Source organism: Vibrio sp. D417a, from assembly GCF_030248595.1.
In the GTDB taxonomy this organism is placed as follows: Bacteria; Pseudomonadota; Gammaproteobacteria; order Enterobacterales; family Vibrionaceae; genus Vibrio; species Vibrio alginolyticus.
The window spans coordinates 115343-155912 of sequence record NZ_JAHGAM010000018.1; the positions used below are offsets into that span (position 1 = coordinate 115343).

The window sequence follows — 40570 nt, forward strand, 5'->3', positions numbered from 1 at the left end:
GGTGCCGCACTTGTTGCGTTTGGCTTTTGGTACGGAAAACCGTTATTTATTGCCACTTTCTGCAATATCTGGTGCTGCGTTGCTTGTATTTGCTGACATCGGCGCAAGACTGTTATTGGACTCCGCAGAGTTACCTTTAGGTGTCATGACAACATCGATTGGCGCACCTATTTTCATCTGGATGCTGGTGAAGAGTCATGATGCACGTTAAACATATGTCGGTTGGTAGTCGATTATTGCCTCTTTCTTTTGAATGCAAAGCTGGCGAAATCGTACATATCGTTGGGCCTAATGGTTCCGGTAAGAGTACTTTATTGGCTGCGATTTCTGGTACGTTAAGTCACCGAGACGGTATGAGTGGTGAAGTGTACGTTGGCAACAAAAACTTGCTTACTTTACCGTTGTCAGAGCAAGCTCATGTGCGAGGTTATTTGTGTCAGCAATCACGCCCTGCATTTAATGTCGATGTTTTTCAGTATCTAGCACTATCTCTGCCGAGTGGCGCTGAGATTGCGGATATCAAAGTGCGTGATGCCGTCAATATGGTGGTGGAGCTGGTACAACTGCAAGATAAGCTTCATCGCAGTATTCAAACATTATCCGGTGGTGAGTGGCAGCGTGTCCGATTAGCAGGTGTATGTTTGCAGGTGTGGCGTACCATTAATCCTTTTTCGCAGTTTTTAATTTTGGATGAGCCAGCAGCACCGTTAGATATTGCGCAAGAGGGTCTGCTCTATCAATTGATTAACGCTATGGCGGCGCAGGGAATTGGAGTATTGGTTGCTAATCACGATCTCAATCGCACATTAAAGCACGCAGATAAAGTATTGCTGCTTAACAACGGTGTGCTGCACTCATCAGGAAGTGCCGATACTGTGCTAACGGAAGAAGCGCTCGGGGAAGTGTTCAATACTCAAGTCAAAAAGGTCATCGTAGATGAGCAACCTTATTTAATCTTTGATTAGTATTTAGGGACAATAAAAAAACGACCTACTTGAGGTCGTTTTTTTAATCGAGAAAGCCAAACTCAACGCTTACTGAGTTAGCGGTTTTAGATCTGCTGGGCGGTAGTAAACAGATTTGAGTACTTTGCCTTTACGAATGGTTTTACCTTCCGATACGAAATCTTCGGCGCATTTCGCGATGATGTATTCACCTTTCTGCACCGCCATCAACTTGATGCCTTGTTCTGCGTAGAATGCTTCTGTTTCTGAGTACTCTTGCTCGTTACGGCATACTTTGCTCATGTTGCTTGAATGTACTTCATCCCAGCAAGGAATAAACTCGATACCACGGTTTACCGCAACGTTTAATAGAAGATCAATTAAGTAGCTGATCGCCAGATTGTCTTCTACTTTGCTGTGGCCAAGATGAACGAGACGGCCCATTAATACATACACGCTGTCTACGATGGCATCTGCTTGCTCAGTTTTACAATCTGCTTCTGCTAGCTCTGTTAGCTCTTCGATCGCCAAAGAGGTGTGTAGTGTGTCTGCTTGCGTATCAAGGCTTGCAGCGTCTGCGACTGGTAAGTCGAACGTACTACGGAACTCGGTGATATCACGGTATAAGTGATCAAAAATCTCTTGGGTTAGCTTTGACAGTTGCATTCTAATTTCCATTGAATCGATTGAAGCGGCAATGATACCAAACCGCACTTTGAACCCCAAGGGCATTGCATCTAACTGGTGATAAATCTGCCTTTGGGGAATAGTGGTGCTTAACGAAATAGGTAAGGGAACAGCTTTTTACGTTCTTCCTCTGAAAGGGAGGAAACACGAGCGATGTTCGTATCGGGAATGGATTCAGGATCAGGATAGTGTTTTAGTACCTTTTCCATACTCTCTTCGCGAATCAAATGGAAGATCGGGTAAGGAGAACGATTGGTCAGGTTTTCGTCGTCTTCAGGCCTTGCGCCACCAAAACAGTAATCAGGATGGAAAGTCGCTACTTGGAAAATACCTTCCCAGTTTTGCTGCTTAATTAATCCTTCAACCCAATCTATGCAAAAGTTGTAGTCCCAGAAATCTTGTAGCATGTTGGGAACCACAACCAACGTGGTCTCAAGCTGTTCGGGCTCTGTGTTACTCAGCTCAATCAGTTGCAATAAAATATCTTCAAGAAGCGTTTCTTCTTGAGTCGCTTCACTAACAAAGATTTTGATTTGTTTATTACGTTGCGGCTTGGCAGCAAACGGACAAAGGTTGAGCCCGATTACCACATCGTTGAGCCATTGGTTGACCTGTTGAGTGATCGCTTCGATATCTGTGTTTTGTGTTGAACGCGTTGACATACGACTTTCTGGTTTTATTAAAGTAGCGCAAGCATAGCAGAGTTGGTTATCCAAGTAACCAGAGAGGTATTACGTAAATGAGCGTACCTTAGCTACTCTTTAAACTCGCAGTGTCAGGTGTTTGGTCAGTATGCTTTCTTTCGGCAATGTGTTTCAAATACGCAATTGCAGCAAACATTGCTAGGTAGACGGCGCTTCCCCCCATAAGAACACTCGACCAACCTCCATGCTGCCAACAATAAAGAAGTAAGAATCCTCCTAAGCTACCGCCTACGTAGTAGTGTACTAAGTAGAGCGCTGTCGCGGTGGCTTTGGCACGAGTGGCATTCTGACCGACCCATCCGTAGGCGAGGGTATGAGTAAAGAAGGCACCAAAACTTATTAGCAACAATCCAACTAGCATTGCAGTCAAGCTTTCAACCGCCGCAATCCACATCCCCGTCATGCTCACTATCGCGCCTAAGAACATACCGAGGATTGATGAATAACGTTTACTCCAGTGGCCTGCGCAACGAGAGGAGAAAGTCCCTCCCAAGTAACAAATAAAGATCAGTGAGGCCAACCCGACGGGCACATTGTGAGGTTCACTCACCAGACGGAAACCCATGACGGAGTAAAGGTTGACGAACAAAGCAAAGTTGAGTCCTCCTATCAGCATCGCGAACCACACGCGTTGGTTTTTAAAATGACCAATAAGCGCACGATTTTGATGGCGCAAGCTGCTTGATGACGGGGTGAAGTTGCGCTGTGTTGGCAATAAATAGTGAACGCCAATGACACCAAGCAGAGTGAACACCATCATAACTTCAATGGCGACATCAACACTGAAATTGTCCGCCAATAAGCCGCCGCTAATACGCCCTGCAATACCGCCTAATGAGTTAGCCGCAATGTACGTTCCAATTGCCATCGAGAAAGCGTGCTTGTCGAGCTCTTCTGCCATGTAAGCCACGGCGACCGCAGCAAAAGCTGCGAGCGCGACACCGATCAGTGCTCGACATACCACCAAAAACAGAAATGAGTCACCAAACAGCATCAAAGCGGAAAGGGTAGGAATCGAAAACAGACCAGCCATCATGACTGGCTTTCGTCCCACTGATTCTGACAACACAGCCATCGGAACGAGGCTAAAAGAGAGAGCGAGTGTTGAGGCCGCAAATAACCAGTTCACTTGCGTTTCTGAGATCGTAAAAATTTGGGCAAAAGTGGGCAGCATTGGCTGTAGTAGGTATAAATTTGAAAAAACCAAGAAGGAACCAAGCGCTAGCGAGAGCGTAATGCGTTTGTATTCCGGTGTGCCAAAACTGACCATGAATCCTGCCTAATGTGAGCAAATGGAGAGACTGTGATCAATCTATCAGTTCGTTATAAATTAAAAAAATATATTAAAAATATGGACACCATATATTTTTGATCTAATGGAATCGAAACAACTTAAACATTTTCTGGCGGTCGCTGAACACGGAAACATTACCCATGCGGCGAAAGCCCTGCATATTGCCCAGCCCGCATTAAGCATTTCTATCAAAAAGTTTGAGCAGTCTTTGGGCGTTACCCTATTTCGCCGTGATGATAAAAAAATCAGCTTAACGAAAGAGGGCGAAACGTTATTTGTACATGCTAAGCGGGTGATTCAACAGTTGCACGACGCGCAGCTCGCGATTGATGAGTTGAAAGGTTTAGCGAAAGGCGAAGTAAGACTAGGGACGCCATCAATGATGGGCAGTTATTTCTTTCCACGAATTGTGATGGCGTTTAAAAGCCAATTCCCTGAGTTAAAATTGACCTTGGTCGAAGCTGGAACTCAATCGATTCGTCGTATGCTGCTCAATGGTCAACTCGATATCGGTGTGATCAGTTGTGATAATGTGCCTGATGATCTAGAAACTGACCATTTGTTTACTAGCCAAATGGTCGCAGTTGTTTCACCTGAGCATGAGTTAGCCCAGCGAGACGCTCTTACTTTTGATGAGTTCTTTGAACACGATTTGGTTATGTTTCAGCATGGCTATTTTCACCGTGAATTTTTGGATCAGGTGAGTGAGGAGCATGGGTTTACCATGAAGTCATCATTCGAGACCAACTTACTGCCTTTGATTTTGAGTATTGTGAAACAAGAGTTTGCGATTACCGCGTTACTGGAATTGGTGACTCAACATGAGTCGGGCGTTGTTGGCCTACCGTTTGAACCACCCGTTACGCTGGATCTGGCACTTGCTTGGCGCAAGCAGGGGTACTTATCAATAGCAGATCGAACGTTTATCGACTTTATCAAGCGCTACGTTTAAATGCAGCGCAGATTCATCGTCCGAGCACTAGTCGCCTTTGTACATCTTCTCGAAGTTCTTTGGGTTCCAGCCAATCATTACCCGATCACCAATTTTTAAAACAGGCACTGAACGAGCACCAAGCGCATCAAGTTCTTTGCGACCGCGTTGCATCTTAGCATTGCACAAACGATAGTTAATATTTTTCGAATCCAGATAACTTTGAGCATCTTTGCAGTGAGGGCATTTGTCTTTGACGTAAAGAACGACACGTTTCATTGAATTTCTCTCCATTATCATTGGGAGGCGAAGTTTAACGGCCTTTCGTCATAAATGAAAGGCGAAAGCTAAGGTGAAACTGTCCTTTATCTCAGGTATATTGAGCGCCTTTATTTTGTCATAACAGACGTTAACTCTATGCATCCGTCACTTCGATACATTCAAGGCTACCCACAAAACATCGTAGAGCAGGTGAGCTCATTGATAGCGAGTGGCAAGTTTGTTCCTTGGTTCGAAAAACGTTATCCCGATAGGCACCAAATCAAAAGCGAAAGGGCGCTCTATGAGTACGCCATGGCAATCAAAAACCGCTACATGAAGAAAGCCGCGCCAATCAGTAAAGTCGTCTACGATAAGAAAATTCACGCGGTAAACAACGCGCTTGGTTTGCACAGTGTAATCAGTAGAAACCATGGCGGTAAGCTGAAGTCGAAAAACGAGATTCGCATTGCCAATGTATTTAAGGATGCGCCCGAGCCACTATTAAGAATGCTGGTGGTACATGAGTTGGCGCATACTCGTGAGAAAAACCACGACAAGGCGTTCTATCAGCTATGTTGCTATATGGAGCCTGAGTATCACCAACTCGAATTTGATGCTCGTTTGTTTATGATTTACCTCGATTTAAAAGCGAATTTGAATGAAGAACAATAATCACAACGCGAAGCAAGCAAAGCCAAAGACTTCAATGGCGGGTCAGAATAAAGACGCGAATAAAGCCAAGCCGAAGCGTGTTAAAGACAAAGTTGCGCGCAAATCCTCGCAGCCTGCAGGAAAGAGCGAAGTCGAGTTCATAAAAATAGCGAAGAATGGTTTGCATGAGCGTAATGTTCATCGAGGTCGTTACGATTTTAAAAAACTCGTGGAAAGTGAACCACAGTTAAAGCCATTCGTTATCAAAAATCCGAAAGGGGAAGACTCCATAAACTTCTCTGATCCTAATGCTGTTAAAATGCTCAATAAAGCATTGCTTGCTGCGTATTATGGTATCGAGTTCTGGGACATTCCCGACACCTACCTTTGCCCACCGATTCCGGGCCGCGCTGATTACATTCACCGAGTGGCAGAACTACTTGATGGTGAAGTAAAAGGTCAGTACGCGCACCAAAAAGTGAAAGCGTTGGACATTGGCGTGGGAGCAAACTGTATTTATCCGATTGTTGGTGTAACAAAATACGGTTGGCACTATACGGGCAGCGATGTCGATCCAAAATCCATCCAATCGGCTCAAACGATCGTAGAGCACAATCGTGCTTTGACGGGAAAAATTGCACTGGTACAGCAACACAATGATGCCAATATTTATCTAGGTATCATTCAACCGAATGATCGTTATGATGTGACGACATGTAATCCGCCATTCCACCGTTCGGCGGAAGATGCCGCTATGGGCAGCCAGCGTAAAATCGATAATCTAAAAGCAAACCAGCGTAAGAAAGGACTAAAACCTCAAACCACACAAGTAAAGACAAGTAAGCCGGCGTTGAATTTTGGCGGTCAAAACGCTGAATTGTGGTGTGAAGGTGGAGAAGCGGCGTTTATCCGAAAAATGGCGAATGAAAGCCAAGCTTTTGCCGCGCAGGTCTTGTGGTTTACAACACTCATATCCAAAAAAGACAACGTTCGCCCGATGCGTAAGCAGCTTGAAAAATTGGGTGTGAAAGCCGTTCGTGTGGTTGAAATGAGTCAAGGGCAGAAAGTGAGCCGCTTTGTAGCTTGGTCATACATGGATAAACAACAGCGCAAAGCATGGATTGAACTAAAGTGACGTTGACCGTTTCACACTGAGCAATAAAGTAGAAAGCCCGCTGATATCAGCGGGCTTCTATTTTGGGAGATCTAAAACTTAATGATGGGCTCACAATCTAGTGAACTGAGAGAGACAAAAGTATCTGTTTTGGCATAGTACAAGCCACAGGTTTCACCTCTGATCTGCAACGTATATTGGTCTGGAAGATCCGTATAGCTGCCATCCAACAGTTGATTGTTGTTCCCTTTTACTCGTCCTTTTTCAATCAACAAATGCGGTGAGGATTCAAATACGTTATTTGCGACTCTAGGTGCTGGTGTCCCTTGGATTTCTGCGATCGCGTTTTGAATCTCTATGACTGTTTCCGGAGAGTTCTTTTTACTCAATGCTTCAACGGGTTCTTGTGACATAGCTTGGCATCCTATCAAAGAAATCGAAGTGCCTAAGAAAAGCGCAACCCGAATCAGCATTCGTAAAAAGTTAGTTGATCTCAACATGAATTGCCTCTGTTCGTAGCGGAGAGCGAAGATCGCTTAACTCCGGAGATGAAATGTTACGCGGCATGGCGTTGAAACTTGAAGGGGATACTGGCGGACAGGTTCCAGTTTCCATGTAGTTTAGTGCCGCAGAAAGCATACCTTCAGACGGATCGCCCAATGGTTTTGTTAGGTCGTCATTGACCCAGCAACCTTCCACTCTATTGTCTAAGCCTAGCTCGGTATTGATTTGGCTCTTTGGAGTAGGAATAAAACCATCAGCGAAGTCGCCAAATTTTTTCTCGTTCGCCGACTTGAACTGAATAGTGTAGTACATAGTGCCGCAGTTTTGTTCTGGTGAGAACCCGTACGGTTTACCTGTGGTTGTTGAACCTATTTGGATAACCTCCACATCAATGCCGCGCAAAGCGTTGATTAACAGTTCACTTGAGGAAGCCGTGCCTCCTGAAGTCAGCACATATACGCGCTTTTTGTTCAGTGTCGGAAGCACTTGATCCGAATATTTCTGTGCTGCCCAGTCTATTGCTAGATTCGTAAAGCGATAGATGTTATCCCCATCTTTAATGGTACGCATCACTTTGTCATTATGAATCAACTCACTGAAGACTCGGTTCTGACCAGCACCGCTTAGCATGTAGCCTACTTGCGAGGACTGAAGGACTAAGCCACCGCCGTTGTAACGTAAATCAACGACGATCTCGTCAACATTCTCTGCTGAGAGCATACTGAACGCCTCAATAAGCGGGGCTTGAGCGCTTGGTTCAAAGGAGTTGTATTGCAGATAGCCGATCCGCATACCATTGTGTGTAATCACTTTGGCATTTTTAACTGGAGAGGTCATGACATCAGAGGCGGTAAGCGTCACGGTTTTCTCTAGACCGTCAACACTCTCAAATGTGAAGGTGTAATCTTGATTGATGTCAGGGTTAAAGAGCGTTTTGTTAATAAAATCAATGTCGGACTGACTACCGGTGTTAACCACATCAATATTATTGATTTTCAGAAGCTTATCACCACGAGCAATGCCGCTTCTATCAGCTGGAGAGGCTTCTTCATTGTAGGAAATACGAACGTCTCGAGGTTGTACGCCACGTAAGAATGCCCAGTTAAAACCAAATCCAGCAACTAAACCGGATTGCGATGATTTCATATCATCTTCATAAGGGACGGTAAAATGGAAGCGATCTTTGGGTTTACCCGTCGCGGTAGTAGCAGAGGTGACCAGCGTATTGAAGTAATCAGTAACAGTTTTGTAGTTTGCTGGATTATTATCAGGAACCTCGTCATACCATAGATACGTTTCGTTAGTAAAAGCTCTTAAAAAGAGTTTTTCGTGTAATGCAGAGCCCAATTTATCTGGATAGGCGGCATAGTTGTCATATGGGTCTAGTCCGACGCGGGGCGTTTCACATTGGTTGATAAACGTTTTCGACGATTGGCTAAAATCATGAACTTTCCATGTTGGACCGTTTGCACTGCTAGTGGACGGAGTAGGTGATGAGCTATCACCGCCGCCACCGCCACAGCCTTGTAATAATGCGAGAGTGACTGCCGTTGCTAAAGAATACTTAAATTTCACTTTTCTATGTCCTTATAAATAATAGAATTATAATTATGTGTTTTGCTTTTGTTTTTATTAGCTAGGTGAATGTATTAATTTAATTTGTTCGTCTGCAAATTTATAGTTAAATAGTGTGAGGTAAATAACGTAAAAAAGTTGTCTTTTATACTTAAGCTAAATTAGTCATTACTTAAGTTTTCTGTCTATTTCAAAAGAGCTAACAAGACAATTAATAAGTGTGAAATTAAGACAAGTTCTTAGTTGACTAAGCGACGCTTGCTAAATAAAAATCAGAATTAGATTCAGGAAACGCTTTGAATCAATAGTTTGGTAGGGATATATGATGTTATCTGGGGTTTGTTTGATTTATTTGTCTGATGCTTTAACTTAATTTAGTGAGTTGAGCGACGTGCTTTAATAGGCTTCCGTCAATGTTAGGTAAATCATCAGCGAAAAATATCTGAGCACCGGGAGTGCAGCGCATTAATATATTTATTAGTTCACCTTCATTGTTGGAAGTGTTAACTGCGTTAAGTTTCGCTAATTTATTACAAAGCTCGTCCTCTATTTGCACTTTCTGCTCTTCGGTGAGCCTAATGCGACCTATACATACGCCTGGGTTGATATCATGAGAAAGCGAATCTTGTTGAAATCGCTCTTTGAATAAGGTGTCTAATGCCGTACCTTCTTCCATAATAAATCGACGACCAGAACGGTAAAACAAGCCGTCTCCGAAGTTTTCGACATATCCTAGAATTTCCGCGATACGCAAATAGAATCGTAAGCTTGTATCAGAAAGTCCGTAAGTTTGGGCTATCTCTTGCGGTTTAATATCACGAGAAGTCAGCATATAAATAAAATCAAGTAAGTAAGGATGCTCAACGAAAAGGGCGCTCTCTTCATCTGTTAGCATTTGCTCGTTTTGGTGCTGAAGCTCGTTGGCTAAGGTTGCGAGTTCGATGAGATCGGTATTCAGGTAGTTCAGATAAATAAGTACTTTATCCAAACCTAAAGCTGGATTATGTAGGTGGCGTTTAATACTAGATAAAGGGATGCCACTTTTCTCTGACAAGGAATTGTAGCAAAGCCCTTCTTCTTTAATCTTTTGTCGTAGCGCTGCGAGTAAAAACTTTGGTCCAACATTCATCCTTGAATATCACCTTATTCGTTATTCCGTTTACTGGCTGATATTTTGCCTTTCAAGCAGCAGGTTTCGAATCGCTGTGCCCGCTTCTAGAATGTGTTTTTTCAGCAGGTACTTGGCGCCTTCGATATCGCGATTTTGGCACATTTCAAACAAGTTTAAGTGCTCTTCTTCTGCCTTTTTAATGCCTGTAGTAAACAATAGCTGCATGCGTATGTATCGGTCACACTTTGTGTTCAGGTTGTAAATGACGTCCATAGTTTCAGGCATGTTGGCTGGCGCATATAGGGCTTTGTGGAACTCGTAGTTGTAGTTGCTCCATTCTTCTACTTCGTCGCCACTGTTCACTACTGACTCGAAACGTTCGCGAACTTCGCGCGCGCGTTCAAGGTCAGCGTCTGTCATATTTTGAATCGCACGCTCTAAAATGTGGCATTCCACGACAGCGCGCAGTTCAAATAGCTCATTGATTTTCTCTGGAGATAGCTCAGTGACCGTCGCACCTTTGTGAGGTTCAAAGCTAACGAGTCCTTGTGCTTCCAATTGAACTAACGCTTCACGCACAGGAATTCGGCTAACATTAAACTCTTTTGCTAACGCATCTTGACGTAAAGGTTGACCAGTTTTTAACTCGCCCTTCAAGATCTGAGTTCGAATTGCTTCCTCAACGAGCTGAGTGCGCGTTTTAAAAACAGGTTTCTGTGACATTGAAGTCTCCCGTGAAATTAATATTGTATCCAATCCATTTTACTTTAGTAGTTTATTGTTTTTCTGGCACAAACCAACTAGGAAAGAAGGTTTTGAGAAGTAGAGTGAAATAAAAGGCATCAGTTGATGCCTTTTTGAGCCATTTGGTGAGCTTATTGGGAAACTTTGCCATCTATGGCGCGTTGAATACCAAGTGGGTTCGACGCTTTTAATGAATCCGGCAATAAAGATTCTGGCAAAGCTTGATAAGCGACCGGACGCAACCAACGATGAATAGCCTCCGCACCGACAGATGTTGAGGCAGAATTGGTTGAAGCAGGATATGGTCCACCATGAACCATAGCGTAACCAACCTCGACGCCAGTTGGCCAACCGTTGAATACAAGGCGTCCGGCGATTTCTTCCAAACTTGGAAGCAGTTGCTTCGCTTGTTCTTCGTCTTCAGCGGTAGCGTGAAGGGTTGCGGTGAGCGATCCAGTCAGTGAATCACTCAGTTTCAACATGTCATCGAAATCTTCACAGATTACGATTAACGATTGAGGACCAAATATTTCTTCCTCCCATTGCGGGTTTTCACGCCAGTTTTTACTGTCCGTCACGAACAGTGCTGGTGAGACATTGGTCACTTCTGCTTGTTCAGAACGAGTTACGTTAATGCCTGTTTCGGAAGCTCGCTTATCCACTTCGGATTCATACGTTTCTCGGATTCCTTGCGTTAGCAAAGTGGCCGTTGATTGTTGTCGAATTAACCCTTGAGCGATTTCGATAAAGGCTTGCGTTTCTGGGCTATTCAAGACAAATACAACGCCTGGTTTTGTACAAAATTGTCCACAGCCCAAAGTCATAGAAGCCACAAATTCTTCAGCCAATGATGCGTTTGCCCGTATGGCTGAAGGGAGAATAAATGTTGGATTAATCGCCCCTAGTTCGCCATAGAAGGGGATTGGCTCTGGTCTTTGCTGGGCTAGATTGAACAGCGCACGGCCACCACCGACGGAGCCTGTAAACCCAACCCCTTTAATTTTTGGATGGGTAACGAGTGCTTGGCCAAGTGCACGTTTGTTACCTTGCAATAGCGTGAAGATGGCTTGCGGTAAGCACTCTTTCTCAAGTGCAGCCTCAATACACTCAGCAACAAGTTGACTGGTGCCAGGGTGGGCGGTATGGCCTTTTACAATCACAGGGCAGCCAGCAGCCAGTGCCGAAGCCGTATCGCCACCTGCCGTAGAAAATGCGAGCGGAAAATTAGACGCACCAAACACGGCGACAGGGCCAATTGCGATTTGTTGACGGCGAATATCTGGTTTTGGCAGTGGTTGACGGTTTGGGTTTGGCGTATCGAAAATTGCTTGATGGTGATTACCCGATCTCACAACCTCGGCAAATAGTCTTAATTGGTTCGCGGTACGTCCTATTTCGCCGCTTAAACGTGCTTCGGGAAGGGCAGTTTCTAAATGAGCACGAGCAACGATTTCTTCACTCTTCACTTCCAATTCAGAGGCGATAGAGCAAAGTAAGCTCGATCGCTTTGCATTACTTAGTTGGCGAAACTCACGCGCAACGTTTTGGGCGGCTGAGGCGGCTTGATTAACTTCTTGCTCTCCATGTACCGGAAACGCTATAGGTAGAGGCTCACCAGTAAAGGCGTTGACTGCGTAAAAAGTGGTTGGTTCTTGTGGGTTCATCATTCTTCCTTACTATCCTTGTTACTTCACTTCAAATCCGTACGCATATGGGTCTTCATCGTCTACCCATATCGTGTTGTGACCGTATACTTGTGCCCATCCTTCAATGCTTGGCAAAATAGCGGCTTTGCCATTCACTTCGGTAATGCCTTCTATACGTCCTTGAAATAGGCTGCCGATGATACTTTCGTGAACAAAGTCTTCCCCTTGATTGAGCTTGCCTCTTGCATGCCATTGCGCCATACGTGCACTTGTTCCCGTACCACATGGCGAACGATCCAACGCTTTGTCGCCGTAAAACACAGCATTTCGAGCGGTGGCGTTTTCTTGAGTGGGCTCTCCGCTCCATAGCACGTGAGAAACACCGCATACTGTAGGATCTTCTGGATGTACGCACTCAACCGCTCTAGATACCGCTTCGCGAACTTTTGGTGAAAGCATCAAAATTTCATCTGGAGAGTAGTGTTCAAGTCCGGCGTAGCTTTCTTGAGGATCGACGATTACGTAATAGTTTCCGCCATAAGCAACATCGACAGTGAGCTCACCTAAGCCCTCTATGTCCACGGTTACGTCTTGGTGGGCAAGGTAAGCCGGTACGTTAAATATCTTTACCGACGTGACCTTGTCACCTTTTGTTTGGTAGTGCACTTCGATTTGTCCTGCTGGGACATCAAGTATCAAACGACCTTCTTTTTGGGGAGTGATAAGGCGATTTTCGATTGCGGTGGTGACGGTTCCAATGGTGCCGTGGCCACACATTGGTAAGCAGCCACTGGTTTCAATAAACAGAATTGAAGCGTCTGCGTTATCGCTGCAAGGAGGCAAGACAACGGACCCCGACATCATTGAGTGTCCGCGAGGCTCAAACATGAGTGCCTGACGAATCCAATCATAATGCTCAAGAAAGTATTGGCGCTTTTCGCTCATGGTATTGCCTTCGAGTGGAGGCACACCGCCTGCTACCAGCCTAACTGGGTTGCCGCAGGTGTGGGCATCAATACAGAAAAAAGTTCCTTGTCTCATTTTTCGCTCCTTGCTGAAAAAATGGTTGAATTAAACAATGGTGATGTTAACGTAATGTAAAATATATTGTATACAATCTACGTTTTCAAGTGTGACTCGGAGCATATTTATGTTGGTCAAGGATGAAACCAAAAAGGAAAGGATCGCCGTGATAGGTGCGGGGATTATTGGCTTATCAATTGGATTGAAGTTGCAGCAACAAGGTTATCAAGTCACGATTTTTGATCCCAATGGCGTGGGGAATGGATGCTCTAAGGGAAATGCAGGTCATATCGCGACTGAGCAAATCTTCCCTCTTGCAACGCCAGCGCTGCTTCCACAATTACCTAAAATGCTGCTAGATTCCAAAAGTCCGGTTTCGATCCGTTGGCAAGATATTCCAAACACAATCGAGTGGATGATTCGTTTCCTATTACAAACAAAGCCATCAGCCGCGGAGCAGGCAAAAAACGCGATTAAGAGTCTTAACGAGCGGTCAGTGGCAAGTTGGCGTGGCGTGCTTGATTCAATCGGAAAAGCGCATCTAATAAAAATGAATGGTTCATTGCTCACTTTTGAAAACGAGAAACTGTTTAAAGACTACCAAAGTACGCTTAACTCACTGGCTAAAAACGGTGTGGCGTATCAAGTTTGGACACAAGAGGCGATTCGAGAGAGGATACCTGATCTCAGCCATAAGGTTCGTGTCGGCGTCTTTTTTCCCGATACAGGTCATACGCTAGACCCTTATCAGCTCTGTGTTGAGCTAAGTGAAGCTTTTGAAGTTCTTGGCGGTAAGGTTTTACAAAAAGGTGTATCTGCGTTGGCGAAAAATGGCGAGGTGTTGGTTGAGTCTCAAACACATTCATTTGACCGAATCATTGTTGCCGCTGGTGTACATTCTAAGCCTTTGATACGGCAACTAACCGGAGTCAAAGTGCCTATTCAAGCCGAGCGTGGTTATCACCTAATGGTGGATGACAAGCGTGATGTATTGCCATTTCCTATTAGCTCTGCCGATAGAAAATTCATCATGACTCCGATGTCTGGCGGGCTACGCTTGGCAGGCACTGTTGAGTATGCCGATGTAGAATCACCACCCAATATGAAACGTTCAGAAATGCTTTTTCAGTTAGGTGATGAGATGTTTGAATCGGAGTTAAATCCACTCAAGCAAGGAGAAAAGTGGATGGGGAATCGGCCTTCAACAGTCGACTCGTTACCGGTTATTGATAGCATTTGGGATGGAAATGTATTACTGGCATTTGGCCACCAACACCTTGGATTAACTCAAGCGGCGATTACGGCAGATCTCCTTTTAGAGCTTATCGAAGGAAAGCCGACATCGATTGATCTATCACCTTTTTCATTACAACGATTCGCCTGAAAAAATTTAATATTAAATATTGTATAAAATATATTAAATGCTAATGTTAACTTAATTTTAACAAAAATGGTGTCCAGCAGCCGTACTCGGATGCCTCCAGAAAAACAACCAAAAGGAGTAAAACATGTCACGAATGACCAAAGCACCATTGGCGCTGTTGATTTCAGGAATGCTGTTGGGGACCTCTGCTTATGCTGAAGACAAATTGACGGTCGTATCTTGGGGTGGTGCATTCACCAAGAGCCAAGTGGAGGCATATCACAAGCCTTTCATTAAAAAAACAGGTGTCGAGATCGTATCCGAGGATTTCAGCGGCGGATTAGCTGAAATTAAAGCGCAGGTGGAAGCGAACAATGTGCGCTGGGATTTGGTTTCTCTCGACAAGCCAGACATTGTTCGTGGTTGCGCCGAAGGGTTACTAGAACCAGTGAGCCCAAGTATTTTGCCTCCGGGCGCAGATGGAACACCAGCACAAGAGGATTTCATTGATGGTGCGATTCACGAATGCGCAATCAATACCATCGTTGTGTCCACAGTATTAGCGGTGAACGAAGACGCATTTAAAGGTAAGGCTTTGCCTAGCAAGTTGACCGATCTCTTTGACCTAAAAACTTTTCCAGGTCGACGTGCATTGCAAAAACAACCTCAGGGTAATCTTGAGTGGGCACTATTGGCTGATGGTGTAAAACCAGAAGAGGTCTACAGCCTGCTCGAAACCGAAGCCGGGCGTGAGCGTGCGTTTGCTAAGTTGGATACGATCAAATCAGAAGTGCTGTGGTGGACAACAGGAGCCCAGCCACCTCAAATGCTTGCAGACAAAGAAGTGGTGATCGCCTCGGCGTTTAACGGCCGAATTCACAATGCCCGTAAAGATGAAGGTCAACCATTTCGGATTATATGGGACCGTCAAATGGGTTACATGAATGGATGGACGATACCTAAAGGGAGTGAGAACACAAAGCTTGCATTGGACTTCATTGCTTTTTCTTCAGGAACAAAACCATTAGCTGATCAAGCTAAGTACGTTGCCTATGGGCCTACGCGTAAGTCGTCTTCGGCGGAGGTGAACCCAGACATTTTAGCGAACCTTCCTACCGCACCTCAAAACTTCCAAACCGCCTTCCTGATTAACGATGAATGGTGGTCAGACTACGCAGATGAACTAAATGAAGAGTTCAATACCTGGCTGCTTAACTAGGCGTTAATTTGTGTATGGGGCCTAGTTTTCATCCATAAGCGAGGTTCCGTACTTTTCCTCAACTGTATTTATGTTTTCGGAGAAATGATGAAAGTCATCGAAGCACAGCAAGTCGCGCAATGTTTAACAATGAAGTCTCTTATTGAAACGATGCGTGAAATGTACTCGCGGCCAGCAACAATACCTCAACGCCGAGTCATGCCCTTAGAAGAGGGAGAATACGAGGCGTTTGCGCTACTTCCAGCTTGGAACCAGGAGTTGATTGCGGTGAAAGCCTTTACGTATTTCCCGCATAACCCTGAGCAAGGCAAAGATACGCTTGCATCTAAGCTGCTTGTTTTCAGACGAAACGATGGTGAGCCGCTCGCACTCGTGGACGGTAAAGTTTTAACGTTTTGGCGCACCGCCGCAGCTTCTGCGTTGGCAGCGGACTATTTAGCGCGTCCCGATGCTGATCGTCTGTTGATCTTCGGAACGGGCAATCTTGCGCCTTATTTTGCGTGGGCATACGCTGCGGTTCGCCCACTTAAGCAGGTTTATATTTGGGGGCGTAACTCAGACAAAGCCGAGGCGACGGTAGATGCCATTGTGTCATCTTCAGAGTATCAGTCGCTTCCTGATGAGCGTCGGTTCCGTGTTTCAGTCGTAGAAAATGTGGACCACGTTATCAAACACGTTGACATCATCAGCTGTATTACCGCATCAGCAGAGCCTTTGTTTAATGGCGCAGACGTGCAGCCGGGCACCCATATTGATTTGGTCGGTAATCATGACTTGGATAAGCGTGAATGCGACTCCGAAGCAGTGCAACGAGCACAGGTGTATGTTGATAGCCGTATTAATGTATTAGCCGAAGCGGGCGATCTTCTCATTCCAATTCAAGAGGGCGTGTTCACGTCAGACGATATTAAAGGGGAATTACCGCAGCTTTGCGCCCAACAAATCTCAGGACGTCAAAACGATGAGGTCATTACTTTATACAAATCAGTTGGCAGTGCTTTGGCTGATTTGGCCGCTGTAAAGGCGGTGTTGTTAGAAAATGGCATAGATAGCCATGCCTGAGCATTTTTGCTCGTTCATTTAAATTGCATACAATATACATATAAGGAAAGTAGTTCATGAAAATTGATTGGAAAGGTGTTTATCCGGCGGTCAGTACGCAATTTCGTCAAGATCAGTCAATCGACTTAGACGCAACGCAAACTGTTATAGATAACCAAATTAAAGATGGTGTGAATGGCATTATCTGCTTGGGTACTGTCGGTGAGAACTGTGCGTTGTACCCGGAGGAGAAACGCCAGGTCTTGCAAGCGGCAAAAGAAGTCGTAAATGGCCGTGTGCCTTTGATTGCTGGTACAGCAGAGTCTATTACCACAGCAGCTGTTGATTACATGCAGGATGCGTACAAAATTGGTATCGATGGTTGTATGGTGATGCCTGCCATGGTTTACCGCACGTCTGAGAGCGAAACGTTCGAATATTACCGCACGCTAGCAGAAGCAACGCCAGAAATGCCAATCATGATTTACAACAACCCGGTTGCTTATGGTGTCGATGTAAACCTCGACATCATGGCGAAACTGGCTGAGTTTGAAAGTATTGTAGCTATCAAAGAGTCGACCACTGATACTCGTCGTATCACCGAGCTTTACAATAAATTTGATGACCGCTTTACCGTGTTCAGTGGTGTTGATGACATCGCTCTTGAATCATTGATGCTAGGTGCGACCGGCTGGATTTCTGGTTTAACCAACGCATTCCCAGAAGAGTCCGTTGCGATTTATAAACTGGCAAGCCAAGGTCGTTATGCTGAAGCGTTAGAGATCTACCGTTGGTTCTTACCCCTACTGCGTTTAGACACCATTCCTACGCTGGTTCAGTGCATAAAATTGGCCGAGCAAGTCTGCGGACGTGGCTCTGAACAAGTTCGTGCGCCACGCCAACTCTTACAAGGTGAAGAGCGTCAACAAGTCATTCAAATGGTTGAACATGCGTTAGAAACCCGCTTAGACCTATCCAAATACAATCTGTAATTGTGCTGTTTAGTAGAGCGTTAACTGACGCTCTACTCATTCGTAATATTCAAAAAATGAGAAGAGGGAAGTCATGAGCACGGAAAACAAGGACTATGTCAGCTTTCAACACGTTAAGAAAACCTACGATGGCACGAATTTGGTGGTGAAAGACTTCAACTTAGATATTGCTCCTGGAGAGTTCGTTACTATGTTGGGGCCGTCAGGATCGGGCAAGACCACTTGCTTGATGATGCTAGCAGGCTTTGAAACTGCGACCGGTGGAGACATTTATATCGATGGCGTTCCTGTCAATCATCTCGCGCCGCACAAGCGCGATATTGGTATGGTGTTTCAAAACTATGCGTTGTTTCCACATATGACCATTGCTGAGAATCTTGCGTTTCCTTTAAAGGTGCGAAAACTCGACAGTGACACGATTCAAAGCAAAGTTCAGAGTGTATTAGAAATGGTCGAGCTTGAGCATGTTGCGACTCGATACCCAAAGCAGTTATCAGGTGGTCAACAACAGCGTGTTGCGTTAGCGCGAGCATTAGTGTTTGAGCCTAAACTCGTGTTGATGGATGAACCACTAGGCGCGTTAGATAAGCAGCTGCGTGAGCAAATGCAGATGGAAATTAAACATTTGCATGAAAAGCTTGGCATTACCATTTTGTATGTGACGCACGATCAAGACGAAGCTCTCACTATGTCCGACCGTATTGCGGTTTTTAATCACGGCGAAGTGCAACAACTCGCGACACCAACCGAGCTTTATGAATCTCCGAGTAATACGTTTGTTGCGCAGTTTATCGGAGAAAACAACCAACTCTTAGGTTTAGTCAAAGAGTGGAACGAAAAGTATTGCCAAGTGCTCGTTGGGAAAGAGTTATTTACTGCGAAACCTGTCAGAGTCTCTGAGCACGGGCAGAGGACAACACTTTCCATTCGACCAGAAAAGATTGTTATTCAACCAGAGAAAGCGTCTTGTGAGAACCAAGTCTCAGGTGTCCTACGAGAATTGATTTATCACGGTGATCATTATCGTTTGGTCGTCGAAGTAGAGAGCGTTGGTCACTTCATCGTTAAAGTACCTAACGATAATCGTAAACACTTGCAGTTAACGCCTGGCTCAATTTGTCGTATTGGTTGGCAAAGTGACGATTGCCATGCTCTTGATGGGACACAAACTCAAAGTAGCGAGGTAGCAGCATGAGTCGAGAGCTAACCGCATTAGATTCTGTATTGGAAATCGAACGTCAAGTTCATCAGCAAGAAACCAATCTGAAAGCGCAGTTGCAAAAGGCCGAGCGCCGAAAAAAGCTTCGCTCCATTATGCTCACAACGCCATTGGTGTGTTTTATTCTGCTTACGTTTGCTTTTCCTATCCTCGACATGCTTTATCGAAGCGTGGATAACCGAGAAATATCCCTGTCACTACCACAAACTATTCAAGCCTTAGAAAGTTGGGATTATCAAGGTCAGCCTCATCAAGAAGTCATTGAGGCATTCTCTGTTGAGGTACTTGCGCTTTATCAAAGCAAAGAGCTACCGAAAATAGCCAACCGGATGAATATTGAAGAGTCTGGTATGCGCAGTTTACTCATGAAAACCGGCAGAAAGTTGTCTCGGTTGACGTCGCTGCCGAGCTCGGTGACACAGTTGGCTAAGCTGGATAAGCGATGGACTAATCCTAAATATTGGGCGGCGTTTAAGAATCTTAGTGGCGCATTAACATTCAGTCATTATCTTGCAGCGCTAGACTTGCAAGTGAATGAGTTTGGAGACATTGAGCCCCAACCAGAAAAACGCCAAATATACGTCGACCTTTTCTTTAAAACTTTTTGGATGTCTATCTCAATCACCTTAATTTGTTTGGTGATGGCGTACCCCGTTGCTTACCTGCTTGCCAATTTACCTGATAAGCGCGCGAACTTACTTTTAATTATCGTGCTGCTGCCATTTTGGACATCATTATTAGTCAGAACCACGTCTTGGATTGTTCTGCTGCAAAACCAAGGGGTCATTAATGATCTCCTTATTTGGTCGGGTTTTACTTCTGAGCGAATTCAGATGATTCACAATACCTTCGGAACGGTGGTGTCTATGGTTCACATTCTGTTGCCGTTTATGATCCTGCCTCTGTATAGCGTAATGAAAGGAATTAGCCCAACATATTTCCGTGCCGCTCGTTCTCTAGGCGCGACGCCTTTCATTGCGTTCATCAAAGTTTATATGCCGCTTACGTTACCGGGGATAGGTGCGGGGGCTTTGCTTACTTTCATTCTTTCTATTGGTTTCTACATTACGCCCGCTTTGGTTGGTGGAAGAAGCGGACAGATGATCTCCAATATGATTGCCTATCATATGCAGACATCACTGAACTGGGGGATGGCTGGCGCATTGGGTGGACTGCTTTTGTTCGTTGTACTGGTTCTGTTTTATATGTTCAACCGTGTAGTTGGCATTAACAACCTTAAGGTAGGGGGATAACTATGGCATTACCAAACTATGCATCAAAAGTAGAGCGAGTTGCTCACGCAGGTTACTTAGCTTTTTGTGGGGTGGTGCTGTTCTTTTTAATCGCTCCAATTCTGACCATCATCCCGTTATCGTTTAATGCAACGCCTTACTTTACTTTTACCGAGGGGATGTTAAACCTTGATTCGGAAGCGTATTCTACTCGCTGGTATCAAGAAATGTTTATTAGTGATCAGTGGCTGTTGGCGCTGAAAAACAGCACGTTCATTGCTTTTATGGCGACACTCGTTGCAACAGGGCTAGGAACTCTGGCGGCGTTGGGTTTAGCCAGTAGTAATTTGCCTTTTCGCAATACGATTATGGCGCTGTTGATCTCACCCATGATCGTACCAGTCATTATCTCTGCTGCTGCGATGTACTTTTTCTACACACGCCTTGGCTTATCACAAACTTATTTAGGTGTCATTTTGGCACATGCTGCGTTAGGTACGCCTTTTGTTGTCATTACCGTTACTGCGACCTTAAGCGGCTTTGATCATAGCCTGGTAAAAGCGGCGGCTAGCTTAGGAGCAAACCCTGTTTATACTTTCAGACACATTACCTTTCCTCTGATTCGTCCGGGGATGATTTCTGGCGGCTTGTTTGCTTTTGGCACTTCGTTCGACGAGGTTGTGGTGGCGTTATTCCTGACTGGGGCAGAACAAAAAACCGTTCCTAGGCAGATGTGGTCAGGAATTCGAGAGCAAATCAGTCCGACTATATTGGCGGTCGCTACGTTGCTGATTTTTATGTCGGTGTGTTTGCTCGTGACTTTAGAAGTTCTACGTAGGCGTAATGTACGCATTCGAGGCATTCAAGAATAGCCAAACTTTTTCTTTGTTGCTCACTATGCACTTTTGTTTAGGGGCACCTCAATTTTTGACCAACTGCGCCTCATTGTAGGCGCTTGTCTTTTGTGTTTATCATCAGCGATGACTGACATATCACTCTGGTAGCTTAATGCCAGCTTGCTCGAAACGTGCCAAAGGCGACTTGTTTGATCGCTGATACCAACTAGCTGGCATGTTTGATTTAAGTCGCGCTTTTTCTTCCTTGCTAATCACAACATAGTGCAAAAACGTATTAAGTGTGGTTACCATCACGTCAAACGTCATTTCCCCATCTTTGCTGATGGTTTTCAATAACCCAACGACGGTTTCCTCAGAGACTAACGGTTCAACCACCGCGTTTTTTCGCTCTTTTATTGATGTTGAAGCGGGCAGTGTTGCACGTGCCGTCTCCCAGCAAACTTTGTTGGTTTTACTGACAAGGTTGTGCTTGTAGCAGTAGTAACTGAATAAAAAGCGTGGCAGGTTTTGCCAGCGTTCGGCTTGGACTTCTAACCAAAGGTGTTGTAGCTCAATATCAGCGTCGGTCATAAATATTATGGAAGATTATTAAAGTAGTGGCATTCTAACGTTTCATCAGCGATGCCGTCTATGATTCGGTTACTTCCCATCTTTATGTTGACACTTTGATTTTCAATGAAACAGTGACTTCTTATTACTGTAAATAGTGAGTGATTTGTCAAGTTTCTGACATTAGTGTTTGACTTGGGTAGTAGAGTGTGGGCGTTTTTTTGTTTTGAAGCGTCAATATACATCATCACATACTCACGTCTTACTCTTTCTGAAATAAATACTTCTATCAAAGTAACTGTGTGATTTTCATTCAAATAGTATGTGTTTCATGGTGATGAAAATTCTGTTTATTGCGCTACAATCGAGTGTCGTTCGTGGAATGTAGCCTAATGACGAAAACCTTGCGTCTTCTATCTGGCTTTTTGTGTGCTACTTTTTAATAAGTATCTTTTGGGTGGGTTTTTATGTTTGGAGTTAAAAGAAATGCTGCTATCTCTGGCTTGTACCAAGCGAGTGAACTTAAAGCAAAGCTGTTCTCCAAGGAGTTGGAAATCTTAAGACTTAGAGCTGAAACTGAGTTTAATAAAGTGCTTGATGAGCTACTAAGAATTAAAGATAACAATTCAAGGCTTCGTGAAAGTGGGCTTATTGATAAGCTTGAGCAAGAGAAGTCTAAATGGAACAGTGATCAGCTCAAAGACATCGAGCAACGTATAAGTAGTGTCGAGTTCTGTATTAAGGATTGTGCTTTATATGTCAGCAACATTGAGTCCCAATTCGCTGAGGATAGCGGTTTAGGATATGGTGAACTGAGCAGTCGTTCCCTTGAAGACGAGTTGGAAACACTATCTTTTAGTAAGATCCTTAACGCATCTGCACATGAGTACTTTTATAACTCTAAAGAGTATGAAATGTACCTTGAAAACACACCAAATACCGAATTTTTGCACGCGTTAAAAGAGCAAATTACCGCACTCTTCGACCACAAAGCAGCCTAGAACCTACAAAGTATTCGCCCATTGCCCGATTCCTTCTGAAGGGGCTTTGATTCGCGAATTTTTACCGACCCGCTTTGGAGTATACCTAGCCATTTAACGTGCTGGGTATACCCGTTTAACTACACGTTTCTTCTCTAGCTCATCTCTATTTTTTAACAAATACGAATTTTAGAAGCTCACTCCGTGTTCCTTCTAGTACCAAAAACTGATACCGCTACATCTAGTTGTTAACAAAATGTTTCTTCTTGTCTTGCGAGTAGATTATATGGAGATGCTCTTGCAGTAATAAGGGCAGTGGCGATGCAAAAGACGTAATGCATCTAAGGAAAACTCAATATAGAAGAAATTAGATGGAACTGAAGATTTTGAGTGTCGCGATTGCGACAACATTAACCAGCACTGGCGTATTTGCGTTAAGCGAGCCAGTTTCTCAAGTTACAGAGCAACATGCACATTCGGCTCATACACACGGTGTTGAATCCAATCGAGTTGAATACCAACCAACCGCAACTCTCCCTATTCAGCCCTCCAAGGCAACTCGAGTACAGTCACTTGAAAGCCTTGATGAGTCGAGCAATGCTTGTGATTTGGAAGCATTGGTTACCGAAAGCAGTAACCAATTGATCAGCGAAATTTTAAGTCAGGGCGCGACGTGCGTGAACCAGTTATTCTCTGCTGAAAGTCGGGTTCAGGAGTCGGTATTTAGCTCCGATCATATGTACAACATCGCTAAGCACACTACGACCTTGGCGAAGGGTTATATGGGTGGCGGGAGCGATGAACTAGAAACGTTGTTCTTATACTTACGCGCGGGTTATTACGCCGAGTTTTACAATGACAACATCTCATTTATTGAATGGGTCACCCCAGCGGTGAAAGAATCCGTGGATGCGTTTGTTAATAACGCAAACTTCTATGAGAACAGCGACCGTCACGGCAAAGTGCTTAGTGAAGTCATCATCACTATGGATAGTGCGGGCTTGCAGCACGCGTACTTACCGCAAGTGACCCAGTGGCTTACACGTTGGAATGATCAATACGCCCAGCACTGGTATATGCGCAATGCGGTTAATGGTGTTTTCACTATTTTGTTTGGTGGGCAGTGGAACGAGCAATTTGTGCAAGTAATTGGTAACCAAACAGACCTTGCCAAAGCTTTAGGCGATTTTGCTCTGAGGGCGTCATCAATCGGTGCTGAAGATGAGTTTATGGCCGCGAATGCGGGGCGAGAGCTCGGGCGTCTGACCAAGTATACGGGTAACGCGAGTTCTGTTGTGAAGAGTCAGCTGAGTCGAATCTTTGAACAGTATGAAATGTATGGTCGGGGTGACGCGGTTTGGCTTGCGGCGGCGGACACCGCCTCATATTACGCAGATTGTAGTGAGTTCGGAATTTGTAATTTCGAAACTGAGCTAAAAGGCTTGGTGCTATCGCAAACTTATACCTGTAGTCCGACAATTCGAATATTGTCCCAGAATATGACGCAAGAGCAACACGCGGCCGCATGTTCTAAAATGGGTTACGAAGAGGGTTACTTTCATCAGTCTTTAGAAACGGGTGAACAGCCAGTAAAAGATGACCACAACACTCAGCTCCAAGTCAATATCTTCGATTCAAGCACTGATTATGGTAAGTACGCAGGGCCAATTTTCGATATTAGTACTGACAATGGCGGTATGTACTTGGAGGGCGACCCTTCCCAGCCGGGGAATATTCCCAACTTTATTGCTTATGAAGCCTCTTATGCGAACGCGGATCACTTTGTCTGGAACCTAGAGCACGAATACGTGCATTACTTAGATGGTCGATTTGATCTCTATGGAGGGTTTAGTCATCCAACTGAAAAAATAGTGTGGTGGAGTGAAGGCATTGCAGAGTATGTCGCTCAAGAAAATGACAACCAAGCAGCACTTGAGACGATTTTAGACGGCTCGACATATACCTTAAGTGAGATTTTCGAGACTACTTATGATGGGTTTGATGTCGATCGAATTTATCGTTGGGGGTACTTAGCTGTACGTTTTATGTTTGAAAATCATAAAGATGACGTAAACCAAATGCTGGTGGAAACACGCCAAGGGAATTGGAGCAATTACAAAGCAACGATCACCCAATGGGCGAATTTGTATCAAAGTGAGTTTGAGCAGTGGCAGCAAGCCCTTGTCTCAAATGGTGCACCTAATGCAGTCATAACCGCAAACAGTAAGGGGAAAGTCGGTGAAAGCATTACATTTAGCAGTGAAAACAGTACAGACCCAAACGGGAAGATCGTCAGCGTCTTATGGGACTTCGGTGATGGCTCGACAAGTACACAAACCAAGCCGACGCACCAATATGGGAGTGAAGGGGAGTATTCGGTCAGCCTAAGTGTGACAGACAGTGAAGGCTTGACGGCAACCGCCACTCATACTGTTGTTATCTCAGCGTTGGGCGGTAATGACACATTGCCACAAGACTGCGCGGTGCAAAGTAAAGTAAGCGGTGGGCGCTTAACAGCAGGAGAACCAGTTTGCTTGGCAAATCAACAAACCATTTGGCTGAGCGTGCCAGCGGTGAATGAGAGCTTAAATCTGGCGATAACGACGGGGAACGGTACGGGTAACTTAAAGCTTGAATACAGTAACTCCGGTTGGCCGGATGATACTAATCTTCACGGATGGTCAGATAATATTGGTAATGGAGAGTGTATTACGTTGTCAAATCAGAGTAACTACTGGGGCTACGTTAAAGTATCTGGTGACTTTGAGAATGCCGCCATCGTCGTTGATTTTGATGCTCAGAAGTGTCGTCAGTAGGGCATTTTAACTGCATCATTTTAATTTAATTGATCGCCTCGCTAACATTGCGGGGCGTTTTTGTTTTTCACACCGTTATCTCTATAAAAAAAACCAGCCCGAAGGCTGGCAAACAAGGAGTTTGAGATGAAAATGAAAACGTTATAAAGCTTGCTGATATCCTATTTCTCAATAAGTTGGGTTGTGCGTTGAAGCCAGTTTTTATCTTGCGTATCAAGAAAAGGGCTAAGTGCTTGATAGACTCGTGAATGGTAATGATTGAGCCAGTCTAGCTCTGCTTGATCTAGCATTGATAAATCAAGGGCGTTGGTCGCAATTGGAGCAAGAGTGATGGTCTCAAAACCGTAAAACGTGCCGAACTCATTTTGTTCTACTTCTACAACTTTAAGAATGTTCTCTATTCTTACCCCGTACTCACCTTCGCGATAAACGCCTGGTTCATTAGTAATGACCATACCCGGTTTTAGTTCAACCTCGTGGTGGCTTTGCGAGAAATTTTGTGGGCCTTCGTGAACATTCAAGCAAATGCCCACGCCGTGTCCAGTGCCGCACTTGTAATCAATACCATGTTGCCATAAGACGCCACGCGCCATGATATCAAGATTGGCACCCGTAGAGCCTTTCATGAATCGAGTCTGAGTCAGTCGGATGACCGCTTTGAGCACCAAGGTATAATCTTTGCGCTGCTTAATGGTCGGTGACCCGAAGTGGAAAGTACGGGTGATGTCTGTTGTCCCGCCAAGGTATTGGCCACCAGAATCGACGAGAAAGAAGTTGCTTTCATTGACTGCCGCATTGCTTTCTTCATCGGCGGCATAATGCATTTTTGCCCCGTGAGCCGCGAAGCCTGCGATAGTGCGGAAACTGTCACTCACATAATGTCGGGTTTGACGGCGATAGTGATTCAGTTGTGCCTCAGCAGACAATTCTGTAACGAGTCCGCTTGGAACTTGCTCTTCGAGCCAGTTCATAAACCTTACGATTGCCACACCATCATCTGTTAATGCCTGTTCTAGGCTAGTTAGCTCGGTCGCATTTTTTATGGCCTTCATTGCCGTTACAGGGCAAGCCATTGGCTTTAGATTCACATTCCCTTCAATCGAACTCACCAATAAGCTGTCTGTGTGGGTCGGGTTAAAAGCGAGCGATAATCCCTCACATTGCTGATTCAAATACTGACTTACGTAGTTGTAATGGCGAATGTGTACACTCTGCTCGGTCAGCGCTCTTTCAACGTCTTGAGGCAGTTTGGCTTTATCAATAAACAGTGTCGCAAGTGATTGCTCTACGACTAGATAGGCTTCAGAAACTGGGCAGTAATTCGTATCACCACCTCGAATATTCATTGTCCACATGACATCATCTAGCGTTGACACTAATAAGCTATCTACTTGGTTCTCGGTTAACCAAGAACGGATTCTCGCTAACTTATTTTCAGTGTCAACGCCAGCAAAAGCGGTGGGGTGCTCGAATACGGGTGCACTTGGGCGAGGTGGTCTTTCAAGCCAAATCGGTGTGAGTAAATCCAGGTCGACAATGATCTTAATGTTTTTCGTTTCAAAGGCTTGTTTGAGGCCTTGATAAAAAGCGTAACTGATGGCGCGACCGTCAACCGCGACAATACTGTTTTCTGGGAGCGTGGTAGCCAGCCATTTGGCAATTGTCGGTGTTTCTGGTTGTTTGGCTTTAAACAGTTCAAGTCCTGTGCCGTGTAACTGTTCTTCAGCTTGAATATTGTAACGACCATCAGTCCACAGGCCACCACCTTGTTGGGTAATGACGACATCGCCTGCAGAACCGGTAAAACCTGAAATCCAGCTTCGCGCTAACCAATGATCCGCTGAGTATTCACTGTTATGTGGGTCATTGTTGGTCACGATATATGCAGACACGTTGTGAAAGGACATTGCCTCACGCAATAACGTAAGGCGTTGGTTTACTGAGTTAGTATTGTTCATTAAATGGTTCCTAAAGTCATATTTGAGCAATAGATATGATGCTGCTCCGAGCCTGTTTTTATTGGGTTCTCTTGCCCGCATACTTCGGTGGCTTCTGGGCATCGAGTACGAAAAACGCAACCGCTCGGTGGGTTAAGTGGAGAAGGAAGATCGCCGGGCAATAGTTGTATTTCACGGTCACGTGCTAATTGCGGATTAGCTATCGGGACAGCAGATAACAGTGCTTTGGTGTAGGGGTGTTGTGCATCATCAAATACTTTATCGTAACGTCCTACTTCCATAGGTTTACCAAGATACATCACCATAACGCGGTCGCTGATATGGCGCACCACGCTTAAGTCGTGCGCAATCATCACCAGTGTTAACCCCATTTCTTGTTTAAGATCATCTAGAAGATTGATGACCTGAGCTTGTATGGAGACGTCTAGCGCACTAACGGGTTCATCACACACGACCAAATCTGGATTGAGAATTAATGCTCTGGCAATGCCCACACGCTGGCATTGACCTCCGGAAAATTCATGTGGATAGCGGTTTCGCTGGCTCGCCAAGAGACCCACTTTATCCATCATAGCGATGACACGCTTTTCTACCTCTGCCCGTTTAAGTTGTGGCTCGTGGGTGAGCAGTGGTTCGGCGATGCATTCTGAGATGGTTAATCTCGGATTCAAACAAGCGGATGGGTCCTGAAACACCATCTGAAATTCTCTACGTCGAGAGGAAAGCTCTTTTTTACTAAACCCGAGCATGTCTTGACCTTTCCAAGTCAACTCGCCATGTGTAGGTTCAATTAAGCGAAGTAAGGCGCGTGCAAGCGTTGATTTTCCGCAGCCTGATTCCCCCACAATGCCAAGTGTTTCGCCTCGATAAACATCTAAGTCGATACCATTGACCGCTTTCACGATTTTACGTCGACTTGGAATAAGGTGACGCGAAACAGGAAAGTGGACGTTTAAATCACGAGCAGACATGAGGACTTCTTTTTTGTTCATAACGCCTCCTTAAGCTTTTATTTGAATAGGAGTGATAACACTGGGTGCGTTAACGTGACAGGCAATGGACTGGCTCGTGTTTAATGGAGAAAACCGTGGGGTTTCGTATTGGCAACGCGTCTCTCGATGCTCGCACCGCTCTCTAAACGGACACCCTTTATGGTTAATCAACGCACTTGGTGGGTTACCTGGGATGGTTGGTAAACGTGGCATATCTTCAGTGATAGAAGGAATAGCCTTTAGCAGGCCTTGAGTATAGGGGTGCGCAGGTTGAGCGAACAATGTCTCGGTATCTGATTGCTCCATTTTTTGACCACCATACATGACCAATACGCGATCACACATCTCGGCGACGACGCCCATATCGTGAGTGATCAGTAAAATTGCGGTGTTGAACTCTTGTTGTAAGTCTCGTAATAGCGTCAAAATTTGAGCTTGAACGGTTACATCTAATGCGGTGGTTGGTTCGTCTGCAATTAACAACTCGGGCTTACACAACAACGCCATCGCTATCATGATTCGCTGACGCATTCCGCCAGATAATTCGTGAGGGTATTGATTCATCCGAGTTTCGGGAGAGGGAATACGCACCGCATCCAACATGTGAATCGATTCCATTTTTGCTTGTTTTCGGCTCATTCCTTTATGAATCATGAGAACTTCACAAAGCTGCTTGCCAATTTTCATGAATGGATTAAGTGACGTCATCGGATCTTGAAAGATCATTCCGATTTTCTCTGCACGGATGCGGTTGAGCTGCTTTTTCGACATCGCGAGTAAATCATCACCGTGGAACATTGCGCTTCCAGACACGGCGCCGTTGTCCGCGGTTAACCCCATTAATGCGAAAACAGATTGGCTTTTTCCCGAACCTGATTCCCCAACAATCCCAAGAATTTCGCCCGCTTTAATCGAGTAGGAGAGATTACTGACCGCTTGCACTTGCCCATCTGGCGTATCGAAGCGCACGTTCATGTTTTCAATAGATAGCATGGGTTTGTCCTTATCGGTCTTTCGGGTCAAGAGCATCACGCAAGCCATCGCCGATGAAGTTAAAACAAAAGAGGGTGGCAACTAAAAACAGAGAGGGAAAAAGCAGCATCCACAATGCAACGTCAATCGTTTTTGCACCTTCGGAAATTAGGATTCCCCAGCTCGTGTCTGGTGGTTGAACACCAAGCCCTAAGAAGCTCAAAAACGATTCGAACATAATGAATCCTGGTACCATTAAGGAGGAATAAACCATCACGATCCCAAGCACATTAGGCAGAACATGGCGTCGGACAATTGTCAATTTAGAAACCCCAATAGAGTGTGCGGCTTCGATGAACTCTCGCTTTTTTAGACCGAAGGTGACACCACGTACAACACGGGCAATGCCCAGCCAAGATACCATTCCGATCACGATAAAAATCAGGTAGATGTTGTTGCCAAAAAGGGTAACAAACAGGATAACCATAAACATAAATGGCACCGAATCGAGCACCTCAATAATGCGCATCATTACGCTATCGACAACGCCGCCAAGATAGCCGGAAATACTTCCCCAAATCGTACCAATAACAACGGCGACTAAGGCGCCAACAAAACCTACCAAAATAGAGAGCCTGCCACCTTGCATCGTGCGAGCGAAAACATCTTGCCCGAGATCATCGGTACCAAAGTAATGGCCACTGCTCAGTGAAGGTTTCCCTAGCTCGTATGGATCGATGAGCACTTCCCAGTCAATTTCATCATGGCCAAAAGCGGCAAGAGAGGGGCCGAAAGTGATGCATAAGGTAATGAACGCCAAAACATACACTGATGTCATCGCGGCTCTGTTTTTACGAAATCGAGTCCATGCATCCTGCCAAAGACTGCGACCTTCGACGGCTTCAATATTGTCGACGACTTGATCTTGAAGAGCTTGTGTATCCAGTTTTTTTATCGTTAACATGCCGGACTCCTAAACGCGTATACGAGGGTCGATAATCGTATATAGCAAGTCGACCACAAGGTTAAAGAAGATAGTGAGTGAAGCGACAATCAGAGTAATGCCCATTACTAGGCCGTAGTCGCGGTTGAGAGCCCCAGACACAAAGTGTTGTCCCATGCCACCTGTACCAAAGAAAATGTCGATAATCACCGAGCCTGTCACGACAGAAACAAACGCAGGGCCGAGTATCGCAACGACGGGAATCAGGGATGGTCGCAAAGCGTGATGGAATAAAATGTAGGTTGTGGACAAACCTTTGGCTTTTGCCGTTCGAATGTATGGTTGGTTGAGCGTTTCAATCATTGCGCCACGCATGACGCGTGCAATACTCGCAATGGAGCCAATCGCCAGGCTGAGCACGGGAAGAACAAGGAAAGCCAGTTTTCCTCCTTCCCAACCACCAGCAGGGAACCAGCCGAGCTGAATAGCGAAGATCATGACTAAAACTGGAGCAAGCACGAAAGCCGGAACCACAACTCCAGTCATCGAAAGTGTCATCAGGCCGTAATCTAGGCGGCTATTTCGGTTCAATGCCGCAATGGTGCCAAGCAACATGCCAAGTGGAACGGAAATACAAAAGGAGAGTACGCCTAATACTGCTGAAACTGGCCATGATTGTGCGACGAGCTGTGTAACACTGAAGTCTTGATAAACGAAGCTCGGACCGAGATCTCCTTGTATGAAATTACCAATGTAAATCCAAAACTGAGTAACGAAGGGCTGGTCCAAATGGAATTTTGCTTCGATATTCGCACGTACCACCTCTGGCATAGGCCGTTCCATATCAAATGGCCCCCCTGGTGCAATGTGCATCAGCCAAAATGATATGAGTGCGATGAATAGAAGCGTGGGGATAGCGATAGCTAATCGCTTAACAATGTACCAAATCATGATCCATCATCCTTTGGTCATCCGAAATCACTTCGAACGGTTATGAATAAAAAATGGTCTGAGCTCAGGTTGCCTTCTCCACCGAGAGATATGAGGAACGGCAAGTAAACATTGAACTTGCCGACTCAGACCGAAAACATGCTTTTAGTGGGCTTTTACATAGACATTCTTGCGGTAGTACGACGACTCAGGGTTTGTCAGTTCGTAGCCGCCCACGTAAGGCTTGATGAGGTATTGATCGTTACCCGGACGATAAATAGGAATAATGGCCATGTCTTCAATCAGCATGCTTTCTGCTTGTAGATACAGTTCTGATGGGTTGCTCATGGTCTTTGAGCGAGCCATTAACTCGTCGTATTGCGGGTTGTTATAACGAGAATCGTTGTACTCGCCACTAGAAACGAAGATATCCAACCATGTAGAGGCTTCATTGTAGTCAGCCGTCCAGCCGCCGCGAGTAATGTCGGTCGGCTCTTTAAGTGCGTAGAACACTTTCGGTTCTAGCTGTTTTATCGTGACTTGCGCACCCAATCGGCTTTTCCACATGCCTGCCATGGTGGTTGCCATTTTTACGTCCATCGAGAAAGTTGGTACGGTAAACGTCAACTTAAGCGGATTGCTTTTATCGTATCCAGCTTCTGACAGTAATTGCTGCGCTTTTTCGATACGTTTATGACGGTTCCAAGTTGCGAACTCAGGAGTGTGAGATTTAAAACCATCTGTTTGAGGTGGCACAAGGGTATACATTGGAACCCCACCGTTTCTCAAGATAGCACTCGTTAACAGTTGACGGTCAATGGCATATGAGAGGGCTTTACGGACCCGCACGTCTTTTGTTGGTCCTTGTTGAGTGTTGAGGTAATAGAATGTGGAGCCAAGAGACGCACTGGTGCTTGCCACTTCTTGTGGGCGTTGTTGAATTAACTTTTTCTTCTGAGCGGCAGGAATGGAAACCGCTTGGTCTATCTCACCGGCTAGGTAGCGGTTTAGCACTACGTTTGCATCACCAATTGGTAGCCAGGTGACTTTTTCCAGCACTACATTGCTTGCGTCCCAGTAATGTGGGTTTTTAACCATCACCAGTTTTTCGTTAACTTTCCATTCAGAGACAGTAAACGCACCATTTGTAACGATATGCTCAGGCTGGGTCCAACGGTTGCCATGTTTTTCAACGGTCGCTTTGTGAACGGGGGCAAGCACTGGATGACTTAATAGTTTCGTAAAGAAGGGAATAGGCTCTTCGAGTGTTACCTGGAATGTTTTTTCATCCAGCGCCTTCACGCCCAAGGACTCGGGTTCGGCTTCGCCCTTCATAATCGCTTGCGAGTTTTCGATATTTGGAATGGCCGCAAACCAAGCGTAGGGTGAAGCAGTGCTTGGATTCAGTAAGCGTTGCCAGCTGTAGACAAAATCTTGTGCAGTGACCGTTTCGCCATTTGACCATTTTGCATCACGTAAGTGGAAGGTATAAACCGTATTGTTGTCATTGACTGACCAAGACTCAGCAACACCAGGAATGGTTTTACCTTGCTTATCTTGAATGACCAGACCTTCAAACAGGTCTCGACCGAGATTAAAAGCGGGCTCTGCAGCTTGCTTGGCTGGGTCAATAGAAGTAACTTCAGCCCCATTGTTTAGCGTAATTTCTTGTGTCTCATCGAGGGTCACACCCGAGGGATACGGCACGGCATAGCTTGATGTTGCCAGTATTGGACTCATCATCGACGCTAATAAAAGCAACTTAGGTAATTTCATCCTTGTCTCACTCTTTTCATCCTGAAAGATGCCAGAAATGTATATTGTATAAATTGTCTACACAATCGAGTTTTAACATTACTGTAACAGGGTGTCAGGTGTTGAGCTGTCTAGTCTCAAAAAGTGAGCTAGGGGAATTTCTTTGAAGATCTGATATCAAGTTGGCATGACGGGAAGTAATTTTGCTTCGATACAAATTAAAATCCCCTTCAAGCACAGGCTAGAAGGGGAAGATAGTCAGTCTGCTCTTCAAAAGGCATGACGTTAACTGACTAGGAAATGTTTCACGAACTCAGTGATTTTGACCATATCACTTACCGCGATAAACTCTTCTGTCGTGTGTACTTTTGCCATGCCAGTTGAAAGGTTGACCGTTGTGAGACCTTTCTTGTTAAAGTTGTTGGCATCGCTACCGCCGCCAGTGCCTTTTGTGAAGGCGTCAATTCCTAACTCTGAAAACGCTGCTTTTATAGCGTTTACGTGTGGGTGGTTTTCTTCAATAACAAAAGCGTCGTAGGCTCGGCTAGATTCAATGTCGACTTCTGCACCGTGTTTTTCACAGACAGACTCTAATGTTGAGATCATATGATTGACCTGAGCATCTAGTTTATCGCCATTCAGGGAGCGTGCTTCTGCCACGATTTTTAATTCAGGCATAACAATGTTTGTGGCCTGACCGCCGTTAACCATACCGATGTTGGCTGTCGTTTCTTCGTCGATGCGAAGCAGCTTCATTTGGTTGATGGCATCTGCCGCCACCATGATCGCACTGATGCCTTCTTCTGGCGCAAGCCCTGCGTGTGCTGGTCGACCTTTGATTTTTGCCATGATCTTTTGCTGGCCTGGGGCTGCGGTCACAATGGTGCCAATAGGGCCACCCGTATCTAACACGATTGCTTCCGTTGAAGTGACGTGTGACATATCGAAGTATTGTGAACCGAATAAACCGCCTTCTTCATACACGGTGAAAGCAAGTTCTAACGTTTTGTGCTCACGGTTTTCCGCTTGAATACAACGAACGGCTTCCATGATGGCAGCAATACCAGATTTATCATCGCCACCGAGAATCGTATGGCCTTTTGAACGGATAATGCCGTCTTCGATGAGTGGCTCAATGCCAATACCTGGAGTGACCGTATCCATATGACAGCTCATTAGGATAGAGCCGTCTTTTTTGCCGTCTAAACGGGCGTACACGTTAAAACCGTTAGAAATGTGCTCAGGTACTGGAAGTTTGCGTACTGTAAAGCCTAGCTCGCCTAGCTGTTCTGCCAGTGTTTCTGCAATTTGTTTTTCGTTTTTTGATTCGCTGTCGATACGTACTAGTTGGCAAAAGTGTTCAACTAAGCGTTCTTGATTGATGTGTGTCATTAGATGTCTCTTTTTCTGATCGAGCGTGAAGCCTTGTGGCTCGGCTCGATAGGGAACAGAGCACCACTTATGGCACAGTTACTTTTGAATAAAACTGAGGTGAATCAATAAAGGGGTATCCATGACACGATTCTGACCAATGAGCCTTTCGAACTGTATGAAGCGTCACGAAACATTACTTTTGATGTTTTGCAGGATCAAATGAATAAATCGGATAGAGATAGGGTGCAATAGACTTTCCATCCCCTTTTGCTTTTTGAGCTACGTTGCCAAGATAAAATGCCAAAGTAACAACTTGTTTACATTTTATGTGGTGGCGTAAAGCCGAAAATATCAATCTAATATATTGAAAATAAGCAGTTTGTTTGATGTTTACGAAAGTGGGTTCGATGCGTTCTCTGTGTGTAACATATATTTTACAATTATGCGTAAAAATCGCCAAGATAAAGATTTCTCCCCACGTATTCCAATTTCTCAAGACCTGCGCCAAGTTAGAAAAATAAGTCCAAACAAAAGCTACTGAGACAAGGAGAAAGTCATGGTTGATGCATATAACCCACTAGGAACAGACGGATTTGAGTTTGTTGAATATACCGCTGCTGACAACAAAGGCATTCAACAGCTTAAAGATCTGTTTATATCGTTAGGTTTTGCGGAAATTGCAAAGCATCGCTCAAAAGAAGCGTGGTTATATCGACAAGGTGACATTAGCTTTATTGTGAATGCGCAGCCGCATAGCCAAGCTGAGGGATTCGCCAAAGTTCACGGTCCGTCGGTTTGTGGCATGGCATTTCGTGTGAAAGACGCCACCGTTGCTCTTGCGCATGCGTTAGAGAATGGCGGTAAAGAATATAAAACGGAAATTGGGCCGATGGAGCTAAGCATTCCTGCTATTTATGGCATCGGTGAAAGCTTGCTTTATTTTGTCGATCGTTATGGAAAGCAGAGCATCTATGATGTCGATTTTCGTTTTTATAATGATGCTGATGAGCGTTTATCAAAAGCGAATGTTGGTCTTTACGAAATCGACCACTTAACGCACAACGTTAAGCAAGGCAACATGGATGTCTGGTCTGGTTTCTATGAGCGCATTGGTAATTTCCGCGAAATTCGTTATTTCGATATCGAAGGTAAGCTGACTGGTCTTGTCAGCCGTGCGATGACCGCACCTTGCGGCAAAATCCGAATTCCTATCAATGAGTCGTCAGATGATAAATCACAGATTGAAGAGTTTATCCGTGAATACAATGGCGAAGGTATTCAACACATCGCATTGACCACTGACGACATCTACGAAACGGTCAAAACCTTGCGTGAGCGAGGCATGGACTTTATGCCAACGCCAGGTACTTATTACGAGAAAGTCGATCAGCGTGTTGAAGGTCACGGTGAAGATGTAAGCAAGCTTCGTGATTTGCAGATTCTTATTGATGGTGCACCAACGAAAGATGGCATCTTGCTACAAATCTTTACTCAAACCGTTATCGGCCCTGTGTTCTTCGAAATCATCCAACGTAAAGGCAATGAAGGCTTTGGCGAGGGTAACTTCAAAGCGTTGTTTGAATCGATAGAAGAAGACCAAATTCGCCGAGGAGTATTGAGCGATGCATAAATGGATCACATTCCCTCACCGGGAGGGAGTGTGCTCTAAACAAGCGCATGCTGACTTCCCGGAAGAGGCAATTTATGAACGTGAGGCAGGTCGAAGTGGCTTCTTCGGCCCCGCAACACATTTTCATCATCAACATGCCCCAACGGGGTGGTCTGAGTGGGAAGGCGAGCTACGTCCACGAGCGTTCGATTTTAATCTAGTCGAAAAAGCCAGCCATATTACCCCTTGGGCAGTCCCGCATCTATTACACAACGCGAATTGTAAAGTTCGTGTTTGGCGTATGGATGAAAAAATGGACTTCTTGGTGAGAAATGCAGATGGCGACGAACTGCTATTCATCCACCAAGGTACGGCAGATCTCTACTGTGATTATGGTCATTTGAAAGTGAGCGAAGGGGATTATGTCATGATCCCGCGCTCAACGAGCTGGCGTTTAGAGCCAAGCGAGCCGATGTTCATTCTGATGATCGAAAACACCGATGCGGCTTATACATTGCCCGAAAAAGGCATGGTTGGAAACCACGCGGTGTTTGATCCGGCGGTTCTAGAAACGCCGTCGATCAACGATCAGTTCCGTGCTCAATATTCTGAGAATCAAACACAGGTTCAGGTGAAACGCCACGATAAAGTCAGTGTTATCACTTACCCATTCAACCCGCTGGATGCGATTGGCTGGCATGGTGATTTGGCGGTAGTAAAAGTGAACTGGCGTGATATTCGTCCACTTATGTCACATCGTTACCATTTACCGCCTTCTGCACATACTACATTTGTAGGAGCAGGATTTGTGGTGTGTACCTTCGTTCCTCGTCCAATTGAAAGTGATCCTGGAGCGCTCAAAGTACCGTTCTACCACAACAATGACGATTATGACGAAGTCTTGTTCTACCATGCAGGTGATTTCTTCAGCCGTGACAACATTGAAGCAGGCATGGTGACATTCCATCCAGCAGGATTTACACATGGCCCTCACCCGAAAGCTTTCAAAGCAGGGCGAGAGCATAAGAAGACTTTTACCGACGAAGTCGCGGTCATGATTGATACGCGTCACGCACTTCAGTTTTCGGATGAGCTGGAAAAAGTAGAAAACAAAGAATACGTCTATAGCTGGCAAGAGAAGTAAGAGGCAAGGATGAAATTAGCAACCAAGAAAAATGGCACTCGTGACGGTTTGTTGATGGTCGTGAGCAAAGACTTAACGCGCTGCGTACCTGCGACAGAAATTTTCCACCCCATGAACTTAGCTCCGACGATGCAGGTGGCGCTTGATAACTGGGAGACGCTAGCACCACAACTGGAAGAGCTATACGTTGCACTGAACAATGGCACGGTTGCAGGGTATGAAGAGTTTGAAGCGCACTACTGTGAGTCGCCGCTTCCTCGCGCTTATCAGTGGGCTGATGGCAGTGCTTACGTAAACCACGTTGAGTTGGTTCGAAAAGCTCGCGGCGCTGAAATGCCAGAGAGTTTTTGGACGGACCCGTTGATGTACCAAGGAGGCTCTGATGCCTTTATTGGACCTTGTGACAACGTCGAGTTTGCGAGTGATGAATGGGGTATTGATTTCGAAGGTGAAGTTGCTGTGGTAACTGGTGACGTACCAATGGGCGCGAGTGTTGCAGAGGCTCAGGAGTCGATTCGTTTGATCATGCTGGTGAATGATATCTCACTGCGCGGTCTAATTCCGGCAGAGTTAGCTAAAGGGTTTGGTTTTTTCCAATCTAAACCTTCTTCTGCGTTTTCTCCTGTGGCAGTAACACCTGACGAACTAGGCGATGCGTGGTACGAAAACAAAGTGCATTTACCACTGGTCTCGACATACAACCACAAGCCGTTTGGTCGCCCAAATGCGGGTATCGATATGACGTTTGATTTCGCAGACTTAATTGTTCACGCGACTAAAACGCGCCCGCTATCTGCTGGGGCAATTATAGGTTCTGGCACGGTATCTAATAAGCAAGGCACCGAACATGGCACTTCTATTGAAGAAGGTGGCGTTGGCTATTCATGTATCGCGGAAGTTCGCATGATTGAAACCATTCGTGATGGTAAGCCGTCGACTAACTTCATGTCGTTTGGAGATTCAATCAGATTGGAAATGTTCGATGCGGATGGCAACAACATATTCGGCTCGATTGACCAACAAGTTAGCCAATATCTCAAGCACTAACAATGCTGGTTGGGAGACGATATGAGCGATAGCATGATTTTATACGGATACTGGCGATCATCGGCGGCGTATCGTGTGCGTATTTGCTTGAATCTTAAAGAGTTATCGTATGATTCAAAATCGGTACACTTGGTGCGCAATGGTGGCGAACAACACAGTGACGAGTACCATGAGTTAAACGCTTCTGAACTGGTTCCTTTGCTGGTGGATGGGGAGGTTCAGTTAACCCAGTCACTGGCGATCATTCAATACTTAGAAGAACACTACCCGGATGTCACTGTGATCCCCGAGCAAACGCCGCTTCGATATCAAGCACTAGCTTTGGCTCAGGATATTGCAATGGAAATTCATCCCCTGAATAACTTGAGAGTTCTACAGTATTTAGAGGGGGAGTTAGCTTGCGAGTCAGAGCGCAAAGTCGCTTGGATTCATCACTGGATCCACAAAGGTTTTACAGCATTAGAAGAGAAACTTCAGAAGCATCGTAAACTAAATGGTGATTGCAAGTTTAGCCTGACAAGCTCGCCATCTATTGTCGATATTTGTCTGGTACCACAATTTTATAACGCACAACGCTTTGGTGTAGATACCTCTCTTTATCCAACCATTAACGCTGTTGTGCAGTCATGCAATCAACTGCCAGCTTTTATTGATGCGATGCCAGAGAATCAGCCGGACGCTAATAGTTGATTCTTAGCATACATAATGTATTAACAAAATTTAAACGAGCCAATCCAAGTGTGTGATTGGCTCGTTTTTATTGGTGAGCAAAATTTTCTGTTTCTCGCTATCGTCGTTGTGCCTCAAAATTGCGAGGTTTTGTTGCTCTGCATAACATTTCCATTTACGCTTTGAGCAACGAGTTGTTTTGGATGCACTTTATTTATGACCAACATTTTTATCATTGTTGTTCTTCTGGTTTTATTCTTCTTTGTTATTCAAAAGTACGTGATTAAGCACGATGACACGCGTGATTATCCTTATCGCTCGAAAGGCCCTCTGCTCAGAGGTCAAGAGGGTGCGTTTTATAATGCGTTAAGAGCGGCGGTAGGGGAGCATGCCGTAGTATTCGCGAAAGTAAACATGTCCAGTTTGGTTACGCCAAAAGAAATCAAAAATAAGAAGCAGTTTTTTGTCGCGAACAATCGTATATCTCGAAGCTATTTTGATTACGTTATTTGTGACCCAAGGACACTAGAGCCGCGCGTTATCGTTGAATTGGATAATGGGCAGGAGCTAAACAAGGGTAAGATAGAAAGACAAAAGTTATTGATTCATGTTTGTAAGACGGCCAACCTGCCTTTAATTGGCGCCTCGATAAAGCACAGTTATCAAGTTGGGCGATTACGTCGTTTGCTTGCGGCACACATTGATTTGATTGAGCCCGATAAAGAAGTGCGTTTTTGTAAAAAATGCGGCAGTCCGATGATCATTAAAACCGCAAGCCAAGGTGAGTTCAAAGGGAGACGTTTCTTTACTTGTAGCCGTCAGCCGAATTGTACATACACCGAAAATTATAACGTTGTGTTTGAGGCGGACGACTAAACACGATAATTAACCAGCAGAAACAAGGGGCTTTGATTAGAGATGATCAAAGCCTTTTTGGTATCAGTCATCAAGGCAGGGCCTATACTTTGAAAAAGAGGGCAGAATAGGGCAGCCATATGCGATACGGATGGATTTTATCGGCGTTGTTCATCGCATCGAATGTTAGTGCGATACCTAATTTGAAACCACTGGAGTGTGAATTGACAGAGACACCCCAAGATCATTTCTTGTTTTACCGAGAGCAAATGGTTTACCACAGTGAGCAGTTTGTCATATTTCAAAACTTCAAAGGCAGGGTGAGCACTCAAGTAGACGTCAAAACAGGAGAGTTGATCCGTACAACCTATATCGGCGAACCATTTAAACCTAAATATCAGATTTTGTTCGGCACTTGCCCTAAGGTATCGCAAATCTTACAGATTTGGATGCTCAGTGAAGTGCCTTACGACAATTAAGTGAGATAATAAAAGTTATATAGATCACACTTTTAATCCATGAAGGATTCAGCTTTGCTGATAAAATCATCTGAAAACGCGTGTTGAGTTTACATTTTCGCCAAACGGTTCAAAGTTGGTAAATTTGTGCTTGCACCGTCGTTCGCTTATAGCTAATATCCTCGTCGTTCCAGAGAAATGCGTCCGTAGCTCAGCTGGTTAGAGTATCGCCTTGACATGGCGGGGGTCGGTGGTTCGAGTCCACTCGGACGCACCATTCTGAATTGAATGGTTAGGAACATAAAAATTTGGGTCCGTAGCTCAGTTGGTTAGAGTACTACCTTGACATGGTAGGGGTCGGCGATTCGAGTTCGCCCGGACCCACCAATGACCCGTCCTGATATGGG

General features: G+C 45.1%; 38 protein-coding genes and 2 tRNA genes (1 of these 40 only partly in view). 22 read left to right on the top strand and 18 right to left on the bottom strand.

All coding sequences use genetic code 11. The annotated features are described in order from the left end of the window. Both btuC and btuD read left to right on the top strand, forming a co-directional pair. On the top strand, positions 1 to 211 hold the final stretch of the coding sequence (gene btuC, locus KI742_RS17655) for a vitamin B12 ABC transporter permease BtuC (RefSeq protein ID WP_213903529.1). 785 nt of this gene lie to the left of the window's left edge; 211 of the gene's 996 nt are visible here — the last part of the coding sequence; its start codon lies beyond the left edge, outside the window; it ends in the stop codon at positions 209 to 211. Beyond that, positions 198 to 965 carry a vitamin B12 ABC transporter ATP-binding protein BtuD gene (btuD, locus tag KI742_RS17660; protein WP_017820884.1) on the top strand — a complete coding sequence of 256 codons (768 nt, stop codon included), beginning with the start codon at positions 198 to 200 and terminating at the stop codon, positions 963 to 965. Before btuC ends, btuD begins: the two co-directional genes overlap by 14 nt. 69 nt (positions 966 to 1034) lie before the next feature. On the opposite strand, the gene KI742_RS17665 is transcribed toward btuD, so the two are convergent. The 3 genes from KI742_RS17665 to KI742_RS17675 form a co-directional block, all read right to left on the bottom strand. Further along, on the bottom strand, positions 1035 to 1610 hold the full coding sequence (locus KI742_RS17665; RefSeq protein ID WP_005377875.1) for a nucleoside triphosphate pyrophosphohydrolase family protein: 576 nt from the start codon (positions 1608 to 1610) through the stop codon (positions 1035 to 1037). 110 nt (positions 1611 to 1720) lie between these two features. Further along, positions 1721 to 2293, bottom strand: coding sequence for a DUF1415 domain-containing protein (locus KI742_RS17670; RefSeq protein ID WP_130546033.1), 573 nt, complete (start codon positions 2291 to 2293; stop codon positions 1721 to 1723). 88 nt (positions 2294 to 2381) lie between these two features. Beyond that, a complete protein-coding gene (locus KI742_RS17675) occupies positions 2382 to 3605 on the bottom strand; it encodes an MFS transporter (RefSeq protein WP_124008770.1) in 1224 nt (407 codons plus the stop codon). Between the two features lie 106 nt (positions 3606 to 3711). Between KI742_RS17675 and KI742_RS17680 the strand changes: the two genes are divergently transcribed. Beyond that, positions 3712 to 4581 (top strand): LysR family transcriptional regulator, encoded by an 870-nt coding sequence (locus KI742_RS17680; protein ID WP_213962598.1) that lies wholly within the window; start codon positions 3712 to 3714, stop codon positions 4579 to 4581. Positions 4582 to 4608: 27 nt separating this feature from the next. Here the strand turns inward: KI742_RS17680 and KI742_RS17685 are convergent, their stop codons facing one another. Beyond that, positions 4609 to 4839 (bottom strand): glutaredoxin family protein, encoded by a 231-nt coding sequence (locus KI742_RS17685; protein ID WP_262643194.1) that lies wholly within the window; start codon positions 4837 to 4839, stop codon positions 4609 to 4611. Between the two features lie 138 nt (positions 4840 to 4977). Between KI742_RS17685 and KI742_RS17690 the strand changes: the two genes are divergently transcribed. Then, positions 4978 to 5493 carry a M48 family metallopeptidase gene (locus tag KI742_RS17690; protein WP_005377870.1) on the top strand — a complete coding sequence of 172 codons (516 nt, stop codon included), beginning with the start codon at positions 4978 to 4980 and terminating at the stop codon, positions 5491 to 5493. Then, the gene (gene rlmF, locus KI742_RS17695; RefSeq protein ID WP_262652487.1) at positions 5480 to 6607 is read left to right on the top strand and encodes a 23S rRNA (adenine(1618)-N(6))-methyltransferase RlmF; all 1128 of its coding nucleotides are present in this window, start codon (positions 5480 to 5482) and stop codon (positions 6605 to 6607) included. The genes KI742_RS17690 and rlmF overlap by 14 nt, the downstream gene beginning before the upstream one ends. Positions 6608 to 6678: 71 nt before the next feature. Here the strand turns inward: rlmF and KI742_RS17700 are convergent, their stop codons facing one another. From KI742_RS17700 to KI742_RS17725, 6 genes are all read right to left on the bottom strand, one after another. Next, positions 6679 to 6999, bottom strand: coding sequence for a hypothetical protein (locus tag KI742_RS17700; protein ID WP_137281910.1), 321 nt, complete (start codon positions 6997 to 6999; stop codon positions 6679 to 6681). A gap of 70 nt (positions 7000 to 7069) precedes the next feature. Then, positions 7070 to 8665, bottom strand: a complete 1596-nt coding sequence (locus KI742_RS17705) for a S41 family peptidase (RefSeq protein WP_285384804.1) — start codon at positions 8663 to 8665, stop codon at positions 7070 to 7072. Between the two features lie 364 nt (positions 8666 to 9029). Further along, positions 9030 to 9794 (bottom strand): hypothetical protein, encoded by a 765-nt coding sequence (locus tag KI742_RS17710; RefSeq protein WP_017633951.1) that lies wholly within the window; start codon positions 9792 to 9794, stop codon positions 9030 to 9032. A gap of 30 nt (positions 9795 to 9824) precedes the next feature. Further along, positions 9825 to 10499 (bottom strand): GntR family transcriptional regulator, encoded by a 675-nt coding sequence (locus KI742_RS17715; protein WP_053303155.1) that lies wholly within the window; start codon positions 10497 to 10499, stop codon positions 9825 to 9827. A 152-nt stretch (positions 10500 to 10651) separates the two neighbouring features. Further along, positions 10652 to 12184, bottom strand: coding sequence for an aldehyde dehydrogenase (NADP(+)) (locus KI742_RS17720; protein WP_285384805.1), 1533 nt, complete (start codon positions 12182 to 12184; stop codon positions 10652 to 10654). 21 nt (positions 12185 to 12205) lie between these two features. Next, entirely contained in the window at positions 12206 to 13207 is a 1002-nt protein-coding gene (locus tag KI742_RS17725) for a 4-hydroxyproline epimerase (RefSeq protein WP_285384806.1), read from the bottom strand. 109 nt (positions 13208 to 13316) lie between these two features. On the opposite strand from KI742_RS17725, the gene KI742_RS17730 reads away from it, so the two are divergent. The 7 genes from KI742_RS17730 (at position 13317) to KI742_RS17760 (ending at position 21127) form a co-directional block, all read left to right on the top strand. Then, positions 13317 to 14573 carry an FAD-binding oxidoreductase gene (locus KI742_RS17730; RefSeq protein ID WP_005389762.1) on the top strand — a complete coding sequence of 419 codons (1257 nt, stop codon included), beginning with the start codon at positions 13317 to 13319 and terminating at the stop codon, positions 14571 to 14573. A 124-nt stretch (positions 14574 to 14697) separates the two neighbouring features. Further along, positions 14698 to 15771: a polyamine ABC transporter substrate-binding protein gene (locus KI742_RS17735; RefSeq protein ID WP_285384807.1), complete on the top strand. Its 1074-nt coding sequence runs from the start codon at positions 14698 to 14700 to the stop codon at positions 15769 to 15771. Between the two features lie 87 nt (positions 15772 to 15858). Continuing rightward, positions 15859 to 16833, top strand: a complete 975-nt coding sequence (locus KI742_RS17740) for an ornithine cyclodeaminase family protein (protein ID WP_054730112.1) — start codon at positions 15859 to 15861, stop codon at positions 16831 to 16833. Positions 16834 to 16889: 56 nt separating this feature from the next. Beyond that, positions 16890 to 17804 (top strand): dihydrodipicolinate synthase family protein, encoded by a 915-nt coding sequence (locus tag KI742_RS17745; protein WP_005377851.1) that lies wholly within the window; start codon positions 16890 to 16892, stop codon positions 17802 to 17804. Between the two features lie 73 nt (positions 17805 to 17877). Continuing rightward, positions 17878 to 18999 carry an ABC transporter ATP-binding protein gene (locus tag KI742_RS17750; RefSeq protein ID WP_285384808.1) on the top strand — a complete coding sequence of 374 codons (1122 nt, stop codon included), beginning with the start codon at positions 17878 to 17880 and terminating at the stop codon, positions 18997 to 18999. After that, entirely contained in the window at positions 18996 to 20276 is a 1281-nt protein-coding gene (locus KI742_RS17755; RefSeq protein ID WP_005389752.1) for an ABC transporter permease, read from the top strand. Before KI742_RS17750 ends, KI742_RS17755 begins: the two co-directional genes overlap by 4 nt. Positions 20277 to 20278: 2 nt before the next feature. After that, positions 20279 to 21127, top strand: coding sequence for an ABC transporter permease (locus KI742_RS17760; RefSeq protein WP_285384809.1), 849 nt, complete (start codon positions 20279 to 20281; stop codon positions 21125 to 21127). A gap of 120 nt (positions 21128 to 21247) precedes the next feature. Here KI742_RS17760 and KI742_RS17765 read toward each other — a convergent pair whose 3' ends face one another. Further along, entirely contained in the window at positions 21248 to 21682 is a 435-nt protein-coding gene (locus KI742_RS17765; protein ID WP_137281917.1) for a hypothetical protein, read from the bottom strand. 446 nt (positions 21683 to 22128) lie between these two features. On the opposite strand from KI742_RS17765, the gene KI742_RS17770 reads away from it, so the two are divergent. After that, positions 22129 to 22662 carry a DNA repair protein gene (locus KI742_RS17770; protein WP_158156232.1) on the top strand — a complete coding sequence of 178 codons (534 nt, stop codon included), beginning with the start codon at positions 22129 to 22131 and terminating at the stop codon, positions 22660 to 22662. Between the two features lie 350 nt (positions 22663 to 23012). After that, positions 23013 to 25457, top strand: coding sequence for a collagenase (locus tag KI742_RS17775; protein ID WP_285384810.1), 2445 nt, complete (start codon positions 23013 to 23015; stop codon positions 25455 to 25457). A 161-nt stretch (positions 25458 to 25618) separates the two neighbouring features. Here KI742_RS17775 and KI742_RS17780 read toward each other — a convergent pair whose 3' ends face one another. The 7 genes from KI742_RS17780 to KI742_RS17810 all read right to left on the bottom strand — a co-directional run bounded on the left by KI742_RS17780 (position 25619) and on the right by KI742_RS17810 (position 34399). Next, complete coding sequence (locus tag KI742_RS17780; protein WP_285384811.1) at positions 25619 to 27415, bottom strand: aminopeptidase P family protein; 1797 nt, start codon at positions 27413 to 27415, stop codon at positions 25619 to 25621. Then, positions 27415 to 28407: an ABC transporter ATP-binding protein gene (locus KI742_RS17785; RefSeq protein WP_285384812.1), complete on the bottom strand. Its 993-nt coding sequence runs from the start codon at positions 28405 to 28407 to the stop codon at positions 27415 to 27417. The genes KI742_RS17780 and KI742_RS17785 overlap by 1 nt, the downstream gene beginning before the upstream one ends. Before the next feature lie 9 nt (positions 28408 to 28416). Continuing rightward, on the bottom strand, positions 28417 to 29400 hold the full coding sequence (locus tag KI742_RS17790; RefSeq protein ID WP_285384813.1) for an ABC transporter ATP-binding protein: 984 nt from the start codon (positions 29398 to 29400) through the stop codon (positions 28417 to 28419). 10 nt (positions 29401 to 29410) lie between these two features. Continuing rightward, positions 29411 to 30343 carry an ABC transporter permease subunit gene (locus tag KI742_RS17795; protein ID WP_005377839.1) on the bottom strand — a complete coding sequence of 311 codons (933 nt, stop codon included), beginning with the start codon at positions 30341 to 30343 and terminating at the stop codon, positions 29411 to 29413. A gap of 9 nt (positions 30344 to 30352) precedes the next feature. Next, complete coding sequence (oppB, locus tag KI742_RS17800; RefSeq protein WP_285384814.1) at positions 30353 to 31273, bottom strand: oligopeptide ABC transporter permease OppB; 921 nt, start codon at positions 31271 to 31273, stop codon at positions 30353 to 30355. 144 nt (positions 31274 to 31417) lie between these two features. Beyond that, a complete protein-coding gene (locus KI742_RS17805; protein WP_017633966.1) occupies positions 31418 to 33028 on the bottom strand; it encodes a peptide ABC transporter substrate-binding protein in 1611 nt (536 codons plus the stop codon). Positions 33029 to 33292: 264 nt separating this feature from the next. Continuing rightward, positions 33293 to 34399: a M20/M25/M40 family metallo-hydrolase gene (locus tag KI742_RS17810; RefSeq protein WP_285384815.1), complete on the bottom strand. Its 1107-nt coding sequence runs from the start codon at positions 34397 to 34399 to the stop codon at positions 33293 to 33295. 538 nt (positions 34400 to 34937) lie between these two features. Between KI742_RS17810 and hppD the strand changes: the two genes are divergently transcribed. The 8 genes from hppD to KI742_RS17850 all read left to right on the top strand — a co-directional run bounded on the left by hppD (position 34938) and on the right by KI742_RS17850 (position 40550). Beyond that, the gene (hppD, locus tag KI742_RS17815) at positions 34938 to 36011 is read left to right on the top strand and encodes a 4-hydroxyphenylpyruvate dioxygenase (RefSeq protein WP_262665291.1); all 1074 of its coding nucleotides are present in this window, start codon (positions 34938 to 34940) and stop codon (positions 36009 to 36011) included. Continuing rightward, the gene (locus KI742_RS17820) at positions 36004 to 37134 is read left to right on the top strand and encodes a homogentisate 1,2-dioxygenase (protein WP_005388948.1); all 1131 of its coding nucleotides are present in this window, start codon (positions 36004 to 36006) and stop codon (positions 37132 to 37134) included. The genes hppD and KI742_RS17820 overlap by 8 nt, the downstream gene beginning before the upstream one ends. Before the next feature lie 9 nt (positions 37135 to 37143). Continuing rightward, complete coding sequence (locus tag KI742_RS17825; protein ID WP_285384816.1) at positions 37144 to 38181, top strand: fumarylacetoacetate hydrolase family protein; 1038 nt, start codon at positions 37144 to 37146, stop codon at positions 38179 to 38181. Between the two features lie 21 nt (positions 38182 to 38202). After that, complete coding sequence (gene maiA, locus KI742_RS17830; RefSeq protein ID WP_167415165.1) at positions 38203 to 38871, top strand: maleylacetoacetate isomerase; 669 nt, start codon at positions 38203 to 38205, stop codon at positions 38869 to 38871. A gap of 195 nt (positions 38872 to 39066) precedes the next feature. Then, complete coding sequence (locus KI742_RS17835) at positions 39067 to 39726, top strand: DUF2726 domain-containing protein (protein ID WP_005377831.1); 660 nt, start codon at positions 39067 to 39069, stop codon at positions 39724 to 39726. Between the two features lie 119 nt (positions 39727 to 39845). After that, entirely contained in the window at positions 39846 to 40184 is a 339-nt protein-coding gene (locus KI742_RS17840; protein WP_085569546.1) for a hypothetical protein, read from the top strand. Positions 40185 to 40363: 179 nt separating this feature from the next. Then, positions 40364 to 40440 (top strand) — tRNA-Val (locus KI742_RS17845). Between the two features lie 33 nt (positions 40441 to 40473). Continuing rightward, a tRNA-Val gene (locus KI742_RS17850) sits at positions 40474 to 40550 on the top strand. Positions 40551 to 40570: the final 20 nt, after the last annotated feature.

What these genes read in the sequence shown, in the direction of transcription:
- KI742_RS17770 (WP_158156232.1), top strand. Translation starts at nt 22,129, where the DNA reads ATGTTTGGAGTTAAAAGAAATGCTGCTATCTCTGGCTTGTACCAAGCG.
- KI742_RS17720 (WP_285384805.1), bottom strand. Translation starts at nt 12,184, where the DNA reads ATGAACCCACAAGAACCAACCACTTTTTACGCAGTCAACGCCTTTACT.
- KI742_RS17750 (WP_285384808.1), top strand. Translation starts at nt 17,878, where the DNA reads ATGAGCACGGAAAACAAGGACTATGTCAGCTTTCAACACGTTAAGAAA.
- KI742_RS17795 (WP_005377839.1), bottom strand. Translation starts at nt 30,343, where the DNA reads ATGTTAACGATAAAAAAACTGGATACACAAGCTCTTCAAGATCAAGTC.
- maiA (WP_167415165.1), top strand. Translation starts at nt 38,203, where the DNA reads ATGAGCGATAGCATGATTTTATACGGATACTGGCGATCATCGGCGGCG.
- KI742_RS17785 (WP_285384812.1), bottom strand. Translation starts at nt 28,407, where the DNA reads ATGAACAAAAAAGAAGTCCTCATGTCTGCTCGTGATTTAAACGTCCAC.
- KI742_RS17665 (WP_005377875.1), bottom strand. Translation starts at nt 1,610, where the DNA reads ATGCAACTGTCAAAGCTAACCCAAGAGATTTTTGATCACTTATACCGT.
- KI742_RS17820 (WP_005388948.1), top strand. Translation starts at nt 36,004, where the DNA reads ATGCATAAATGGATCACATTCCCTCACCGGGAGGGAGTGTGCTCTAAA.
- KI742_RS17790 (WP_285384813.1), bottom strand. Translation starts at nt 29,400, where the DNA reads ATGCTATCTATTGAAAACATGAACGTGCGCTTCGATACGCCAGATGGG.
- oppB (WP_285384814.1), bottom strand. Translation starts at nt 31,273, where the DNA reads ATGATTTGGTACATTGTTAAGCGATTAGCTATCGCTATCCCCACGCTT.
- KI742_RS17745 (WP_005377851.1), top strand. Translation starts at nt 16,890, where the DNA reads ATGAAAATTGATTGGAAAGGTGTTTATCCGGCGGTCAGTACGCAATTT.
- KI742_RS17725 (WP_285384806.1), bottom strand. Translation starts at nt 13,207, where the DNA reads ATGAGACAAGGAACTTTTTTCTGTATTGATGCCCACACCTGCGGCAAC.
- KI742_RS17780 (WP_285384811.1), bottom strand. Translation starts at nt 27,415, where the DNA reads ATGAACAATACTAACTCAGTAAACCAACGCCTTACGTTATTGCGTGAG.
- KI742_RS17760 (WP_285384809.1), top strand. Translation starts at nt 20,279, where the DNA reads ATGGCATTACCAAACTATGCATCAAAAGTAGAGCGAGTTGCTCACGCA.
- KI742_RS17710 (WP_017633951.1), bottom strand. Translation starts at nt 9,794, where the DNA reads ATGAATGTTGGACCAAAGTTTTTACTCGCAGCGCTACGACAAAAGATT.
- rlmF (WP_262652487.1), top strand. Translation starts at nt 5,480, where the DNA reads ATGAAGAACAATAATCACAACGCGAAGCAAGCAAAGCCAAAGACTTCA.
- KI742_RS17775 (WP_285384810.1), top strand. Translation starts at nt 23,013, where the DNA reads ATGGAACTGAAGATTTTGAGTGTCGCGATTGCGACAACATTAACCAGC.
- KI742_RS17730 (WP_005389762.1), top strand. Translation starts at nt 13,317, where the DNA reads ATGTTGGTCAAGGATGAAACCAAAAAGGAAAGGATCGCCGTGATAGGT.
- KI742_RS17765 (WP_137281917.1), bottom strand. Translation starts at nt 21,682, where the DNA reads ATGACCGACGCTGATATTGAGCTACAACACCTTTGGTTAGAAGTCCAA.
- KI742_RS17840 (WP_085569546.1), top strand. Translation starts at nt 39,846, where the DNA reads ATGCGATACGGATGGATTTTATCGGCGTTGTTCATCGCATCGAATGTT.
- KI742_RS17680 (WP_213962598.1), top strand. Translation starts at nt 3,712, where the DNA reads ATGGAATCGAAACAACTTAAACATTTTCTGGCGGTCGCTGAACACGGA.
- KI742_RS17825 (WP_285384816.1), top strand. Translation starts at nt 37,144, where the DNA reads ATGAAATTAGCAACCAAGAAAAATGGCACTCGTGACGGTTTGTTGATG.
- btuD (WP_017820884.1), top strand. Translation starts at nt 198, where the DNA reads ATGATGCACGTTAAACATATGTCGGTTGGTAGTCGATTATTGCCTCTT.
- KI742_RS17810 (WP_285384815.1), bottom strand. Translation starts at nt 34,399, where the DNA reads ATGACACACATCAATCAAGAACGCTTAGTTGAACACTTTTGCCAACTA.
- KI742_RS17735 (WP_285384807.1), top strand. Translation starts at nt 14,698, where the DNA reads ATGTCACGAATGACCAAAGCACCATTGGCGCTGTTGATTTCAGGAATG.
- KI742_RS17755 (WP_005389752.1), top strand. Translation starts at nt 18,996, where the DNA reads ATGAGTCGAGAGCTAACCGCATTAGATTCTGTATTGGAAATCGAACGT.
- KI742_RS17835 (WP_005377831.1), top strand. Translation starts at nt 39,067, where the DNA reads ATGACCAACATTTTTATCATTGTTGTTCTTCTGGTTTTATTCTTCTTT.
- KI742_RS17740 (WP_054730112.1), top strand. Translation starts at nt 15,859, where the DNA reads ATGAAAGTCATCGAAGCACAGCAAGTCGCGCAATGTTTAACAATGAAG.
- KI742_RS17700 (WP_137281910.1), bottom strand. Translation starts at nt 6,999, where the DNA reads ATGTCACAAGAACCCGTTGAAGCATTGAGTAAAAAGAACTCTCCGGAA.
- KI742_RS17805 (WP_017633966.1), bottom strand. Translation starts at nt 33,028, where the DNA reads ATGAAATTACCTAAGTTGCTTTTATTAGCGTCGATGATGAGTCCAATA.
- KI742_RS17670 (WP_130546033.1), bottom strand. Translation starts at nt 2,293, where the DNA reads ATGTCAACGCGTTCAACACAAAACACAGATATCGAAGCGATCACTCAA.
- KI742_RS17685 (WP_262643194.1), bottom strand. Translation starts at nt 4,839, where the DNA reads ATGAAACGTGTCGTTCTTTACGTCAAAGACAAATGCCCTCACTGCAAA.
- hppD (WP_262665291.1), top strand. Translation starts at nt 34,938, where the DNA reads ATGGTTGATGCATATAACCCACTAGGAACAGACGGATTTGAGTTTGTT.
- KI742_RS17690 (WP_005377870.1), top strand. Translation starts at nt 4,978, where the DNA reads ATGCATCCGTCACTTCGATACATTCAAGGCTACCCACAAAACATCGTA.
- KI742_RS17715 (WP_053303155.1), bottom strand. Translation starts at nt 10,499, where the DNA reads ATGTCACAGAAACCTGTTTTTAAAACGCGCACTCAGCTCGTTGAGGAA.
- KI742_RS17675 (WP_124008770.1), bottom strand. Translation starts at nt 3,605, where the DNA reads ATGGTCAGTTTTGGCACACCGGAATACAAACGCATTACGCTCTCGCTA.